This window comes from Paenibacillus sp. LX16 (genome assembly GCF_036252815.1).
GTDB classification, from domain to species: Bacteria; Bacillota; Bacilli; order Paenibacillales; family Paenibacillaceae; genus Paenibacillus; species Paenibacillus polymyxa_B.
On sequence record NZ_CP141152.1, the window covers coordinates 2,411,115 to 2,468,785 of the forward strand.

General features: G+C 46.2%; 50 protein-coding genes and 2 pseudogenes (2 of these 52 cut by a window edge). 39 read left to right on the top strand and 13 right to left on the bottom strand.

What is annotated here, in order from left to right:
* The 10 genes from T3H97_RS11115 to T3H97_RS11160 form a co-directional block, all read left to right on the top strand.
* A protein-coding gene (locus tag T3H97_RS11115; RefSeq protein ID WP_328802539.1) for a TRAFAC clade GTPase domain-containing protein crosses the window boundary here: on the top strand, positions 1-1,073 show its 3' portion. It extends 193 nt beyond the left edge of the window; only the last 1,073 of its 1,266 coding nucleotides appear in the window; the start codon falls outside the window, past its left edge; it ends in the stop codon at positions 1,071-1,073.
* On the top strand, positions 1,070-4,099 hold the full coding sequence (locus T3H97_RS11120; RefSeq protein ID WP_328802540.1) for a GAP1-N2 domain-containing protein: 3,030 nt from the start codon (positions 1,070-1,072) through the stop codon (positions 4,097-4,099). Before T3H97_RS11115 ends, T3H97_RS11120 begins: the two co-directional genes overlap by 4 nt.
* Positions 4,100-4,317: 218 nt before the next feature.
* On the top strand, positions 4,318-4,785 hold the full coding sequence (locus T3H97_RS11125; RefSeq protein ID WP_328802541.1) for a MarR family winged helix-turn-helix transcriptional regulator: 468 nt from the start codon (positions 4,318-4,320) through the stop codon (positions 4,783-4,785).
* A gap of 93 nt (positions 4,786-4,878) precedes the next feature.
* Complete coding sequence (locus T3H97_RS11130) at positions 4,879-6,261, top strand: MFS transporter (protein WP_220027757.1); 1,383 nt, start codon at positions 4,879-4,881, stop codon at positions 6,259-6,261.
* 80 nt (positions 6,262-6,341) lie between these two features.
* Positions 6,342-6,911, top strand: a complete 570-nt coding sequence (locus tag T3H97_RS11135; protein ID WP_250244909.1) for a hypothetical protein — start codon at positions 6,342-6,344, stop codon at positions 6,909-6,911.
* Between the two features lie 68 nt (positions 6,912-6,979).
* Positions 6,980-7,129, top strand: a complete 150-nt coding sequence (rpmG, locus tag T3H97_RS11140; RefSeq protein ID WP_013310116.1) for a 50S ribosomal protein L33 — start codon at positions 6,980-6,982, stop codon at positions 7,127-7,129.
* A gap of 276 nt (positions 7,130-7,405) precedes the next feature.
* The gene (locus T3H97_RS11145; protein WP_328802542.1) at positions 7,406-7,693 is read left to right on the top strand and encodes a hypothetical protein; all 288 of its coding nucleotides are present in this window, start codon (positions 7,406-7,408) and stop codon (positions 7,691-7,693) included.
* A 17-nt stretch (positions 7,694-7,710) separates the two neighbouring features.
* Positions 7,711-7,956, top strand: coding sequence for a type B 50S ribosomal protein L31 (locus tag T3H97_RS11150; RefSeq protein WP_013310118.1), 246 nt, complete (start codon positions 7,711-7,713; stop codon positions 7,954-7,956).
* A gap of 880 nt (positions 7,957-8,836) precedes the next feature.
* The gene (locus T3H97_RS11155; protein WP_328802544.1) at positions 8,837-11,719 is read left to right on the top strand and encodes an S-layer homology domain-containing protein; all 2,883 of its coding nucleotides are present in this window, start codon (positions 8,837-8,839) and stop codon (positions 11,717-11,719) included.
* Positions 11,720-11,745: 26 nt separating this feature from the next.
* Positions 11,746-16,308 carry an S-layer homology domain-containing protein gene (locus T3H97_RS11160; RefSeq protein WP_328802545.1) on the top strand — a complete coding sequence of 1,521 codons (4,563 nt, stop codon included), beginning with the start codon at positions 11,746-11,748 and terminating at the stop codon, positions 16,306-16,308.
* A 227-nt stretch (positions 16,309-16,535) separates the two neighbouring features.
* Here the strand turns inward: T3H97_RS11160 and T3H97_RS11165 are convergent, their stop codons facing one another.
* Genes T3H97_RS11165 through T3H97_RS11175 form a run of 3 tightly spaced genes read right to left on the bottom strand, consistent with a single transcriptional unit; the run spans position 16,536 to position 19,645 of the window.
* Positions 16,536-17,639 carry a CobW family GTP-binding protein gene (locus T3H97_RS11165; protein WP_328802546.1) on the bottom strand — a complete coding sequence of 368 codons (1,104 nt, stop codon included), beginning with the start codon at positions 17,637-17,639 and terminating at the stop codon, positions 16,536-16,538.
* Positions 17,640-17,657: 18 nt separating this feature from the next.
* Positions 17,658-18,635, bottom strand: coding sequence for a TIGR03943 family putative permease subunit (locus tag T3H97_RS11170; protein WP_328802547.1), 978 nt, complete (start codon positions 18,633-18,635; stop codon positions 17,658-17,660).
* Between the two features lie 8 nt (positions 18,636-18,643).
* A complete protein-coding gene (locus T3H97_RS11175; protein ID WP_328802548.1) occupies positions 18,644-19,645 on the bottom strand; it encodes a permease in 1,002 nt (333 codons plus the stop codon).
* Between the two features lie 234 nt (positions 19,646-19,879).
* Here T3H97_RS11175 and T3H97_RS11180 point away from each other — a divergent pair, with 234 nt between their 5' ends.
* The 14 genes from T3H97_RS11180 to T3H97_RS11245 all read left to right on the top strand — a co-directional run bounded on the left by T3H97_RS11180 (position 19,880) and on the right by T3H97_RS11245 (position 31,731).
* Complete coding sequence (locus T3H97_RS11180) at positions 19,880-20,959, top strand: CobW family GTP-binding protein (protein ID WP_328802549.1); 1,080 nt, start codon at positions 19,880-19,882, stop codon at positions 20,957-20,959.
* Entirely contained in the window at positions 20,956-22,083 is a 1,128-nt protein-coding gene (locus tag T3H97_RS11185) for a FecCD family ABC transporter permease (protein WP_328802550.1), read from the top strand. The genes T3H97_RS11180 and T3H97_RS11185 overlap by 4 nt, the downstream gene beginning before the upstream one ends.
* Positions 22,080-22,868 (top strand): ABC transporter ATP-binding protein, encoded by a 789-nt coding sequence (locus T3H97_RS11190; RefSeq protein WP_103047740.1) that lies wholly within the window; start codon positions 22,080-22,082, stop codon positions 22,866-22,868. The genes T3H97_RS11185 and T3H97_RS11190 overlap by 4 nt, the downstream gene beginning before the upstream one ends.
* 64 nt (positions 22,869-22,932) lie before the next feature.
* Positions 22,933-23,955, top strand: coding sequence for an ABC transporter substrate-binding protein (locus T3H97_RS11195; protein ID WP_328802551.1), 1,023 nt, complete (start codon positions 22,933-22,935; stop codon positions 23,953-23,955).
* A 217-nt stretch (positions 23,956-24,172) separates the two neighbouring features.
* Complete coding sequence (locus T3H97_RS11200; protein WP_013310125.1) at positions 24,173-24,880, top strand: metal ABC transporter ATP-binding protein; 708 nt, start codon at positions 24,173-24,175, stop codon at positions 24,878-24,880.
* Positions 24,826-25,674 carry a metal ABC transporter permease gene (locus tag T3H97_RS11205; protein WP_023988405.1) on the top strand — a complete coding sequence of 283 codons (849 nt, stop codon included), beginning with the start codon at positions 24,826-24,828 and terminating at the stop codon, positions 25,672-25,674. The genes T3H97_RS11200 and T3H97_RS11205 overlap by 55 nt, the downstream gene beginning before the upstream one ends.
* Positions 25,675-25,729: 55 nt before the next feature.
* Positions 25,730-26,728 (top strand): metal ABC transporter substrate-binding protein, encoded by a 999-nt coding sequence (locus tag T3H97_RS11210; RefSeq protein WP_134902511.1) that lies wholly within the window; start codon positions 25,730-25,732, stop codon positions 26,726-26,728.
* 334 nt (positions 26,729-27,062) lie between these two features.
* Positions 27,063-27,425 (top strand): response regulator, encoded by a 363-nt coding sequence (locus T3H97_RS11215; protein ID WP_023988407.1) that lies wholly within the window; start codon positions 27,063-27,065, stop codon positions 27,423-27,425.
* An 85-nt stretch (positions 27,426-27,510) separates the two neighbouring features.
* Entirely contained in the window at positions 27,511-27,999 is a 489-nt protein-coding gene (locus T3H97_RS11220; RefSeq protein WP_103047736.1) for a hypothetical protein, read from the top strand.
* 104 nt (positions 28,000-28,103) lie between these two features.
* Positions 28,104-28,298: a hypothetical protein gene (locus T3H97_RS11225; RefSeq protein ID WP_013310131.1), complete on the top strand. Its 195-nt coding sequence runs from the start codon at positions 28,104-28,106 to the stop codon at positions 28,296-28,298.
* A gap of 12 nt (positions 28,299-28,310) precedes the next feature.
* On the top strand, positions 28,311-28,646 hold the full coding sequence (locus T3H97_RS11230; RefSeq protein WP_013310132.1) for a YolD-like family protein: 336 nt from the start codon (positions 28,311-28,313) through the stop codon (positions 28,644-28,646).
* Between the two features lie 121 nt (positions 28,647-28,767).
* Complete coding sequence (locus tag T3H97_RS11235; RefSeq protein WP_028542344.1) at positions 28,768-29,112, top strand: cupin domain-containing protein; 345 nt, start codon at positions 28,768-28,770, stop codon at positions 29,110-29,112.
* A 66-nt stretch (positions 29,113-29,178) separates the two neighbouring features.
* Positions 29,179-29,760: a TetR/AcrR family transcriptional regulator gene (locus T3H97_RS11240; protein ID WP_223822057.1), complete on the top strand. Its 582-nt coding sequence runs from the start codon at positions 29,179-29,181 to the stop codon at positions 29,758-29,760.
* Positions 29,761-29,820: 60 nt separating this feature from the next.
* A complete protein-coding gene (locus T3H97_RS11245; protein WP_328802552.1) occupies positions 29,821-31,731 on the top strand; it encodes an alpha/beta fold hydrolase in 1,911 nt (636 codons plus the stop codon).
* 27 nt (positions 31,732-31,758) lie between these two features.
* On the opposite strand, the gene T3H97_RS11250 is transcribed toward T3H97_RS11245, so the two are convergent.
* Both T3H97_RS11250 and T3H97_RS11255 read right to left on the bottom strand, forming a co-directional pair.
* Positions 31,759-32,903, bottom strand: a protein-coding gene (locus tag T3H97_RS11250) for an IS3 family transposase (RefSeq protein ID WP_328802553.1) whose coding sequence is annotated in 2 segments (ribosomal slippage) — positions 31,759-32,630 and positions 32,630-32,903 — 1,146 coding nt in all. Because the reading frame shifts where the segments join, the coding sequence is not laid out codon by codon here.
* 127 nt (positions 32,904-33,030) lie between these two features.
* Entirely contained in the window at positions 33,031-33,900 is an 870-nt protein-coding gene (locus tag T3H97_RS11255; protein WP_328802554.1) for an aminoglycoside 6-adenylyltransferase, read from the bottom strand.
* A gap of 692 nt (positions 33,901-34,592) precedes the next feature.
* On the opposite strand from T3H97_RS11255, the gene T3H97_RS11260 reads away from it, so the two are divergent.
* From T3H97_RS11260 to T3H97_RS11285, 6 genes and pseudogenes are all read left to right on the top strand, one after another.
* Entirely contained in the window at positions 34,593-35,288 is a 696-nt protein-coding gene (locus T3H97_RS11260; protein WP_328802555.1) for a response regulator transcription factor, read from the top strand.
* 1 nt (position 35,289) lies between these two features.
* The gene (locus T3H97_RS11265; protein WP_328802556.1) at positions 35,290-36,345 is read left to right on the top strand and encodes a HAMP domain-containing sensor histidine kinase; all 1,056 of its coding nucleotides are present in this window, start codon (positions 35,290-35,292) and stop codon (positions 36,343-36,345) included.
* A 221-nt stretch (positions 36,346-36,566) separates the two neighbouring features.
* Positions 36,567-37,748 (top strand): alpha/beta hydrolase family protein, encoded by a 1,182-nt coding sequence (locus T3H97_RS11270; protein ID WP_328802557.1) that lies wholly within the window; start codon positions 36,567-36,569, stop codon positions 37,746-37,748.
* A gap of 90 nt (positions 37,749-37,838) precedes the next feature.
* Positions 37,839-38,789, top strand: coding sequence for an ABC transporter ATP-binding protein (locus T3H97_RS11275; protein ID WP_328802558.1), 951 nt, complete (start codon positions 37,839-37,841; stop codon positions 38,787-38,789).
* Positions 38,789-39,505 (top strand): ABC transporter permease, encoded by a 717-nt coding sequence (locus T3H97_RS11280; protein WP_328802559.1) that lies wholly within the window; start codon positions 38,789-38,791, stop codon positions 39,503-39,505. Before T3H97_RS11275 ends, T3H97_RS11280 begins: the two co-directional genes overlap by 1 nt.
* Positions 39,506-39,939: 434 nt before the next feature.
* Positions 39,940-40,186 (top strand): annotated as a pseudogene (locus tag T3H97_RS11285) (YdeI/OmpD-associated family protein); the annotation flags it as partial.
* 104 nt (positions 40,187-40,290) lie between these two features.
* Here the strand turns inward: T3H97_RS11285 and T3H97_RS26395 are convergent.
* Positions 40,291-40,584, bottom strand: coding sequence for a hypothetical protein (locus T3H97_RS26395; protein WP_442955640.1), 294 nt, complete (start codon positions 40,582-40,584; stop codon positions 40,291-40,293).
* Positions 40,585-40,610: 26 nt separating this feature from the next.
* Here T3H97_RS26395 and T3H97_RS26400 point away from each other — a divergent pair, with 26 nt between their 5' ends.
* Positions 40,611-40,850, top strand: coding sequence for a DUF3732 domain-containing protein (locus T3H97_RS26400; RefSeq protein ID WP_442955641.1), 240 nt, complete (start codon positions 40,611-40,613; stop codon positions 40,848-40,850).
* 150 nt (positions 40,851-41,000) lie between these two features.
* On the opposite strand, the pseudogene T3H97_RS11295 reads toward T3H97_RS26400, so the two are convergent.
* From T3H97_RS11295 to T3H97_RS11310, 4 genes and pseudogenes are all read right to left on the bottom strand, one after another.
* A pseudogene (locus tag T3H97_RS11295) lies at positions 41,001-42,024 on the bottom strand (transposase); the annotation flags it as partial.
* Between the two features lie 106 nt (positions 42,025-42,130).
* Positions 42,131-42,964, bottom strand: a complete 834-nt coding sequence (locus T3H97_RS11300; RefSeq protein WP_328802560.1) for a class I SAM-dependent methyltransferase — start codon at positions 42,962-42,964, stop codon at positions 42,131-42,133.
* A 155-nt stretch (positions 42,965-43,119) separates the two neighbouring features.
* Complete coding sequence (gene hslO, locus T3H97_RS11305; RefSeq protein ID WP_328802561.1) at positions 43,120-44,001, bottom strand: Hsp33 family molecular chaperone HslO; 882 nt, start codon at positions 43,999-44,001, stop codon at positions 43,120-43,122.
* A gap of 31 nt (positions 44,002-44,032) precedes the next feature.
* Positions 44,033-44,509, bottom strand: a complete 477-nt coding sequence (locus T3H97_RS11310) for an RrF2 family transcriptional regulator (protein ID WP_328802562.1) — start codon at positions 44,507-44,509, stop codon at positions 44,033-44,035.
* A 245-nt stretch (positions 44,510-44,754) separates the two neighbouring features.
* Between T3H97_RS11310 and T3H97_RS11315 the strand changes: the two genes are divergently transcribed.
* From T3H97_RS11315 to T3H97_RS11350, 8 genes are all read left to right on the top strand, one after another.
* Entirely contained in the window at positions 44,755-45,768 is a 1,014-nt protein-coding gene (locus tag T3H97_RS11315) for an LLM class flavin-dependent oxidoreductase (RefSeq protein WP_328802563.1), read from the top strand.
* Between the two features lie 264 nt (positions 45,769-46,032).
* Positions 46,033-48,102, top strand: coding sequence for a bifunctional aldolase/short-chain dehydrogenase (locus tag T3H97_RS11320; protein ID WP_328802564.1), 2,070 nt, complete (start codon positions 46,033-46,035; stop codon positions 48,100-48,102).
* 341 nt (positions 48,103-48,443) lie between these two features.
* The gene (rhaI, locus tag T3H97_RS11325) at positions 48,444-49,664 is read left to right on the top strand and encodes an L-rhamnose isomerase (protein WP_328802565.1); all 1,221 of its coding nucleotides are present in this window, start codon (positions 48,444-48,446) and stop codon (positions 49,662-49,664) included.
* Positions 49,661-51,136 carry a rhamnulokinase gene (gene rhaB, locus T3H97_RS11330; RefSeq protein ID WP_328802566.1) on the top strand — a complete coding sequence of 492 codons (1,476 nt, stop codon included), beginning with the start codon at positions 49,661-49,663 and terminating at the stop codon, positions 51,134-51,136. The genes rhaI and rhaB overlap by 4 nt, the downstream gene beginning before the upstream one ends.
* A 20-nt stretch (positions 51,137-51,156) precedes the next feature.
* Positions 51,157-51,915 carry a DeoR/GlpR family DNA-binding transcription regulator gene (locus T3H97_RS11335; protein WP_023988422.1) on the top strand — a complete coding sequence of 253 codons (759 nt, stop codon included), beginning with the start codon at positions 51,157-51,159 and terminating at the stop codon, positions 51,913-51,915.
* A gap of 270 nt (positions 51,916-52,185) precedes the next feature.
* Complete coding sequence (locus tag T3H97_RS11340) at positions 52,186-52,914, top strand: (Fe-S)-binding protein (RefSeq protein ID WP_328802567.1); 729 nt, start codon at positions 52,186-52,188, stop codon at positions 52,912-52,914.
* Complete coding sequence (locus tag T3H97_RS11345) at positions 52,911-54,431, top strand: LutB/LldF family L-lactate oxidation iron-sulfur protein (protein ID WP_328802569.1); 1,521 nt, start codon at positions 52,911-52,913, stop codon at positions 54,429-54,431. The genes T3H97_RS11340 and T3H97_RS11345 overlap by 4 nt, the downstream gene beginning before the upstream one ends.
* Positions 54,424-55,179, top strand: coding sequence for a LutC/YkgG family protein (locus tag T3H97_RS11350; RefSeq protein WP_328802570.1), 756 nt, complete (start codon positions 54,424-54,426; stop codon positions 55,177-55,179). The genes T3H97_RS11345 and T3H97_RS11350 overlap by 8 nt, the downstream gene beginning before the upstream one ends.
* A 12-nt stretch (positions 55,180-55,191) precedes the next feature.
* On the opposite strand, the gene T3H97_RS11355 is transcribed toward T3H97_RS11350, so the two are convergent.
* The 3 genes from T3H97_RS11355 to T3H97_RS11365 all read right to left on the bottom strand — a co-directional run.
* Positions 55,192-56,298, bottom strand: a complete 1,107-nt coding sequence (locus T3H97_RS11355) for a HAMP domain-containing sensor histidine kinase (protein ID WP_328802571.1) — start codon at positions 56,296-56,298, stop codon at positions 55,192-55,194.
* 15 nt (positions 56,299-56,313) lie between these two features.
* Positions 56,314-57,015, bottom strand: coding sequence for a response regulator transcription factor (locus tag T3H97_RS11360; protein WP_328802572.1), 702 nt, complete (start codon positions 57,013-57,015; stop codon positions 56,314-56,316).
* 110 nt (positions 57,016-57,125) lie between these two features.
* On the bottom strand, positions 57,126-57,671 hold the 3' portion of the coding sequence (locus T3H97_RS11365) for an acyltransferase (protein WP_328802573.1). 645 nt of this gene lie beyond the right edge of the window; the window shows 546 of its 1,191 coding nt (coding positions 646-1,191); its start codon lies off the right edge, out of view; it ends in the stop codon at positions 57,126-57,128.

The window sequence follows — 57,671 nt, forward strand, 5'->3', positions numbered from 1 at the left end:
GTTTTGGCTTGGACAGTGTGCATGATATGGAGGCGATTTTGCATCCCCATGATGTTCCTGAGGAACATCGATTGTATTCTGATCATGTACTGACAGGACTGAAAGACCGTTATGGGGAGCTGACGCGTCACCGACTGTGCCCGCACTGCCATAACGAGCTGCCCGTGACTGCGGGTAAGGTGCCTAGCAATATCATTTCGATTATTGGAGCTTCGCAGGCAGGGAAATCTGTTTATATGACCTCCCTGATTCACACGCTGCAACATGTTACGGCCGATCATTTTGACGCGGCTTGTATGCCGCTCAATGCAGAGATCAGCCGAAAGTTCCGCACCATGTATGAGGAACCCCTATTTGAACGAGGCGATCTGCTTACATCGACACAAAAAGAAAAGATGCAGGAGCCTTTTATCTTCCAGTTTGTATTTAAGGATGAGGAAAAACCGCCACTGACGCTGGTGTTTTTTGATGTCGCCGGTGAGGGAATGGTAGATCAGGACTATCTGGGGCTGCATGGACAGCATATTAAGAATTCTGCTGGTATTCTCTTTATGGTCGATCCACTGCAAATCCGCTCTATTCGGGAGCGCATTAAGATTACCCTTGGCGATAAGCCGGGTGAATGGGTCTCACAATATGATGAACCGCGTGATGTCGTACTTACGATGTTCGGTGATTTTATCGCTTATCAGGAAAAAGGGAAAACGGACATTCCGACCGCTGTCGTCCTGACCAAAAGTGATATGCTTACTGCGTTGGCAGATGAAGAAGGCACATACATCAAGACGAACAGCAATATTTTTAATCCGATGGAGCATCGCAAATATATGGATTTGGATGAGTTTGCTAACATTGATGGCGAAGTTCGACGCTTCATCGAAAAAGTGGATAAACCGTTCAAGGGCACGATGGATGTATATTTTACGGATACGGCCTATTTCGCGGTTTCCGCGCTGGGTAGTAATCCTGTGGAGCAAAAGCTGCAAGGGTTGGTTAGTCCGATCCGTGTGGATGAGCCATTCATTTGGCTGCTTTATAAGTTGAAGTACATTGAGGGGAGAGAATCACAGTGAGTTATTCTACCTCTCATTTGATACAACAGCAGATGTACACTCGGGAACGGCGTGGTATTTTCCGTTCTACGGAAGGCTTCGATACGGTGGCTAATTCCAAAGGATTGGATGCTTCTTTTATTAAAAAGACGCTGCATCCCTTATGTGTATATGATGCGCCTGCTGCTTTGACGGCGCGCGGCGAGAAGCAGGAAAGCGTCTATCCGGAAGCCATACATCTGGTACGGACGGAGTCCGGGGATGTAGTGCTTGGCCGCAGTATTTATAAGGCTGCGGATTTTACTGGGCTGCGGAGCGCCTTTTTCACGCACAACTATGTGATTCCAGCCGGACAAGGTGAATCTCCGTCTGACTATAAGCAGTGGCTGAACACATCATTTGTTGATACCTATGATATTGAGCAGGGAACGGATTTACCGGAATTGGAGCGTCTACCCGGTGGAAGTGTATTTCCAGCTGTTGACCCGTCTACAGTGCTGGCTCAATTGCAGCTGAGCGAAGAAGTGTTCAAACAGCTTTTATACGCAGTCATGATGTCCGCAGCGGGTCGCAAAAAGGTATACGTAGCGCTAAATGTTCCTGTAGAAGCGGTCGGATCTTCAGCCAAGCAACTGCTTGGTGTGTTATATGCAGCACTGCCTTATGCATTTCGCAACAGACTCGGATTTCTTACATATGCACAGGAACCAAACAGCAGAAAAGGCATTCACTTGATGTTTGTTGAGCCTTTTAGTTTGCGTCCCGGTGATCGGAATGTGGAAAAGGACTTTGTATTTGACCTGTCTAACCATAGTCGAATACTTAATGTGGATGCAGAGCAGGTGAGACAGCCGTATTTTGACTGGATTGTCCGCACATTGCTGAATGGTGAGACGCCGGATGATTTCTTCAAATTTGCCGAGCAAATGCTGACAGGCATGGAGGCAGGTCGTGATTTGACGCCATCCAGCTATCATGAGCTAATAACGTTGTACAGAATTGAGCAGGGAGAGCGGGCATTATACAACGAACAACGAATCGCTGTATTACGAAGCTTGACTGATTATTTATCGCCACCCGATGCGCTACCACGTAAAATGAGGCTGAATGATCTGTTTCTATCGTTTTTTGATCATGAATTTGATCGGGTGAAGGATGGATATATTCCAGATGTAGGTCTAGTCGATAGTTTCAAGGACTATTATAAAGTTCATGCACGCAGCAGCGAAAATCGGTTGGTGGAATATTTAATCCGTTCGCTAAACAATGCTTATACTGCCAGAAATACGGAAGCAGTCACATATATTTACCATACGATTGAGGAGAATCCGTCATTAGGCAAGGCATATTTTACGAAAGTGCTGGGTAATCCGGCGCTTACAAAAATGCTGTTCATTCCCTACATGGACAGTCAGATGAAAAGAACACCGGATGCCAAGGGGCTGCTGGCTGTTGTGCACGAATGGGGCAGTCGGTATATCGAAGTGTCGGCGAATGCCGATTTTCAGCTTTTGGCAGAATCTGCACTGATGGGCAGACTGCGTGCCGAAAGAAAACCGGTAGAGGCTGTGGCTGCCATTCACCAACGCTTGCGTCAATGGGACAACAGCTCTACCGTAGGCAAACTGTCCCCGCTGGAGCAATCTGGATTGACAGAGCGCTTGCAGGAAGCATCGGATCGGTATTTACTTACCGAAGTAGAGCTAAAAGAAATATCACCCGATCAGGTCGTACAGATTCCATTTTTTACACGGCCCGATTTGGTGCAGTGGGTTGGAAAGCTGCCTGCTCCTCTCAAGGGACAAGCAGTGCGATTGATTGCGGCTTACGATTGGTTTAATACGGAGGAACCGGAACCGTCGGTGCTGGATGGCCTGGAGCCCGGCGAAGTAGAAAAGGTACAGGATTGGGCTTATGGCTGGTTGCCCCAGCAGCTTGCGGAAGGCCATTTTGCCCGTCTGTTGCCTGCTTTCTATCGTTCTGACGGGCCGGGAGAAGGAATATTGGACTTCGCTCGCCTGGTCAGCTCGATCCGAAAATGGGCGAAGGATAACGACACGATGTACCGTTTTATCCGATGGTCGGAAGAACATCCCGAGTTTGCTACTCCACGTGGCGGTTTCGAACCGGCGTATCGACGTGCGCTACTTCTATTCTTCCAAAAGGAAGGACGAGAGGGACTGCATAAAAAAACGCTGTGGCGTCAATATTTTGAACCTGCGAAGCCTGCCTTTAAAAATTTCTATTTGGCAGCAAAGCGTGAGACGGACACGCCTTTGGTCAAAACACTTCGTCGTTTCCGTAAAGGTGGGGTGATTTCCGGGATCGTGCTGATTGTCCTTGCAGGTATGCTCGGCGGCCTGAAAGCAACCGGGGTGATCGGATCTGGTGACACACCTACGCCTGCTGCTGCTCCAAAGCCTGTACAACAGCCTGTAGAGCCTACAGTGCCCGTTAAAGAGGAGCCTACGGCGATAGTGACACATGTGCCTAATACCAAGTCCACTACGAAAATGGTCAAGCTGTTGTTTGCGTTTCAGACATCGACAGAGCAGGCAGAATTTAAGCCGAAGAAGCTCGTCATTGTCGGGGCGGATCAACAGGAGCACTTATACGAAAATTTTACGCTTGCTGAACAGAACGACAAGGAAGCAGCCAGTAAAGCGAACAATGATCCATCCGGTGACGTAAACACTGGGAGCGCCACTACACAAAGTACGACAGCAGATGGACAATCCACAGACAGTGGTTCCACAGCTCGTGGTAGTACATCCAGTGGAACAAGCGGCGATCAGTCTGGAGCAGTGACAGGCAACACGGACGGAGGCTCGACTTCGGAGATTTCTACTGAGGGTAGTGGTTTAGCAGCCGATAAAACCATAGGCAGCACGTCCGGTGATGGTACAGAGACAAAGGAGTACGATCTGAAGAAGTATCCTTATCGTACGTTGTTGACCATATGGCAACGGTTAGAGCTGAATGATGCTAGCACGGTTACCGTTGATGGAGAAGAATATCCGCTAGTTCAAGTGAAAGCCGCGGACTAAACAACTATAAAAGAGAGATGAAGTAAAAGACGGGTTTCCTTCAAGGACTCGTCTTTTATTATGCCTATATTTCCATAAAGGATGAATTCGTAATTTGAAATTCACCTTATCTAGTAAAACATCATTTTACGTAAGTATTGACACCAGATGGGCCACTGATTAAAATTAGTTGGAATTCAAACTATTAAAATTAGATAGATATGGAGGTTCGTAGTGAGATGGGAAGTGAGGTGTATCCCGTTTGTCTTCCTTGGGAGGAAGAGAGCACGATGTATTTAATTAAATGGATTTTCACTACCGTCCGGCGCGAAATTGAAACAGCACTGCGCCCTTTGGGACTCACCTCCCCACAATCGCAGACGCTTTATATACTGGCGATGTCGCCTGGAGTCACTAATACGGATTTGGAAAAGAGCTTACTTATTGATAAATCAAGCGTTACCAGCCTGGTTAACGGGATCGTTAAGAAAAACTGGGCAGTACGAAAAAGTCACCCAGAAGATGCGCGCATGAAGCAAATCTATTTAACGGAGGAAGGCTTGGAGATTCACAAGGTAGCTGAACGTACTGTTGAGGCAATTAAAAGCTCGGTAGGTGAAACGTTGTCTGTCGGAGAATCGGAGACACTGCGTGGCCTGCTAAAAAAAATTCTCCGCGACTACCACCCTGCGGACGCCCGTGCATGAGCGAATATATAGAGATTTTACCCGGATAGGGGTATTCAAAAGCTGTGAAATACCATCATAGATAAGAGGTTTACAGGAGAGGGAGACAACCAAATGATAAATGAACAAACTTATCCGAATGCGGATAAGCTTATGCGTGTGTTAGCTTTCACACTTGTTTTTTCAGTGATGAACGCTTTTATGTTTAATGTCGTTATGCCTGTGATTCGAAAGGAGTTTCATATTAGTGCTTCCGATGTAAGTTGGCTGTTGACCGGTTATATGATTGTGTATGCAGTTGGCTCGGTAACCTACGGCAAATTGGCAGATAAATATCGTCTTAAGGATTTGCTGACGTTTGGGATTATCTTTTTTGCACTGGGTTCGCTTATTGGACTGTTGGCCAATCAATTTTGGATGCTCATTGTAGCTCGTTTGCTTCAGGCTGCAGGGGCTGCTGTTATTCCGGCAACTGCTATGATCGTCCCAGTCCGTTATTTCTCGGCTGAAAAAAGAGGACGTGCTTTGGGTGTCACAGCAATCGGCTTGGCGTTAGGTACTGCACTGGCTCCGATTATTTCCGGTTTGATCACAGGTTTTGCAAGCTGGCGTTTTTTGTTCGTCATTTCCATGCTGCCATTGATCGCATTGCCGTTCTTCCGCAAATATTTGGACGATCAGCGTGGAGAGGATCAGAAGTTCGATTTTCTTGGTGGATTATTGCTAGGTGGAACAGTAGCCTTCTTATTGCTTTCCATTTCGCAAACCAATATGATGTTTTTTCTGGTCGGTATGGTGTTATTTGCACTGTTTATATGGCGTATTAACACTGCGCATGATCCATTCATCCAGCCGAAGCTGTTCCGTAACAAGCAATATTCATACGGGCTCCTTATCGCTTTTTTAGGGACGGGGATTAGCTTTGGATTGCCGTACTTGGCACCGCAGTTTCTGAACAGTCTCAATCAGCTTACGCCGGCAATAATTGGACTGGTTATGTTTCCGGCTGCTATTGCTTCGGCTCTATTGGGTAAAAGAGGAGGGCGTTTGGCGGATAGCAAAGGAAATTCGTTTCTCGTCTATACAGCTGTATCGCTTTTGTTTATCTGTTTTATCAGCTTGTCTACGTTTGTGGGTGCCTCTCCGTATCTGATTTTATTTTTGCTTATTTTCGGAAACGTAGGTCAGACCTTCATGCAAATTGCCATGTCCAACACGATTTCTCGTACCTTATCGAAAGACCAGATTGGTGTTGGAATGGGGCTGCTATCTCTGCTGAATTTCATTGCCGGGGCTATCACGACAAGTATTTTGGGCAAAACGCTGGATAGTTCGTCGTCCTTTCATTTGAATCCTGTTGTATCTAATGTGCAGGTGTTCAATTTTAGTAATATTTTCACGGTGCTTGCACTGATTGCGCTTGTGACGATGGGACTTTATGCGTTGCAATTCCGAAGGGGTTCACGCCGTAATACGCCTGCTGTTGAACAAGGATAAACATTTGATGCAAACTCATGCTAAAACAAGGGTATAATATAGAAGGAAAAGTTCATCTATGGAAGGACGGAGTGTCCGGCATGACAAGAAACCTTCAATATGTACCCTATGGTTATGAGCCTCCGATCGAGACGCATAAAGGGACCATGGTCTACTATGATACGTTCGAGCAGATTACAGCCAGAGAGCTGGAGCTTTTTGCCGAAACGGGGGCTGCATTATCTTTTACAAAGCTGGTACTGTATCCGCTGCATGAAGAAACGGTCAGAAGAATGTGGAAGCAGCCGGTACGTTCGTATTACAAGCGGGTGGACGAGCTGGGAGAGTGGCAGCGGGAGCAGGCTTTGAGTGCTGTTGTGATTGAGAGCTGGGAAGGTAAGCGTAAAAAATATACGCCGATTGAAGCAGCCATCCGTTTTTTGGCAGAAAAGTATACGACTCCAATTTTTTTGTATATGAGTCCTGAAATGGCAAATTTGTGCGCTTCCTATGCATCGTTCGGAGAATGGATTAGAAACGTCAGATTGGTGCTTTCGAGCGAACCCCAGGAACTTCATCCGAAGCTTGCACAGTACCGTAATCGCTGGAACACGGTAGAAGAAGCGACAAACCGTGACTCTAAGGTTGACAAAGCGGAGCATGAATTATAGAATAGAACTAATCGTAAAAATTACTATTGTAATTGTATACCATGTATTCCAATTAAGGAGGAAGAGAAATGCGCGTAATTGTTACCTTGGCATGCACCGAATCCGGTGACCGCAACTATACAACAACCAAGAACAAAAGAAATCATCCGGACCGTCTTGAAATGAAAAAATACTCTCCGCGTCTGAAAAAGTACACGATCCATCGTGAAACTAGATAATTTGAGGTCTGCTGTATAGCAACCTGAATTATCCTGCCTCCTGAACGGAACCTGTAATTCTAATGAATATAGGGCTTCTTGAAAGGAACAGCGGATGATCTCTCCAGTTAACGATGAAGATATCGTGTTAAGTTTGCAAAAGCCTGCGTTATGGAACCGGCGAAAACTTGAATTAGTCCAGTGGACAGAGCGTCTAAAGTTAAAGCTTGCATCTAAGAGAACGGCTTTTTTCACGGCTGTATGATAGATGCTGAGCTATATGGCACGCTTTGCCTTTTGAATCGAAAGCACGTGGCTACCGACTTCTCCTGTGCTGGTGTCAGCATTTGGGACGAGCCGGAGGACCATTCACTATATGCTTATATAACGATGAAGGCTGACGAAAGATCCGGAGCGTTCGTGCAATGGGCGATGCGATATATGCGGCATCGTTTGCTTGTCGTTTACGAGCTTGAGCGCAACCGTTATGATCTGTCGTCTTTTTTTCTGGGACATAACCGTTCCTTTTGCCAACTGATGGAGTATTGCGCCAGTACGTTTGAGTTTGAAATTAAAACTACATGAAAGATTAGGTGAAACTAATGAAAAAAGATATTCATCCAACATTGAACAAAGTTATCTTTTTGGACCCTAGCTGTGGATTTACTTTCCTGAGTGCTTCCACTAAATATTCGCAAGAAACGATGGAATGGGAAGATGGCAACACATACCCAGTTATCCGTGTAGATACTAGCTCCGCTTCCCACCCGTTCTTCACTGGTAAACAAAGAAACGTGGATATCGGTGGCCGTGTGGATCGCTTTAACAAAAAATATAACCTTAAATAAGACTCGTCGAGAGCTAGGTTTACGGATTATGCCAATAATTCGTAAATCTAGCCTTTTTTATTATTTACGGATAGTTACATCCGAAACCAACGCGAATAACAAATGTATTTTCAAGTCTCGAATTTAACACTCTTTTACTAGCTTAAAGGAAGCTTGATCAAGTAAATCTTTGCCTTGCAGCAAACTAAACGCCATTTGAAGAGGTATGCAGGGATGTAAAGAGTCGATTACAACACTGCTGTCATCGGGAGACAAATATATTTCCTGATTGTTTGATAACATGCTCTTTCTGGCAAGTGCTAAAGCGTAATAAGAACACGAAAGCAGCAGCTTCTCTGGAACGGTCCGTGAAGCTGCTGCTTTTTTATGCTAAATGAAGCTGAACAATAGTCGACGAGGGCTATGATGAAAATAAGATACGAATATAACGTTTTAAGATATTCAGCAGCGGCATTGCTAATCTAGGCAAACTAATCATTTTAAAAGTAATTCTATACTTCGCATAGGCTGTCTTAATTTAAAAATAATCGCAGGTATCTAGCCTGCGATTATTTTTTTAGCACAAGAGTCGCGATTAAGGGAGGGTTCCGATAAATCATTTGCGGAAATAAGTTATTTGAAGGATATAGTTGGAGCTTGATACAACTAGGCATCATTATATATAAGCTTTTGTTCAGAATTGGTTCAGTGGTTTCATGTATATTGATTGAAAACGACATAAATCACTTATTTTCGACAAATATATGAATAAAAGATTAATATAAACACATTTTTATCGGTAAATACAGTGAATAAACTTTATTATCTTTGAATTATGTAGAAACATTCCGAAGATCGAATAGGGTCGTTTTACTCAAAAGTAAATTAGGAGGTAGAACCATTGAAAGTTTATTCACTTAAGTGGGCAGCCGCTCTTGTTGCTCTTCAGGCGGCGTTTGGTACTTCTGCTTACGCTGCAACGCCTACCAATAATTTGTTTTCAGATACATCCTATGTGACGAGTGATAAAATGGCGGCCATCCAAGAAGCTGTACGCCAAGGGCTTTTATCGGGAGATCCTCATGGAACTTTTCGCCCTGCAGCAATATTAACTCGTCAAGAACTCGCAGTATTATTGGTCAGAGCTTTAAAATTGGACCCTATTTCGAGTTCTTCTACTTTTAAAGATGTGGAAAGTAAACAATTTGCTGCCCCATATATAGAAGCCGTACAAAAAGCCGGGTTTCTATCGGGGGATGGTTTAGGAAACTTTCGCCCGAACGATCCTGTTACACGTGAAGAGCTGGCAGCTGTGTTTGTTCGTGCAGTCGGAGGGCTTAATGCAGAGGGCGGATCAAGCATTTTGCCCAAAGATCAGTCCTTGGTAAGCCAATGGGCGGCTGGATCGGTAGATACAGCACTTCGTCTGGGTTTAATTGACATTCATGACAGCAAGCTCAATCCCACGGGTGAAGTAAAAAGGGAGGATATTGCTCCTTTCCTGCTGGATATTTTCAAAACTCAAGAGCAAACAGCTACGATCAATAGCATTGATGGGGACATTGTAACAATCGATAATGTTCCTTATTTAATAGAGGGAAATTTGAAAGAGTTAATCGGAAACTCCAATAAAGATGCGTTAAAAGGAGCTAAATTAAAGTTTAATTCGCGCAATCGTAATGTGGACGGGCTGCAACAATTGGAAATCGTGCAGAAAGATGTTGTGTTAAACACCAAGGGTCTACCGGAAAGCAGCCTGCTTCGAATTTTAGGTGATGGTGTTCAGATTAAAGGGGATATCAAAGGAGTAATCGAGCTTAATGACGGTGTTTTTAATATTCAGCTGAATGGGAACGTAAACCATCTTACTGTGAATTCCGGCAATGGTATTTCTATTAAAGGAACCGGAACAATTGGGGAGCTTCAAGTTGCCAACGCAAACGCTAAAGTGACATTGAACCCGAATTTTAAAGTTGAAATGATTCAGCTGCCTAAAGATGCATCCGTTTCACAAGTTATCCAAAATTACAACGAAGTACAAAAGCAGATTGGACAAATTCAGCCCGCTGACGGAACGGTTCAGGAAACGACTACAATTACGTCCAGTAGCGTGACATTTTCGTCTGGAGGAGGAAAAACTACTTCGACAAATCCAGTGACTAACCATGCGCCAGGTGTTACTTCCGGGATTACTGATATTACGTTAAATACAGCAGATGAGCCTAAAGAGATTAATTTGGCAAATAGTTTTGCTGATGCTGATGGAGACACACTGACCTACACAGCAAAATCTTCAGCAACGAACGTAGCTACAGTATCGGTGAATGGAAGTCAGCTGACTCTCACGCCGGTGAACACCGGAACAGCCACGATCATGGTTACGGCGAACGATGGCAAGAGCGGCACGGTGGATACGCAGTTTAACGTGACGATCACGCCGGTGGTTCCGGAAGCTGTGAACCATGCGCCGACGGTGGAAACGTCGATCAGCAATGTGACGACAGGAGCCGCGGACGGAGTTAAGACGGTGAGCTTTGCAGGTGTGTTTGCAGATGAAGACAGCGAGGCATTGACATACACCGCAACCTCGACAGATACGGGCGTGACAGCAGTAGCTGTAAACGGAAGCGACCTGAAAATTACACCAGTGAACGCGGGTACGGTCACGATTACGGTAACGGCAGATGACGGCAAGGGCGGCACGGTGGATACGCAGTTTAACGTGACGATCACGCCGGTGATCCCGGAAGCCGTGAACCATGCGCCGACGGTGGAAACGTCGATCAGCAATGTGACGACAGGAGCCGCGGACGGAGTTAAGACGGTGAGCCTTGCGAGTGTGTTTACAGATGAAGACAGCGACGCGCTGACATACACCGCAACCTCGACAGATACGGGGGTGGCGACAGTAGCCGTAAACGGAAGCGACCTGAAAATTACACCAGTGAACGCGGGTACGGTCACGATTACGGTAACGGCAGATGACGGCAAGGGCGGCACGGTGGATACGAATTTCACTCTAACGGTGACCCCTCCACCTGCTGTTAATCACGCTCCTGTTGTTCAAAGCACGATTAATGATGTTTCTACAGAAGCAGGTGCTGTGGACACAACTATTGGACTTGCTTCAACTTTTGCAGATGAAGATTTGGACTTGCTGACGTATTCCGCTGATTCATCGGACCCTAGCGTAACAACGGTTTCCGTTACAGGCGACCAACTGAGTATTACTCCGCTTGCAGTGGGAAGTGCTACAGTCACAGTTACCGCAGATGATGGGAAGGGGGGAACCGTTCAAACGATCTTCCAAGTCACTGCTGAAGAAAAGAAGGGACTTTTCTTCTCCGAGTTGGCATGGGGGGAGAGCGACTCTATGATGCAGATGATTGAGCTTTATAATGCGGGTTCTGAGGAATTGGATGCTTCAAAAATTAGAATTGAACGCAGTGATAGTGGAAATTCGATCGAAATAAGTCAAGACGCGGGTGCTTCTATTCCAAGTGGAGCTACTTTCGTGATAGGAGATACCATGTATTTTGGTGATGCGCATGTAGATTACTTCACGGACATGGGATTTTATAACGATGATTCAGCACCTGTCACTTTATCGCTCTATTACGATAATCAGTTGATTGATACGGCAGTGTTTCATCCTCATACCACTTTAGCTAGACAATCCGATGTTACCCATGGAAATGCAGGACACTACGATGCAAGTGAATGGTTTAATGAAGGAACCGATTATACGGATAATATCGGTGTCTTTAGCAGTGAGGCACCATAATGAGTAAAAAGAATAGAGGGAACATCATGAGTTCTAAACCCAATAAATGGCTGATTACATTAGCCTTGGCTGCACTTGTTGCTCCAACAGCTTTGCAGACGATGGCATCTGCTGCTAGCGGTGCATCAAACGGAGCAGCTCTGGCCAGCCAGCCTTTTAAAGACATCAATAATATTGCTTCAGAGCAAAAGACAAACATCCTGCGAGCCATTGAAGCCGGGCTTCTGCATGGCGACCCATCCGGATCCTATCGGCCAACGGATTTGTTGACCCGTCAAGAAATGGCGGTTCTACTAACTCAAGCTCTGCAACTCTCTATTTCTAAAGCAGCAAGCAGCAGTTTCTCGGATGTAGACCCGAAAAGTTGGTCGAGTCCCTATATTGAGGCTGTACATCGTGCAGGACTCATGAATGGAGACGACGGCTCCAAATTCAGGCCCAAAGCGGCAGTTACCAGAGAGGAGGCTGCGGTTCTGCTTATGCGGGCCGCCGGGCTTCCTATTACAGCTGACGCCACAGAGTCTGCTAAACTTACTGATTGGAATCGGGTCAGCCCGTGGGCACGGCCTTACGTTAATACGGCTTTACAGTCGGGCTCCATGAAGACGGATCAGTCCGGTTTCAAACCTAAATCGTCCGTTCAGCGTCAAGATATAGCCCAGTATATGATGTCTACCTTTTTCCCTAAGGACCATGTAGTCCAACTCCAAAAAGTAGAGAATGGAAAGGCCTGGATTAACGGGATTGAATATAAACTCTCGGATTCAGTTAAAGGAATCCTGCAAAGCTCTAACCAAGAGATTCTCAAAGGAGCAGATATTCAATTTGTAGCATCACAGCGGACCATTGAATCGATCACCAAACTGGTCATCCATGCGAGCGGGCAAGCCCCGATAGGGCAAGCTTCCGAATTCAGCGGAAATCTTGTATTAGATGGTCATAACTCCTCAATTGACGGAGATTTAACTATTGACGGCGACTACATTTCGGTTATGAACTTGAATGTCAAAAATAGTTTTACAGTTACGTCAAGCCTTGAACATGATTTCTATGCCTCTAAATTTACGGTACAAGGAAAAACATATATTCAGGGCGGTGACCAGAACACCGTATTGTTTAACACATCTGAGCTGCAGGATGTCGAGGTATCCAAACAGGATGTCCACGTAGTCATTCAAGGAAATTCGACGGTGGATCAAATGACGTTGATTTCCAATGCAACGATTGAAAATGATTCATCCTCAACGATACAGCAGTTGAATGTTCTTACCGGTGCCAAGCGAGTAGAGTTGCAGGGAACTATTAAGCAATTGTCGGTCAACAGTGATCAGCCCGTAGCTCTGACAGGCCAGGCCTCCATTAATACATTGGCTGTGAACAGTTCCTCTCCGGTCAGTGTGGAGGTAGCTGGAACTATTTCAAATTTACAAGTAAATAACTCTGAAGCAAATGTTAGTGTAAGCTCCTCCAGCCAAGTCACGAATACTTCATATGCAGTAGGTGTGTCCTCTTCGACAGTATCAGGAGTCACCACAACTTCTTCTGGTAGCTCGCGTTCTACGGTTGTGACCAATACAGCACCGAAGTTAGTGACCAAATATGACGATCAAACCGTAACGGTGGGCGATTCTGAACTTCAGATTGACTTGCTTGGTCATTTTACGGACGAGGAACAGTCCGAGCTCAAATATACGGCAGTGTCGTCTAGTACAAAAATCAGTACAGTCCGAGTAGAGGGAACAAACCTGTTTATCAAGGCTGTTGGCAAAGGGACTGCGACCATTACGATCGCCGCAGATGACCAGGCCGGAAAAAAAGCGGGAACGAATTTCAAGGTCCGTGTCAATGAATCTCCTGTTTCATTGGCTATCCCCGATCAAAACGAACAGTTGGGGAGCGGCGACGTAACCTTATCTTTAGGATCGTTTTTTACGGATTCTGAAAATGATCCCATGACTTATGAGGTTGCGATCGATGATCCTTCCATTGCTACCTTTACCCTGAAGGGTGATCAATTGGTATTAACTCCGGCAGCTGTAGGACATGCCCAAGTTACCGTCAAGGCATTCGATGGTCGGGGAGGCAGCGCAAGCCAGTCGTTTCAATTGGTTGTAACTGCAGTACCTAATCAAAATCCGGTTGTAAATCAGAAGCCGGGTAACCAAACGCTCACTGTGGGCGATGCGGACTACATCCTGGATTTATCTCCGGTGTTCCTTGATTCGGACAGCAATCCGCTAACCATCTCGGCAGAATCCTCGGATCTATCCATTGCGACGGTCTCCGTTAACGGAAACCAGGCCACAGTTCATGCGGTTTCCTCAGGAACAGCAAACATCCAGCTAAAAGCGGCAAATGGCCTTGGGGGCGAGGTTAAGACCAATTTTGATATTACCGTTAATGAACCTCCGGTATCCTTGCGAATTCCGGATCAGGCGAAACAAATCAATTCAGACGACATTCAATTATCTTTAAACGACTTCTTTACCGACCATGAGAAGGATACGTTGTCATACAGCATTGATATTTCCGATTCTTCGGTTGCGACTGCAGTGCTAAATGGGGACACGCTTACCATTACACCGTTAAAAATTGGCAGCACATCAGTATCTGTTAAGGCATCTGACGGCCATGGAGGTAGCACGAGCCAGTCGTTTCAAATGGAAGTAACTGCTGTATCTAACCAAAATCCAGTTATAGACCAGAAGCCGGGTAATCAGACACTGATTCTAGGCGATGCGGATTATATCCTGGATTTATCTTCGGTATTCCACGATCCCGATGGCGACCCTGTGGACGTTTTGGCAGAATCTTCGGATTCGTCAGTTGCTGTTGTATCCGTTAACGGATACATAGCCACGGTCCATGCAGTTTCCTCAGGAACGGCAACGATTCAGCTTAAAGCAAAAGATGGCCGCGGGGGCGAGGTCACTTCTGATTTTGATGTTACCGTCAATGAATCCCCGATTTCCACAGGGATTCCAGATCAGATGAAAGAAATAAATACAGGCGATATTCAATTGTCCTTAAATGATTTCTTTTCCAGTCCTGATAGCGATGTTTTAGCTTACGATGTTCATAGCGTTCCTGACCCGACTGTTGTGACAGCTGCCGTTTATGGGGATATGCTTACCCTTACACCATTAGCGATCGGTAGCACATTGGTGTCGATCAAAGCAACAGATAGCCGGGGAGGGGAAGTGATCGAAACTTTCAAAACCACCGTCACGGCTGGAACTCCACAGAATCAGTATCCAGTAGAAACTAAACCTGCCGACCAGTCGCTTACTGTAGGTGGTGTGGTCTACTCACTCGATTTAGGTTCCGTTTTTACTGATCCTGATGGGGATACGTTGACCTTTAAGGCAACCTCTTCTGATCCGTCCGTTGCTTCGGCGGAAATCACTGGAGCTCAATTGGAAATTCAGGCACTAAGTGCAGGAACGACAATCATAGAAATCAAGGCTATCGATGGCCGCGGAGGTGAAACTTCAAGCACCTTCCAAGTCAGTGTCCAATCATCCGGTTCGTCTAACCCATCTTCTAATCAGTCGCCTCAAGTAGATGCGACCATTTATGAACAAGTGTTGACTGCAGGAGTTACGAATGCAAGAAGCTACGACCTATCTCAATTGTTCAGTGATGCTGACGGGGATGCTCTGACGTTTACTTCTACTGTTGAATCAAGCGGTATGGTAAATGCAGAGGTTAACGGATCAACGCTGACTCTTACTCCGGGTAATCAGGCAGGAAGTACCAAGGTAACGATTACTGCGGATGACGGGCATGGCGGAACAACCACCTATAACTTTCAGGTAACGAATGCTCCTCTTGCGACGAATGGAATTGTTCAAATCCGAACCAAGCAAGGGGTCAAAGATCCGATTACTTATGACATGTCAACAGTGTTCCCGGGTGAAACTTCATTTAAAATCTATTCGGGTACGGCAGATTCTACCTTTACTGGGCCAATCCCTCTTAATGGGAAGGTTTGGACATGGAACGGGGATATTTTTCAATACTTCTGGGTAATCGGGGCGAACGGATCTGCAGCTGTATTCCAAGTGACCTCAAATCCTCAAGGACCGGAGGATCTATATTTTTCCCAGTATCTATCTGTGGATAAAACCCGTACTGCTATTGAGCTGTTTTACAATCCGGTAGGAGATACTTCTAAACCTATAGAAAATGAAGGATACTCACTTGAGATTCATCAATACAATTTAGCTACAAATACTCCCAAGGTGTGGAGCCAGCCTATTAATTCGTTTTGGAAAGGCATGCCGTATATATATATCGATTCCATCTTTTATGACTTTTTCGATATCGTTCCTGCGACATACTATAATGATGAATTGATGTTACTAGAAACGAATACAAATGTAACGACAGGCTATGTCCTGAAAAAGAACGGCGTAACGATCGACGTCTTAGGTGATCCTAACGGAAAAACGCAATTTATGCCGAATAATGGGACGATTATCCGAAAATCAGGGATTAAGTCCGGTTCCTCCTCTTATAATCTTCCAGGAGAGTGGAACTCTTATCCAACCGGAACGCTCCAATATTTTAGTCATCATACTCCATAACATTTTGTTGAATTAACGGGAAGCCCTCCAGCGCCGATAGTAATTGGGCCGCAGGGTCCTGGGAGAGTAGGACGCCGCCAAGTAATTAATGTATAACTCTGCATAGTCGTACTCAAGCTGTCGAGACATTCTCGACAGCTTTTTTTATTCCCAATCATTCAACATGGCATCCTATAAGATACATACTGCGTAAGGGAATTTTCTTCATATCGAGCCGAATATGTCGATTATAGCGACACGAAGCACTGTTCCCATTGGTCGGTAATGGAGGCTTTGTCAAGCTGTTCTCCAATGAGCGTGACATACCCTTGACTCACGGGAAGTGCAGTAGGCTGCCACTCCAAGTGATTTCCTGAAAATTGCAAAAGCATTGTACCTTCCTGAGGAAGCACGCAATAACCTTTCGCACGAAGCAACGAGGAACCTAACCCAGTCAAAAAGTTTTCCAATCGTTGTTTTTCGAGTGGCTGAGGAGAATATTGATGCAGCGTTAAGCTCTCCAGACGGGAGAACGAATGAGGCTGCTTAGGATCGTGGTTATGACTGTGTGCCGAAATAACTTTGAAAGCCGTACTTCCGGAGACACTACTGGGTCGTTCGATACTTTTGACGGGATTGGGGACAGACGGTGCACCTGCATCGGTGGACTGGACTTGTGCAGGTGCTGGTTGAAGTGTCTGTACAGGTTTCGTGGCATCGGATGCGGAGGCCAGAACAGGCTCTAGTAGTGGTTCAAGGTCAACCCTGCTATATTCAGTAGTTTGCAGCTTGGCCGTATCGTTGAGCTTGCGGATGCTCTTGACGACCTTCGTCACTTCACGGCTACTTGCTGCATCCGTCTTGTTCACCACAATAAAGTCTGCGGTGCGCAGTTGTCCGTGCAGGGTGCGAACCAGTTCTTTATCAGCCGTAAAGCGGCTATTGTATTCATGGAACAGCTCAGCATCCACAACACTGATGCTGTGAACCAGATAAAGCCGATCTGCCAGTAGAGGGGAGCGAAGCTCCTCCAGTACTTGTTCGGGGTTGGCTACCCCGGTGGTTTCCATGAAGATCAGGTCTGGCTTCTGGCTGAGCAGGGTATGCAGAGCCCCTGCCAGCTCATTTCTTTTGCTGCAACAAATGCAGCCTTCTAGCAATCCTTCTACTGTTACGTCAGGCATTTCCTCTGAAATTATAGCGCTGTCTACATCATATTCACCCATTTCGTTCATTAAAACAGCAGCACGAAGGGGAATTTGGCGAGTATGGGCTAACAGGCGTAAAAGCAGTGTTGTTTTGCCGCTTCCAAGAAAACCACTGATTAAAATAACAGGAACTTTGTTCATCATTTTCCCTCCTTGGTGGGTTTAGTGTACTGTGTTCAAGCGATCAAAGGTAGCTACTGAGTCTGCTTGGGTATAGACATAAGGGGATTCTGGCTGCTCGACAGCGGTTATTTTTTCGGATCGAATTTCAAGTATCGGAACGTTGCCCTTTTGTGTGGCATGCAGTGTTCCTTCAATGGTCACCCAGGTATCCTTGTCAAAGGACGGGGCCTTCTGGGATTGGACGATGATCCCGAAGGGCATGGCATCGGCAGTACAGCACATGACGAGGAATCTTCCTACTGCAAATAGGCCTTTACCCGGCAGGTTGTCGTCTTTATAGACAAAGCCAGTCACCTGTACTTTTTTTCCTTCAAAAGCTTGTTTATATAACTCAATGGCTCCAATAGTTTCGGAAAAAATCTCAGGCTTGATCTGTATGATAGGTTGCTGATACAGGCGTTTCGCCAGCTCGGCGAATTCTACATTGTACTTGTCAGGCGGAACGAACAGCTTATCCAGCGTTTCCTGACTCCATTTTCCCTCTGGAGGGGACGAAGTTGGGACGGAAGATGCAGTTGATAAAAGGGAGGCGGTGGATGCTTTCGTGGTCTGTGTATCTGTTTTTCGTCGGATATCCGGGTTGGGATACGTGAAGGACATGCCTTTTTTGGCGGCCATATCACTACCTAGTGCCTGATTGGGCAGTAGAGAACCGAACAGGAGCGGGATGAGCAGCATTCCATATACGAGAGTTTTTTTGAACCAGCTTTGCGGCAACGGATGCTCACAATCACATACATCCTCACCGTCCCGCTCCCCGATGATTCCGTGCCATGCCATCGCCAATGCGATGAACAAGAGTGGTACAGGACAGAGTAGGAGCAGCTTTTGCATATGGGGAGCCAAGTAGTAATGAAGTGCATTCGTACGGTTTAATGAGATAATGTACACAGCCAATCCGATCAGGAGCAAGGAGCGCATGCCGTATTGCCAGCGAATGCTAAAGGTTGAATTCACGTTTGTATTCACCTCCCCAATAACCATTCAGCAGCTATAGAACCCACGAGGACGAGTGAAACAATAAGCAAGCCCAGGATGGCGACAAATTTGGTGCGGAAGGTGCTTAGCAGCATGAGCGTGCCTTTGAAGTCTAGCATTGGCCCGAGTACAAGAAAGGCTGCCAGCGGACCCAGTGTAAAGGTGTGTGAAAAAGCAGTGGCTACAAAGGCATCGGAGGTGGAACATAGCGACAGTATGTAGGCAAAACCTATCATAAAGGCGTACGATCCGACCGTTCCGTTGCTTAACGAAAGCATCTCATCACGTGGGATGAAGGTTTGGATGCAGGCTGTTAATAATGCGCCGATAGTGAGATATTTACTCATGTCCAAAAACTCGTCACCAGCATGTACAAAAAAGCCCCGCCATGTGCGAGTATGCCGATGAGTCTGATTGTTCTGCTTTTGCTGGTTAAAAGAGAGCAACGACCGTTTGAGTGGATGCACTCGCACAAAGGCATACACGATCAGCCCGATGATCGCGGAGACGGCAAAAGCCAAACCCATTCGAACAGCAGTGATCTCGGGATGGGAAGGGAAAGCCATCATCGTCGCAGCCAGTACCACAGGATTGATAATGGGACCGCTTAAAATAAAAGTGATACCCATATAGGCAGGCATTCCCTTGAGCATTAATTGGCGAACGACAGGGATCATGCCGCATTCACAGATAGGAAACAGCATACCTAGTAAGGAGGCCAGCAGGACACCCGGTACAGGATGCGAAGGCGCTATTTTGCGAATCCATGTCTCCGGTACAAGCCACTGCAAAAGGGATGAGACGAGTACACCGATAAGGAGAAACGGAACAGCTTCCAGAAAAATACCCATAAATACCGTTTTTAACGGTTGCAGCTGGCTCATATCTAACAAACGAAGCCACTGGGGAGATAGCGTAACAAGTACAGGGATGAGAAAGGCAAACGGAATCATAAAAGGCAGCATCTTCAACAGCGTACTGTTTTTCATTCCACGTCTCCTTGGAAATAAGGGTTCTTATCTACATCCTATGTCTGTAGGGGGACAATCATGCCCGCTGGATTGTGCTTGTCTCACCTCCTATATTGACAATTCAAAGAGTGGTCATATATATTTATGTTTGTTATTAGTAATTATTACGATTAAAATCCGATAAATGATTGCAAGAAGGAAACTTTTACGGTACGATCCATATTAAATGTTGTAAAGACAAGGAGGGGTTATATGATACCGATAGTTGTTTTATCCGGTTTTTTGGGTAGCGGTAAAACCACTCTTCTTCAGCATGCGCTGGCTTACTACAAGGAGAAGGGCCTCAAGCCAGCCATTCTGATGAATGAGTTGGGTGATGTTAATCTGGACGGCAGTTTGGTGAATGGCCAAGCACCCATGAAGGAGATGCTCAGCGGTTGTATATGCTGTACCATTCGTGGGGATTTGGGCGTCGAGCTCATGAATCTTGCTGAGGAATATAAGCCGGACGTGATTATTGTAGAATGTACCGGAGTGGCTAATCCGATGGAGATCGTAGATGCAGTGACAGACGCCTCCATCTATTCCTCTATGATTTTACAATCCGTTATCACGGTCATAGACGCGCATCAATTTCTGGACTTTGCCTCGGGGAACGAGAGAAGTAAGTCGCTTCGTTTGATGCAGGATCAGCTTCGGTGCGCTTCCAAACTGATTATTAACAAGACCGATTTATTGGCTGCGGGCGAGTTGCAGAAAGTACAGGCCCTCGTAAAAGAGTTAAATCCATATGCTTTGACTGTGAGCACGCAGCGGAGTGACGTGGACGCGGGTATTTTTTTCTCCACTCAAGGAGAGGAGCGTATGGACGTTTCGCGGCATAAGGAATCCGCAGTTAATATTGAGAGTAAACATCCTCATTCGGAAAATCATCTGCACACGTATGATCATGATAACCATACAGACCATCAGTCTCATGATCACCATGATCACGCCCATGACCACGAACATGGGGAGCATTATCATTCCTACGACCATGTAGTGGTTCACACGCATTTCTTTGGACAACCTGTACCACGCTCCGAGTTTGAACAGTTGTTCCGCAGTTTGCCAGCTGAAATTTACCGAGCCAAAGGAATTGTGCGGTTTCTGGAATCAGAGGGTCAGATGATGTTTCAGTTTGCCTATCGGGAGCTGGAAATCATTCCGATCCGCCCGCAAAAGCCAGTGAACGATGTAGCGGTTATCATGGGTGAGAATTTCTCTGCTTCTGAGATCGAAGAACGATTGAAAAAGCTGGAAGCGGCCGAAAAGCCATTGAGAAGTCCATGACTTCGAGAACGAGCAGCGTTTATTCATCCAAACCTAATCCATCCAAACATAATTCTCGCGCTCACCTGACCGGGAAGCCTACTTGGGGATTTACAACAATTCTGCTGTTGCTGACTGCTGGGCTGTTGCTTTCGGTCACACTAGCGGTCATGCTGGGTCCTGTGGCCGTCGCACCGGAAACGGTATGGCGAATTGTACTGTCCCATCTTCCCTGGCTGGACCAGTGGATACCCGTGACATGGACCAAGCCTGAGCAATATATCGTTTGGGAAATCCGCTTTCCACGCGTGTTGTTAGGTGTTGTCGTAGGAGCAGGACTTGCTGTTACAGGGGCGACTATACAGGCATTAATTCGTAATTCGTTAGCGGATCCCTATATTTTAGGAGTCTCGTCTGGGGCTTCGGTAACAGCTACGTTGGTGATTGTGTTCGGAGCTTTCGGATTTTTAGGACGACTTGCGCTGCCTTTATCTGCTTTTATAGGATCGTTAACTGCAATGCTTATGGTGTTCGCGTTGGCTCGTGTGGCTGGGAGCATATCGACGACCCGCTTATTGCTGGCAGGGGTGGCGGTGTCTATGATGCTGTCGGCTGTGACTAGCTTTGTCGTTACGATGGCCCCAAATGAAAAAGGCATTCGTGACGCGATGTATTGGATGATGGGAAGTTTGGCAGGTGCTCAATGGGACACGCTTTTCATTCCAAGCCTCATTGTAGCCGTTGGAACGGTAGTCCTCCTGACCCGATACCGTTCGCTGAATGCTTTGCTAACGGGTGAAGAAACCGCAGTAACGCTAGGTGTGAACGTACAGACGTTCCGCGTATTACTGGTTGTTGTGGCGTCTCTTTTAACCGGGGCAGTCGTATCAGTTAGTGGCTCGATTGGCTTTGTCGGGCTTATGATTCCGCACATCGTTAGGCTGATAGTCGGATCAGATCATCGGCGTGTACTGCCCGTCAGTCTGTTGGCGGGAGCTATTTTTGTCGTGTGGGCTGATGTATGTGCCCGGCTCGTGCTGGCTCCACAGGAGCTGCCGATTGGTATTGTAACGGCTGTGTGCGGAGGACCCTTTTTTGTGTGGCTGCTGCGTCGTAGTTCCTACTCGTTTGGAGGCGAAAAATGAATATAGAAGTCGAATGCGTGACCTTCAGTATTCACGATAAACGGCTGATCGACGGCATCTGTCTCCAGGTAAAAGCAGGGGAGCTGGTCGGATTGATCGGTCCGAATGGCAGCGGGAAATCGACGTTGCTCAAAAATATGTATCGCGTGCTAAAGCCTGACAGTGGTTTGGTTACGTTGGATGGCCAAGATATGCTGCGGATGAAGTATAAAGAAACGGCCCGACAAATGGCAGTGGTGAGTCAGGATGCGCCGCAAACGTTTGATTTTTCAGTACGGGACATCGTCCTGATGGGTCGCCATCCGCATAAGAAGCTACTGGATGCAGATACTGTCGTCGATCATGAACTGGTCGAGCAGGCGCTGGAGCGGGTAGGCATGAATGCTCAGGCGGATCAGGGCTTTGTCAGCTTGTCCGGCGGCGAAAAGCAACGGGTATTGATCGCCAGAGCTTTGGCGGGACAGGCGAAATTTCTCATTTTGGATGAGCCGACGAATCATCTGGACATCCGGTATCAGCTGCAAATTTTGGATTTGGTCAAAACACTTCGGATAACTACGCTAGCTGCACTACATGATTTAAATTTGGCGGCATTTTATTGTGATCGAATGTATGTATTAAAAGAAGGAAAAGTGGTAGCCTCTGGCATAACGGAGGATGTGCTTCAGCCAGACCTGCTGTGGAGTGTATTCGGGGTGGAGACAGAAATCTGCATTCATCCAAAAACCGGGAAGCCGAATATTACCTTTTTACCGGATTCTCTCAGGAGAGGAGGCCATCCATGACGTTAACAGAAAAGGTGATACGATGAGGTAAGATAAACTACAAATAAAAGAGGAGACGTTACATATGAAAAAATATAGCAAGCCCGCGTTACCGCTGGTTATGCTCGCTTTGGCGATGATGCTGTTGTTATCAGCCTGCGCAGCAGGAAACACGGCTCAAACAAGCGATCCATCGGCAAACGGGCAGCAGCCTGCCGCATCGCAATCGGCAACCAAGGAGACGTCGGTAGAGCTTGAGAATATGGGTGTTAAAATGGCATTTCCCGAGGCGCCCAAACGCGCGGTTACACTGAACCAGCACGCGACTGAGGTTATGCTGGCTCTTGGACTGGAATCCTCTATGGTAGGAACTGCGTATTTGGATGATCAGATTTTGACGAAATATAAGGTTCAATATGACAAAATCCCGGTACTGGCCGAACAATATCCGTCCAAAGAGGTGTTTATGGCCGCTGCACCGGATTTTGCCTATGCCGGCTGGAAGAGTGCCTTTAATGATAAAAATCTGGGTTCCCGTGAGGAGCTAGCCAAACAAGGGGTGCTGACCTATGTACAGGAATCCTCAAATAAACCGGGTCCCACGTTAGAAGATGTGTATCAGGATATACTAAATATTGGGCGTATTTTCAGGGTTGAGGAGCGTGCGGAAAAGCTGGTAAATGACATTCGTGAACAAGTGCAGTCCATTCAGACTCAAATTGGTGCTGTTGAACAGCCACCCAAGGTGTTTGTCTTTGACAGCGGAGAAGACAAGCCCTTTACGGCTGCCAACAATTACCTAACGTCTTTGATTGAAAGTGTGAAGGCGAAAAATATTTTTGATGATATCGACAAAAGTTTTACCAAGGTAAGCTGGGAAGAGGTTGTGAACCGTAACCCTGATGTAATCGTCATCCTCGACTATGGTGATACTTCACTGGCGGATAAAGAGAAGCTGCTCCTGAGCAAGCCTGCGCTGGCTGATGTGGAAGCGATCAAAAACAAACGGTTTATAGTCCTGCCATTATCCGCAGCGGCTGAAGGCGTGCGTGCTCCGATCGCGTTGAAAACTTTGGCTGCAGGCTTGTACCCGGACAAAGTGAAGTAAACAAACAAAAGAGTTGCCAAAACATTGACGAACCTTGCCTAAACTGTTAAACTTGCTAATGCGTAAAGGTTACGTTTATCAAACGCTTATTTTTTTATTACCAAATCGTAATAATTACGGTAGATGGTTTAATGATCATAAACGACCTGGAGAATCTGCGCAAATGATGATCGCTCAGATGGCTCCAGGCTTTTTAAAGGAAAAGGAGATTTGCGTCATGTTATTGGCCTCATTGGAACAGGTCACATTTGGCTACGGAGATGTTCCTAACTTGGTGGATGCCAATGTTGAAATTTTTTCGGGAGAATTTGTGGCTATTACCGGACCGAATGGTGCTTCCAAATCAACCATGCTCAAACTGTTGCTCGGCTTGCTTCAGCCTTGGAAGGGCAAGGTGTTTATGTCTGACCGTACAGGTGAAGGCAAAAAGCTCGTTGTCGGATTTGTATCCCAACAAATTGCTGCTTTCAATGGCGGATTTCCAAGTACGATTTTGGAATTTGTCCGTTCAGGAAGATATACTCATGGCTCTTGGTTACGCCGTATGCGGTCTGAGGATCATGATCTGACTGAGCAGGCGCTGCGTCAGGTAGGCATGTGGGATTTGCGTCACCGTAAAATCGGCGAATTGTCCGGTGGACAGAAGCAACGTATTTGTGTGGCGAGAGCGCTCGCTCAGGAATCGGATTTGCTCATTTTGGATGAGCCCACGACCGGAATGGATCAAGAAAGCCGCCATCATTTCTACGATCTGATGAATCAGCAGGTTAAGGAATATGGAAGAACTGTGGTCATGGTGACCCATGGACTATCGGAAGTGCAACATTATCTGGATCGAATTATTGAGCTTGAGAGGAAGGAAGATGGCGGATGGAAATGCTGCACTACGACTTCATGCAGCGGGCATTTTGTGCCGGTGGGGTAATTGCACTGCTGGCCTCGGTGCTTGGAGTATACCTGATGCTACGGCGTCAGGCTCTCATGGCGGACATGCTATCGCATGTATCGCTGGCAGGGGTGGCAGCGGGTGCCTATTTAGGCATTAACCCGACGATAACCGGATTTATTGTTGCCGTAATCGGCGCGATTATCGTTGAATACGTCCGCAGGTCTTATAAAACATATAGTGAGATATCTGTGGCTATTATTATGGTAGGTGGCCTCTCGACGGCCGTTATTTTAATGAATCTGAATCAGAGCATCAACAAAGGGTTTTCCGCTTATTTGTTCGGCTCGGTCGTAGCGGTCAATCAGACAGAGCTGATGTTGATGATTGTAGTGGCTGTGATCGGAGGTATTTTCTTTTTTGTATTCCGGCGTCCTTTGTATCAGATTACCTTTGATGAAGAAACGGCGAAGACCAATGGTCTTCCTGTCAAGTCCATTTCATTTGCATTTAGTATTTTAACAGGGATGATTGTAGCCGCTGCAATGCCAATTGTCGGTGTGCTGCTCGTCTCCTCACTCATCGTGCTCCCTGCAGCGCTGGCGATTCGAATTGCACCGAGCTTCGCGGCAGCCATCTGGATATCTATGGTCACTGCATTAATCGGCGTATTTATGGGTTTAACGGCATCGTATGAACTCAGTACACCCCCAGGGGGGACGATTGCCATGGTGCTGTTATTATTCCTGATTGTAGGAGCTGGTATTCAAAAGCTGGTCCGTAAGCTGGGCAAGCAACAGGCTTCCCGACGGAAGAATGCGACAGGCCAGTGAGTGTAGTTACAGTGAGAATTAACTAAAAAATCTAACGCATAAAGGAGTAATGAATATGAATACATGGTTCAAAAAATCATTTGTATTGTCTGCGGGACTAGCACTTATTTTATCTGGTTGCGGAGCCAAATCCGATAATGCAGCTACAAATGCTTCCCAAACCGAGCCGAATGCGGCACAAACAGCAGACAGTGGTAAAAAGCTGAATGTAGTCACCACTTTTTATCCAATGTATGAATTTACCAAGCAAGTTGCTGGAGACCATGCTAACGTAACCGCGTTGATTCCTGCTGGTGCTGAGCCGCATGACTGGGAACCGAGCGCCAAAGATATGGCACAGGTTAAGGATGCTGACGTGTTTGTTTATAACGGTATCGTCGAAGGTTGGGCAGAACAGGCTTTGAGCAGCGCGTCCAATGATAAACGTGTTGTAGTTGAAGCAAGCAAAGGGTTGAACCTGATGGAAGGCACTGCTGAGGAGGAAGAAGGAGAAGAAGCACACGCAGAGGAAGGCCATGATCACGATCATGTGCTGGACCCTCATGTATGGCTTAATCCAGTCTTAGCTCAAAAAGAAGTAGAATCTATTGAAGCAGGACTTGTGGCAGCCGATCCGGCAAACAAAGCTGATTATGAGAAAAACGCTGATGCTTATATCACCAAGCTGAAAGAGCTGGATACCGAGTTCAAAACAGGTTTGAAAGATGTAAAACGCAAAGACTTTATTACGCAGCATGCTGCTTTTAGTTATTTGGCTAAGCAATATGGTCTGACCCAAGTGCCCATTGCCGGATTATCTCCAGAGCAAGAGCCTACACCGGACAAGCTGGCGGGTATTATCAAATTTGCTAAAGAAAATAATGTGAAGACGATTTTCTTTGAAACTTTGGTTGACCCGAAGGTCGCTGAGACTGTAGCTACTGAAATTGGTTCGAAAACGGATGTGCTGAATCCGCTTGAAGGACTGACGGACGAAGACAAACAGAAGAACCTAGATTACCTTGGTGTGATGAAAAATAATCTGGAGGCTTTGAAAAAAGCTCTGAATGAATAAGCAGACTTTAAACAAATAGTACAAAAAATGACGTTGGGGAACGATACCAGCGTCTTTTTTTATGTCTGTCTAAGAAGATTGTACTTTTTTGGCTAGTGCTCTAGATACAGTTGATACCTAGTACTTTGTAATCTTTACACTACATAAATTATTTACGTCATTGTGAAACGTTTTTTTGAAAACTAATGCTGTAGTAGCTAGTTTCAAATTTCTTTTATAATTCATTGGTAGCGTTTTTATTTTTACAGATTCTTTCTATTAATATTACCAGTTTATTCACCGATATTGAAGTTTGGGCGTGCATATCATTTGACAACGGATTGGAGAGGTTAATTTGGCAACAGTTATAGTAGTGGATGACTCTTTATTTATGCGTTCTGTGCTTAAGGATATTCTTTTGGATTTAGGTCACGCTGTTATCGCGGAAGCAGAAAATGGATATGATGCTGTTTTGAAATACGCACACTTTCGTCCCGATTTAATCACCATGGATATTAATATGCCTAAGATGGACGGACTTGAGGCTGTTAAAAAGATTGTAGAGCTTGATCCCCAAGCCAACATTTTGATGTGTTCTGCTTTGGGGCAGCAGGAAGCGATTATAAAAGCATTTCAGGCAGGTGCAAAAGACTTTATTGTTAAACCATTTGAGATGGAAAGGGTCGTGAATGCAGTCACAAAAATGCTGGGGAGTTAATGAATCAAGATTTTTAATACATAAATATTGAACATGTTAAAGCGAGAATTCCATGCTTATTTTTACGAATATGGAGATGAATAGGATGAGCAATCGAGTGTTGTCTCAAAAAGTATTTATAGACGAACTGATCGCTACGATCAAGAATGGAGGGCTTGTCCCTGTAAATTATGAACACCTCATCAGCGAACAAAGAGAAAGAATGGATGCTCTTAACAATGAACTTACCCTTCGTATTGAGGGACTAGAGACTGATTTGATCTCTGCTTCGACACATTCCATTCCTTTTGCAAATGGCGAAATTATGTTTCTTGCTCGCTATATTGTACTCATTGGAGATCATACCGAGGGATACTTTGTGTTCTATCGAGCAGAAGACTGTGAAAGTCCAGAGGAATATCAGTTTTTAACAAGCTCTTATCAACTTCCACATTTATTACTTGAATTATCTCTTTCTTTAAAAGAACATGGTACTAATGAGCCGCTTGATATTCTGACTTATTGGAATGGCCCTGTCTACCCGCTGAAAGATTTGAATAAAGAAGATATTAAGCTATCCACCTATGAATTTTAATTCCCTTGAGAGAGTCAAATCCCTCAGGGGATTTTTTTACATTGATAATCAAACGCACGTTCGCATATAATACAAACAAACGTTCTGATAAGGAGTGAAGGATCATGTTGGAAAAATACGTGGGGCAGATCGTGGAAATCGTGTATTTGGATCGGAAGGGCAAGCTGTCTCATCGGCGTATCGAGGTGCATCGTGTGCAGAATGGCTTGATACGAGCCACCTGTCTACAGACAGGCCAGCCACGTGTTTTTCGATTAGATCATGTATTGGCATGGCATCCGGTAACCAGAACAGCATAGGAGGGGCTTATGATGGGGAAAAAGCTTGAAGGAAATGGCATATGGGAAAGCTCGCGCATGATTTTGCCTGAGCATCGGGAGGCATATTTAAGACTGATGAAGGAGCAAGGAAGGCGCGGCAAGCCAGCACTGGACGATCAGGAAATGCAGCAGATTGAACAGGCCATCATCGTATCCTATAACGAACGGAAGCCTATTACGCTAAAAGTGTTCAACCCGTTTGATGATGAGGAGCTTCGTGGATTGGTCACGGTGATTAACACAAGTCGGCGAGAAGTGAAGCTGTCCCGTGGGGAAGAGGATTTTAGCTGGATAAAGTTGGAGGAAATTATCGAGGCGGATATATAAAAACAGTCTGACTAAGTCGGAGTGTTTTTTACATTTATCCCGCCGTTTTTTAAAATTAAGATTGTAGCTCTATGAATCCATATATAAAATAAACGGTAATTGCAAAAGGAGGAGTTCAATAATGAAAATTAGTAAAAATAATGCCGAACATTATATATGGGGAGATCAATGTGATGGTTGGCGCTTGGTGAAAAATAATGATTTGAGCATTATTCATGAGCGGATGCCCGGAAATACACATGAGGTCAGACATTATCATCATCATGCGCGCCAATTTTTCTTTATTTTATCAGGCACAGCGGTACTTGAAGTGGATGGTGAACGAATCCAATTAGGATCTCAGGAAGGATGTGAGGTTCCTCCTATGGTGCCTCATCAAATGTTTAATGAAACGAATCAGGATGTTGAATTTTTGGTTATTTCTCAGCCTGCGAGCAGAGGTGACCGGGTTCTGGCCGAAAAATAATGTTTTGGAGCAGACATGTTCCAGCGAAGGTTGACAAGTCTTTTTTAGTACCGTATAGTGCTAAATATGATGAAAAAAAATAAAATCACGAATCGGGATGTTGTTCTGCGTATTGCCACCTCATTGTTTCTTACCCAAGGATATCATGCAACAAGTATGGATGAAATTGTGGCTGTGAGCAATGTGTCCAAAACGAACATTTACTATTATTTTAAAAGTAAAGAAGAGCTACTTTCAGCCATTCTGGATCAACTGATTAAAACGTATAATGAGATGATTTATGAAGTTGTTTCGCGTAAGGATCAGTCTGTTCAGGAACGTTTTGAAATCCTTCTTCAATTGCTGACAGAGCAAGAGACAGATTGTTTGGGAGGCTGTCCCTTTATTACTCTTTATACGCAAATGCCTCAAGATAGCGCCTTGTTTCGGAATAAAATAAGCCAGTTCTTCCAAAGCCAAATCACTACCGTAGAAATATTGTTGAACGAGGGAAGGGAAAGATTAGAGATTCAGGCTGAACTTCCTGCGAGGTCGACGGCCCAATTCATCGTCTCGGCCATTGAAGGTGCGCTCTTTCTGCAGCATGCAAGCCAGGACCCGAGCATACTCGAAAATTTAAAATTTACTTTAGCACTTCTGCTAAAGTGATTTTTTTAATCTTTATTAGTACTATGAAGTACTAAAAATTAAAAAAGGCAGGTTTCGTATATGGCACATATCTTTATCACGGGCGGCACAGGATTTATCGGCATGCATACGTTACGGCAACTTTCCAAGGAGGAACACACTATTACCGTCCTGGTTCGTTCGCAGCAAAAGTGGGAACAAATATGCAGGCAAATGGATTTGGAGACAGCATGGCATATCGGGAAATTAACACCGGTTATTGGCGATTTGAGTATACCTGCTCTAGGATTAAATCCTGCTGACAGGCAACTCGTGGAGACAGCAGATGTGATAATTCATGCAGGAGGTCCGATGGATATTCTGCTGGGAGAGGAGGATGCGAGAGCAGCTTTTCTACAAGCGGCAGAAGAAATGATAACGTTGGCTACATATATTCATGCGAGCAAAGGGTTACGACATTTTATTCATTTGGTTGGGTACAAAAGCCCTTTTAATGATCATAACTGGCTTACTCCCGAGCCGGTCATCGCTCATTTAGAACAGGCACCTCCATATGAACGGATGAAATTTTTGGCTGATTTGCGTATCCGTCAAGGAGCACACAAGGAAGGATTTCCGCTTTCGGTTGTCCATTTGAGCGTTGTCATTGGTGACTCAGAGTCTGGGGATACGCCCCAAACTGGTGGGCTGGGCATTCTCGTAGGTTCTACAGCGCGCAAGCTTATGGGACTTGTCCCCGGCGGAAAATCTCATTGGCTCCCCTTGGTCCATGTAGATCATGCAGCCGAATTGATCAGTGCTCTTACTAAGGAATCACATCCTGCCAGCGAAACATACTACTTGATGGATGACAGGCAACAGAGTCCAACGATGATAGAGCTGGGAACGAATATGGCGAAGGAGCTTCGTGTACGTAAACCGCTCGGTTCGATTTCGCCAGCTTGGCTAACCAGTATACTGGGTACTCCTCTGGGCCAAAAGTTAGGTATTCCGAAGGAATCACTCGATTTTATCGTGGATGTGGACTACCCACTGGATGCAGCACGAGAGATTCAACGTAAATACGGGTTGTCACAGGCGATGAACAAAAGCGTGTTCCCATTTGTTATTACTGATCTTGATTTCAGGATTGCTCATTCCACCATAGATACAGATGGATATGTCCGCAACAGACGTGGGCCATTAGCTACACTGGAGCGAAGGGTGAAGAATGGAAATCCAACGATCGTATTAGTTCACGGTACTTTCAGCGGGGCAGATTGTTTGATACCGCTGGCAAATCAATTTCCGGAATCCTCTGTTTGCTTGGTGGATCTTCCCGGTTTTGGCCGTTCCCCATACCATCATAAGGAGGATGTACTAGAAGGCCACATTGAATCGTTAGTGCAGGCTATTCAGGCTTTGAAAACGCCAATCTGCCTTGTAGGTCATTCATTCGGCGGACTACTAGCTGCTAAGGCATGGGAACGCGTACCTGAGCGTATCAGTGGCTTACACCTATTGCAGCCTGTATTGCATACTGCTCCGCGCAGATATCGGAGCGCACGAATTACGGAGATTATGCTAGGCAGACTCAGCGAGTCGGTCTTACGCAAGCAATTGCTTGCGCAGACTTGTTTTGAAAGTATCGACGATATCCCGTCAGCATACGTCACGTATGTTCTTGAAGAAATGCGTTCCCCACGCGTAAGAAAGACGACTGCGCAAGCCCTAGCCATGCTAACCAAGTCCGATAGCTTCCAGTCGCTCCCTGAGATATCCGAAAGAATTTATAAAGAGGAGGTTTCGATTCTATGGGGTGTGAAGGATCAGATCTATAAGTTGCCCGAGCCATTTCGTGCCCTGCATTCGCTGAATATTCCGGCAGCTCATCATTTTCCGATCTCGCAACCGGAACGAACAGCGCAATATCTAAAGCAGCACATAGGACAGAATAACTTAGAGTATAAAAATAAAACCAGCCTAGCACATGGGACTGCCCCCTGTTTCTGAGACAGGGATCAAAACACCTTTCAAGTTCTAAGCAGCCAGTTGCCGGAAATGAACCGGCGACTGGTTATTTAGTTTTGTTTGAATGCGAATTGAGTTATAGTAAGTCATGTAGTCTCGAACGATCTGTACGACGATTGCCGTCGTTGTACAGGTTAAACATTCGAGATAGAACGTTTCAGACTTTAGCGTGGAATGAAACGATTCGATGGGGGCATTATCAGCGGGCGTACCCTTGCGGGACATGCTCATGGTAATGCCTTTTCCCTTTACAGCTTCTTGATACGCCTGAGAAGTATAGACGCTGCCCTGGTCGCTATGGAGCACTGTGCCTGGTAGATCGGGTAACTGGTTAAGTGTGTCCAGCACGAATGCAGTGTCTTGCTTGTCAGCTATACTGTAGGCCACAATCTCTCCGTTAAACAAGTCCAAAATACTCGACAGGTATAACGTTTTTCCGCCAAACGGCAAATACGTAATATCTGCTACGAGTTTTTGCATGGGGGTATCGGCTTCGAATTGGCGCTTTAACAAGTGTTCTGCGATATAGGCTGGTTGCCCCGTAGGTTTGCGTTTCTTCACTTTGACACGGCACTGCAGCCCCTCGTTCTGCATAATTCGCTGCACACGTTTGTGGTTAATTTTATGCTCTCTCCGAAGCAGCGCTGTGATCTTTCGGTATCCATAGCGAAATTTATGCTGCCTGCAGAGTTCTCGAATTTTCTCCACCATGTGATCTTTGTAGCGACTCCCATAGGCGGCTTTCCAACGATAGTAAGTGGCACGAGGAATCCCGATCCATGCACACGCTTGGCTCACACTAACGTCCCCTCGAATGGACTCCACCCACTCCACTATAATCTTTGGAGACACCTCCTTTCCATTTCCCTGTACTTTTTTAGCAGATCTAATTGTTGCTTCAAAAACCGATTCTCAGCCTTTACTTTCTCCAATTCTGAAGTATATTCAGGCCCTTTGCCGTAGCTGTATTGTTTACCCACAGGCTGCTCTAACCGATTCCATTCTCCCTTACGATAGCATCTCATCCAGGTGTCCACTTGTGTCTTATTTCGTATGTTCAGTTGCTCCATGACTTCTTTCACAGGAATGCCAGCCAATCTCATTTCGATGGTTTTCATCTTCACTTCTACCGGATAGCTAACTCTTGTTGCCAACGCAAAAACACCTCCAAGGTTGTCTCCATATCTTACGACATGGCTGCATTCTCTTGAAGGTGTTTTAAAATTTGTCTCACGCTATGGGGTCAGTCCCCATATAAATCAAGTGCCGACTGGTTTTTTATCAATAAATGTCCTTAGCATCTGCTGGGAGAGCTTTTACGTGATGGAGATAGTTCGTAACACGTTGATCGTCCAGAGTCGGATATTCGTAACCATAATAGTTCGCTACTTCCAAGGCAACTTCTCTAAATAAATTTCCCATGATCAAAAGAGACTGCCACATATGTTCATAATCTGCATCCGCAAACGTTTGGATATAGAGTGTCCAAAGTCCAGGTTCAAGGTAGTTCTCGAAATATTTTCCCTGTTTACCCGGATCTGCAGCGAAGTCTGTTCGTATACCAATATGCCATTCCAGCATCAAGTGAAGCGCATCTCTCACAGGCCGATCCAGCATAAATTTGGCATAGGGTAGCTCCTGTCGCCATAACCCTTTAGCCACATAAGTACTGACCCACCAAAACTCGTTGCAGGAATTCGCATAGACTTGGGCAGTTGGAGGTATCGTCTTATAATCTTGAAGACTTGGCGGTGGGAAAGGCTCCACAAGCCCGTCTTTATCCAGCAGCAGTACACTTAAGCTGTCTCGGGTCCAATTGGCGATGTTATTCGCAGGGTAGAGTGTAAGATCTATGCGATTGCCGTCCGTAAATAACATGAGAAAAGCAAAGCGATCGCGGGGCATCGGGGTAGGTTCCATATGCTCATCGGGCGTCTGCATAATGATCAATTCACCAAAATGGTTGATCCAGCGACGTTCCTGAATAAAGCTGTCCATGGAGGATACGAGAAAGATGATATCATAATCCTGAAAAATGTCTCGTGGAGCATGTGGATTGGCGCGTGAACCATTCAGAATCACGGCACGTACCCGCTCGTCCTCTTGAGCAAAATGGAGAATGGTATGCAGCATTTCATGTTCACTTCTCATAATGTTGTCTCCATAAGCGGAAGGATCATCAAGGAAAACAACCTCCTGTAAGTTCTTTTATCTGAGAAAAGCCTCCTATCCTTACAATAGCCTATACACAGAAGCCATTCAAACTGTGCTACCGAGGCCGTCTCCATTACCCAAAGTACACTTGACCGAATTGTATGTGTTATCCATAATGAAGCGAGGCATCAAGTACAGACCATCTTAGAGTCTAATCCTCTAATACGTTTAAAGGAGTGATGATGTTTGAATACGAACAAACAAATCAAAAATCTTATGAGAGGCAAATCGGACAGATGTGTGCTCATCACATGATTCAAGGAATGGAACTCGCAGAATCTTATTTTTATAAGGCATTCGGTCTTTTTAATACAATGAAGCATCACATATCGATTCAAGGTGTCATTAGCGGCACCATACCGGGTAGAATTTTTTATCTAATAATGGGGATAACGCTGTATTGAGCAACCCCCAAGGCATTTTTCTGGGAGGAAGTCCGGACAATAAAGCCTTTTTAAAAGAAATCAACATGTTGCTTCAAGAAATCCTATTACCTCAACTGGCATCCAAAGGAGAAATATCCGGAACTGGAGAGGCGCTTTGAGCGCGACTTTTTTTGTCAATTCGAGTCCATGCGGCTCTTGTGTTATATAAATGCAGTCCATTTAAAGAGGTTGGGAGGTATAAAGATGCCAAAAACGATATTAGTTGTAGACGACGATGAAGAAATCGTAAAACTCATCACAAAGAGTTTAAGGTACGAGCAATTTGTAATAATTTCGGCATGTTCCGGGAAAGAAGCCTTATCTGCATTGGAAGAAAATCACATTGATTTCATCGTTCTTGATATAGTAATGCCTGATATGGATGGACTTGATGTCTGCAGAAGTATCCGAAATTCTTATAATGTCCCAATTCTGTTTTTGAGTGCGCGTGATAAGGACATTGATAAAATCGTCGGGCTCGAAATAGGAGCAGACGATTACATGACCAAACCTTTCAGTATTCAGGAGCTTGTCTCCAGGATAAAGGCTCACTTCAGAAAAGTGGACAGGCTTTTTAAAGAGTGGGATGAACTTAGTCCCAGTAACGAAAAGGCGGATGCTCCGCTCATTTTGAACGATAAGACGTTTGAAGTATTTCTGAATAGCAGGAAGCTCGACTTATCAACGAAGGAATTTCAGATTCTGTCTATCCTCATGCGCCACCCCAATCATGTATTGACTCGTGAGCAGATATATGAAAACGTCTGGGGAGACGAATACGGAGAAATAAATACCGTAACGGTTCATATAAAAAATATCCGTAAGAAACTTGGTCCTGAATATGACTTTATTAAAACAATATGGGGCATAGGATATAAATACACGGAAAGAGAGCAATAGTATGAAACTGAAAATAAAGCTTCCTCTTTTGTTCCTGCTGATGTTTATAATATTCATGTTTTCGATTGGAATGTATCTGAAGCTTGTCTTTGCAGTATATTCCCCTATACGCAGTTCATTGCTGGACTCGCGATATATAGCACTGCTCCTGCCCATATTTGCAATTACCTGTTTCATATTTATTATTCTGATTATCTATATTCATTTTTGCATAGAGAAACCCATTCAGCTTCTGAATACCAGGCTTGAAGAAGTAAATATTGTACATCCACTGCCTCCGCTAGCTCTGAGAAGTAATGATGAGATCGGAGAACTTTATAAGCACTTCAATAAGATGGAGCATCGGCTTCAACTCGCGCACAAAGAGCAGATCGATATGATCGCGGCAATTGCCCACGACTTGAAAACACCCTTGACATCTATTAATGGTTTTACTGAACTGCTGGCTACACACAAGGATTTACCAGAAACTGAAAAGCAGGAATATTATGATTTGATTCAAAAGAAGTCAGGATATATGGTCGAACTCATCAATGATTTCTCCAGCTTCACCAAAGAAAAACTGGAGTTGGAATCTATGGTAGCTAAACCTGTAAAAGCATCAAAATTATTTGAAAACATTGCCCTTGAATATGAGTATGAGTTGGCGGGACTTGACAACGAGCTTACTTGCCGCCATTCATTCACGGAAAATATATTGCTGATGGTCAATGAACCGATGATACGTCGGGTTTTCGGCAACCTCTTTAGCAATGCTGTAAGATATGGAGGGAAAAATAAACTGAAAGTGTATATGACCGGATACCCGCTAGGACAGTATGCTTTTTTTCAAATCGAGGATAATGGAATTGGAGTGCCGGATAAGGATATATCTTCTCTGTTCCTCAAATTTTTCACTGTGGATAAATCGCGGCAAATCCAAAAGGGCGGGCTGGGTCTGGGTCTTGCAAGCTGTAAATCCATTATTGAACATCATAGGGGCGAAATTTGCGCCTACCCTTCCGAATATGGCGGTTTGGGGATAAGATTCAGCCTTCCCTTGGCCGCACAACACTGATTTTATTTTTGCACATTTTCTTTTACTACAGGAGTTAAAGGCTGCTGCCAGGTGTGAACACCCAGGCAGCAGCCTTTTTTGTTTTTTCAGCGGTTTATAGTTTTTTATATTCTCTTTATAAACATTTATTTTTCTTTTAAAGAAGCTTTATCTTTGTGTTGTAAAAATTACTTGTAGTAAAAAAACTACAATCACATGAACTGGAAAAGGAGAATGTTGCAATGTCAATTGAGTTCAGCCGTTGGCCCAATAACTACATGATGTCATACCAAGTCACCAAAGCTTTGGGTATGGCAAGCCTCGGTGCTACGGACGTCACCGAGATCTACGAGGCCTGCAAAAAAATCGACCCCGATGACAAGGACACGTGGCACAGGGAATGGCTCATAACGGCTCAGGCATTGGAAAGACACGGCAAGGAGGCCGAAACGGCTGGAAACTGGTATACAGCACGAAACTGCTACATTCGTGCCTGCAATTACTACAGAATTGCGGAATATACGGTGATGGATGATGACACCGAGAAAATCCGTGTATTTAAGAAAGTAAATGAACTCTTCGAAGCTGCCGGAAAGTACTTCGATGTCCAACCGGAGAAGATCCAAGTCGATTACGAAGATGTCAAGTTGGATGGTTACTTTTTCTCCCCTTCCTGGATAAAAGGTCCGAAGCCGACCCTTTTTGCTCTCAACGGTGGCGACGAGTGGTCAATTGAAAACTATTTCTGGCTAGGTCCCGCTTTTATTTCGTGTGGATATAACTTTCTGGTCTATGACCAGCCTGGCACCGGCCTCTCGCTGTACGAAAAGGGAAAAGGAAGACGAGCGGACAGTGAGGCTTTCCATTCCCGAGCAATCGACTTTCTTCTAACGCGGCCGGAAGTCGATCCCGATAAGATTATCGTGCACGGGGAGAGTTTTGCGGCTTACGACTCGCTGCGATTCGCTTCGTTCGATCACAGGATTGCTGCCGTCATCTCCGACGGCGGTACGCACGCCTTCGACTGGGATGCCATGCTTAAATGGATGCCGCCGAGTCTGGCCGCACACGGCATGAGAATTCTGGGGGCAAAAAGCTTGGAGGATTTTGCGGGGAATCCGCGTTTTGCCTATGATCTTGAGGGCGTGCTCCACCAGATAGAATGTCCGCTTCTTGTAATGCACGGAGCGGAAGAGATATTGGTTCAGCCAAATCCGCTGACACAAGCCTTGAAGAATTACGAGCAAGCGGGTTCGAAAAACAAGACGTTCTACCCGATAGAGGATAGACGACTTGGCGGATTAGAACACTGTCAGGTAGACAACATCAACGTGCTGCATGAGGTAGCGCTGAATTGGCTCTGCTCAATTGGGCTTGGGCCAGCCTCGCCTCGCTTAAGCGATTGCCAGGACATCATAAAGTAGATTTATTGAAAAATTTCTGATTGAGCTTGTTCAGGAGTGTCGTACTTAGAATCCTGAATAAGCTCTCTGTTTATGGAGGAGTTGAAGGCTATGAGTATTTTATCAAAGGGGAAAAATGGAATAACGCCCGCCATACAAATTGAGGGAGTGCACAAAAAATTTGGCGACTATATCGCATTGAACAATCTTTCGCTGGAGGTGAGCCGAGGAGAGATATTTGGATTTTTGGGACTGAATGGCGCTGGAAAGACAACGACCATAAAGATGCTCTTGGCGATGCTCAAGCCAACCTCCGGCAAGCTCTATATGTTAGGTGAAAAGGTCGATGCCGGAAACTATAAATTATGGGACAAGGTTGGATATTTGGAGGAGGCTACTTTTTATCCCGATTTAACTGTAGTTGAAAATCTTGACATAGCACGACGCATGCAAGGGGTGCCTGACAAAGATTCCGTAAATCGGGTTATCTATAAGTTGGGGCTTGAGCCGCACAAACAGAAAAAGGCAAAGAATCTTTCTTTAGGAAACAAACAGCGCCTGGGACTTGCGAAAGCAATGATTCACAATCCGGAAATTCTAATATTGGATGAGCCGATAAATGGCCTCGATCCCGCAGGCGTGGCGGAGATACGGAATATGTTATATAGCCTAGCGAAAAATTTCGGCGTAACTGTTTTTATATCCAGCCATCTGTTAGAGGAGCTCTCGAAAGTTTCCACACGCATTGGGATTATTCACAATGGCCATCTTGTTAAAGAAGTCGCAATGGATAAGCTGGAGCAATCGTTACAGAAAAACTTAGCGGTGAATGGCCGCGACAAACATGCCTTAAAGAAGGTGCTTGAAGAGCATGGATATGAATTTGAGGAGACAATAGGCGGCTATATTAAACTAACCGATGACCACGCAGCGGATAGTCCTGAACGACTGGCCGAACTGCTGGTTAAATCCAATCAACCGCCAACATTGCTTCGAGTGATTACGGAGGATTTGGAAGGATATTTTCTCCGCACAATTGGTATGACAAGGGGGAATATATAATGAATATTTTTTCTGTCTTACATTGTGAGATTCGCAAGATTATCCGCGCCAATGTGTTTTGGTTGGTATTTCTTATTTTTGCATTTGGGCCAATCATGATGGGAGTCGGAATTATTTTATCCAGTGACGCCGGCGGCATCAATTGGAAAATGTATTTAACCGAATTGCTTGATAGTCTTGCCCCGCTGGGACTTATCGGGTACACTTTTATCGCGGCATGGGTATTTGGACGAGAGTTTTCGGATAAAACAATTAAAGATTTACTTGCAAAGCCCGTTTCCAGATCGAAAATTGTACTGTCCAAATTTCTTGTAATTTTAGCATGGAGCCTATTACTTTCCATGTATATGTTTGCCATAGGTTTTGCCGTGGGGGGTGTTCTAGGAGTTGCGGGCGGGTTAGCTTCTTTTATTTGGAATATCTTCTTTAAATTCATTATAACATCACTATTGTTTATTATTGTTACCACACCAGGCACTCTTCTGGCCAATGTGAGCAAGGGATACTTGGCACCATTAGGACTCATCCTGATAATCGTCATTCTCTCAAATGTTTTGGCCTCTTTTGGATTCGCCCCCTATTTTCCGTGGACCATCCCGTCGGTATTTCAAAGCACCGGGTTTTTAAAGTTGAGTAGTATAATCATTCTTGCGTCTACGGGAATAGCCGGAATAGTCGGAACATTTGCCTGGTGGAGATTTGCCGAGCAGCAATAAACGCGCTACATGCACTGAGTTGTAGATATATCAATTATGAAAAGGAACAACAATCTCTCCGCTGCTCGCACGTTCATGCTTGACGATAAACTAAGCGCTGGATTGGAGAGTGCACCACCATATCTATCAAAGCGGCCGTAAACTTTATTTTTCCCACATTCGGTTGAGTGCACAGCGATCTTCGATTTAACAGATTCATCTTTTCAGTATATAAAACTGCCAGTGACAAAGGGCATAAATATAACGATCAGAGCAAGTTTTCGAGAATTATTGAATGCAACGGCTCGCATTATTTCATTACATTAAATTATCCCGGTATTGTCAAATTGAATATGGAAGATCACCGTATAGAAATTATAGACAAGCGAACCCGTTCAAAAGATGATCTTTGACCCTGAGCGCGGCTATTTGTCCAACAGTGTTTAGGAGGAGGCGCTGTTTGGATGGAGGAAGCCGGTCTTGCAGTGGAACTGAAAAACATGCCGAGTATACGGTTCCCGAAGAACTGCGGCTTAAATTCGAGGAGCGACCGGACCTAAAAACGGCGTTTGAAGCGTTGACGCTCGGAAGCCAGAGAGCGTATCTGCTGTATTTTTCAGAACCGAGCAGTTCAAAACGCGCGTTTCAAGGGTTGAAAAATACACACAGCCCATTCTGGAGGGCAAAGGGTTGAACGATTAGAACGGACAAATGGATCGGATAGTCTCAAGAAATACGAAAGGTGAGGAACATCTGCCGAAGAGTAGGTGTTTTTTTGCTTAGAATTACAGAGGGAGCGGCAACCCTTAAATTATGAGGGGGATATGATGTGTTCTTATGCTGAACCTGTTTCCGGTGTTCACCAGCATCTGGCTGATCATTCCGATAATGCCGAAATTCATTAATGAACTGGGGATTGCCGGAAGATGTGTAATACTCCCATTGAGCCAGTCGACTTCAACGGTAAGTTGATCGACCAGCTTTTCTAGGCGCTCCTGTTTGCTTGCGTATTCCTTTCTTATCTTGTCCGCTTCACTCGTCCCTTTCTCGAATACCATAGACGCCCGGCTCAGAAACTCGGCTTTCCACCAGCTAATCATCACGGACTCATTTCATATTTGGCCGCATGCTCCCATGTCTCAACCTATGGGAGCATTATAAAGAATGGAACCCTGTACCTCAATTTTTAATTTTTGATCAACCAAGTCAAGTTTATTTTCCTGATAAACTACAAAAAGTCTCGAATATTAATTACACACCGGAAGACATCATAAAAGTAGAAAAGATATTTGCAGCCTGTGTTCTTCATATAAATCTTCGTAAAGAAAATCCAACACAAATAATCCTAAATTTCGAAAGCCCATAAGATCAAAGAAGCCAGAGACTCACCGCTCAAAAAAGCTGTAAGAATCAGCGTGTATTAACAGGGGGAAATTCCAAAACGGCTTACTGCACACAGATTCCCCCTCCCCAGGAGACCGTGCATCTACATTTCCATGTGAAATTTTAGGAGCGCTCATTCCAATAGGGCAGTTCGATATTCCACCTGTTTCCAGGTGTGGTGATTGACGAATGCCTTCGCCAGTTTGAGTACGGTGGTTCGACTATGACTTCCTTGATGTAGTTTTCCATCAACACCGCTGGTTGTAAAAGCGCCACAAATCGATGAACTCCCACTCCAGGCTCGTGACGATCGCTTCATACTCCCAATCGGTATCCAGCAGGAGACAAGCTTGGTCGTTCTGAACGACTTTCGCCTTGCGGATGACGGCGACCCGCCGCGGTTTCTTCCAAGACGTGGCCTGGTACCCAAGGGCGATGCCTTCAATGATCCAGTCTTCGTCCACGTAACGTTTCCAATATCGACAAGCGGCCACTTCAGCCGCCAATCGCTTGGTCCATTTCGTTTTGCCCACATAGTCGATCTGCCGTCCTTCCCAGAGTGAATAGAAGTCTTCGCCGCCAAAGCCCTTGTCAAACCGGGCATATTGGACCCGGTGATGACCTAAGAGGCTAAAGGTTTCTTCCAGAAAAGGGGCAGCCTCGGTGGAAGAGTGAACATTTCCCGCGCGGAGCACGGCATTCAGACAAAGGCGGGACAGTCCTTCAAAAGTGAGCAAAAGATGGTAGCTTTTGCTCCCCGGCTTATAGGCATTCACGCCTTTCGCTGCTTAGTCCTGATTGCCGTAGACCGTCTCCACGGTCGAATCCAAATCGAGAATGAGCTTGGAGGACAGACAAGGCCGGATCACTTCGAGGTTCATTTGCCGGAGTTCCCTTCGTACATTAGGATTCGTTTTTCCCAGCCGATCCAGTTCCTTGTACAGAAGCGAGTGGTGTGGACAGCGCCCCCCAAGAAAACGTTGGAGTAGAGAGTCCTTTTGCCATCTGCGAAAATGAAACAGTCGCTCACAGCCCAGTATCCAGCCGACGATGAGGTATAGCAGAATGCGGTGCACTGGGAACAGTGCATTGTGAGCTTTGCCTCCGGATAAGGTTTGAAGCACAAGGCTCAGTTTAATTTTTTCGAGATAATCGATTAATCTTGGCTGTATCCATGCGATCCAAAACGACTTTTCTAAAAGAGGTATCCAGATACGTCTTCCCATAGGCTATATCTCTCCATAGTTGTAGAGGTGATGAGCTTCAAGACTTGGTACCTACCGCCAGCATATGCGGGCTCATACCGATCACAGACTCCTGCTCTTCAACCTGCCGTGATATATCTAGCAAACGGCTGCGATGGGAAGGAACCGCCCACTTCTCTTCAAATCCGGGTGCAATCCAGATGGGACCTTCTACGCCCAATACACGAGGCTCCGGCAATCCAGCAGCCTGCCAATCTGCACGCAAGGTATCCGATGTATGAAAGTAGGAGCGCACGATAAAAGAGGGGTAAGCAGCAGGGCGCACATGCTGACCATCTGTCAGCTCCTGTCTGACCATATCCATGAACGCATCTTCCTCCACAATGGTATTGCGCTCGCCGTATACCGATAGTCCCCACAGTAGCGAACCAAACCTGGAAATAGCTGAAGTAATCAGCGTTCCCCCTTTTTTTAAGACACGCGCCGCTTCTTGCAGTGCTTTTACTCGTTCTTTCTGTTCCGTTAAATGATATAAAGGCCCCATTAATAGCACGATGTCCGCGCTTTCATCTTTACGATCAAGATTCCTGGCATCTGCGGTTTCCAGCTTGCTGATGATGGGGTTGTTCAGTTGCTGCTGACGAGCGAATTCAATGGCTTGGGGAGACAGATCAAACAGATGTACTTCATGCCCCAGCTCCGCCAGCCAGAAGGAGTAGACCCCTACACCGCCGCCAATATCATAAATGACTTGAGACGAACGGCTGACATAACGCGAAATGATTTCCTTCGATCGCTCTAGCTCTATTTTTCCGATTCCCCGCTCTAGTCTGCCTATTTCTGCACCGCCATCATAATAAGTCAAAATTTCATGCTCATCTTTTTCAAACATAGTACACCTCGCTCAGACGAATGGAATAATATAACAATAGCACTAACATCATGGGCAAGTCCACCGTGTTTAGGATTAAGAAACCATCGAAAGCATTGGGAAAGAAAAAAGCTGTTCCCCAGTAGCTAAACCTACTTTTTGGGAACAGCCCATATTTAAATGATGTTTGTTTCCAGCATGCCTTCGAGATCTTCTTTGGTAAGATGGTAGTGTGCGTTACAAAAGTGGCAATGAGCTTCAGCCTGTCCATCGGTATGGATCATATCTTCTATTTCCTTATTCCCTAAGCTGATAATGGCATTGGTAACGCGCTCTTCTGAGCAGGGACAATGAAATTGTACAGGCATGGTTTCCAGTATGTTCAGGTTGCTTTCTCCCAAAATCTGACCCAGAATCTGCTCTGGCGTAAGACCTTCCATGACCATTGCGGAGATGCTTGGAATGCTCTCAATGCGTCTCTCGATAAAACTGATAACCTCTTCTGGTGTATCTGGCATCAGCTGAATAATAAAACCTCCAGCCGCCTGAATAGAGTTATCCGGGTTAACAATAACTCCCGCTCCCACAGAAGAAGGAATTTGTTCGGATTGGACGAGATAAGATGTGAAGTCCTCGCCCAGTTCACCCGATATGAGAGGGACCTGTCCAACAAACGGGTGTTTTAAGCCGATATCTTTGGATACAATTAGCGCTCCATCTGTTCCTACAGCTCTGGCTACATCTAATTTCCCTATCTGATTAAGCTCAAAATGGGTTTGTGGATTTTTTACATAACCTCTAACTTCACCTTTGGAGTTGGTATCGACAAGAATAGTGCCGATAGGTCCGCCGCCATTAATCCTGATCGTCAGTTTATCCTCATCTTTAAGCATGGCTCCCAGCATGACGCCGACCGTCATAGAACGTCCCAATGCAGCCGATGCTGTGGGCCAGGTATAATGACGCCGTTGGGCTTCACTTACCGTTTCCGTTGTTCTCACGGTATAAGCCCGTACCTGGTTATTGTAGGCAAGAGCTTTTACTAAATAATCGTTCATGTTCATATTCCTTTCTGTTAATTAGAGTTCTTTACAAGACCATTTTTTCCTGAATCCAGTTTTCCAAAGAAGTAATTTTGTCATCATATCCTTCTTTAAAAAAGTCAGCGGATAGTGACGCGATGGTTTCTCTTTTCAGAACGGCCTTCCAGGAGGCTTCGGCTTCTTCCATTAAATTTGCCAGTAAACAACACTGATCGTCTTTCTTTAATTCAAACATTTCGTTGTATATACCACTGGAAGAATAAAGGGTTTGTTGTCCCTCAATCGCTAGATAAATATCAAATACCCGTATATCCTCAGGTTTTTTCTTTAATTTAAACCCGCCCTTGACACCAGGTACAGAAGTAATCAAATCGGAGCTAACCAATTTTCGTAACAGTTTATGAAAATAAGTAGGTGAAGCACCTAACTGCTGGCTAATGGCCTCCCCAGGTAAAACGGCTTTGTCCGGCAGCATCGTGAGTAGAAGAAGAGCGTAGACAGATTGTTCGACACCTGTTTTCATATGCACTAGCAATCACCTCAATATTAATAACCAGGCTAATGTGGATAAACATTATCCACATATATTGCATAATAGATGAGCTTTTCATAAAAGTAAACTGTTTTTGGACAAAAACTAAAAATTTAAATCATTTGCAATTCATAACGGGACATATTATCATAATTGACGTATCAATTGATAGGTCAAATAATTAAGGCATTGAGGAAAATTCGTAAAATAATATTTTGACAGGGGGTTTATATATAATGACTACGCGTAACGTTGCACTATCTATATTAGATCTTGCACCTGTCATTGAAGGCGGCACTCCTGCCGATTCCTTCCGCGACACGGTGGATCTTGCCCAGCATGCTGAACAATGGGGGTACCATCGGTACTGGCTAACGGAGCATCATAACATGCAGGCGGTCGCCAGTGCGGCTACGTCCGTGATCATTGGGCATGTAGCTGCACATACAAACAAGATTCGGGTCGGTTCAGGCGGTATTATGCTGGCTAACCATGCTCCGCTCATGATTGCAGAGCAGTTTGGAACGTTAGAGTCACTCTATCCGGGACGAATTGATCTGGGACTTGGCCGGGCTCCAGGCACGGACCAACCCGCGATGAGGGCACTGCGGCGAGGGCTTCACAGTACTGGGGAAGATTTCCCCGAGCAATTGAATGAGCTACGTTCTTACCTAAATCCAGCGCTAAACGGAGCCGTTCCGGGAGTAAGAGCAATTCCTGGAGAAGGGCTGGACATTCCCATCTGGCTACTGGGATCAAGTGGATTCAGCGCACAGCTGGCAGGTCAGCTTGGGCTGTCGTTCGCGTTCGCTAGCCACTTTGCCCCGGCTCATTTGCTACAGGCTCTGGAGTTGTATCATCGCAATTTTCGGCCATCCAAAGCACTGGATAAGCCATATGTGATGGTCGGTGTTAATGTGCTTGTTGCAGATTCTGATGAGGAAGCAAAATGGCTCTTTACCTCACAAGAACAACAGTTTCTAAATGTGCTGCGCGGGCACAGCGGTGGACTGAAGCCACCAGTGGATGACATGGAAAAGCTTTGGAGTGAGCACGAGAAGGAGATGGTTCGTGGTAATATGCTGGGGTATTCAGCCATCGGCAGTCCTGACACCGTCAAGCAAAAGATGGATTTGATAATCGACCAGACGAGAGCCAATGAGCTGATTACAACCTCTCAGGTATATGACCACCAGGCGCGCCTGCGCTCGTACGAGCTGCTAGCCAAGGTGATGCGTATAGTTGGGTAATTAGATGAGTTAAACGAATGAGGCCGTGCCAGAAAGGTTCTTATAACCGATTCTGACACGGCCTTTATTTTGTGCGTGGCAATGATCGTTTTACAAATGAATATATCCGTTTTTTAGATGGATAAAAATTAAAATTTATTTTTGATTATTTTTGTATTACTTATTTTCAAATCAAAACAAAAGTGTTATAGTCTCCATAAACAAATAATAACCACTGTAATAAAGCTTTTCAAAACTAAAACTGAACTTGGAGGTCTTTTTCCTATGGTACAAAGTCTGTGGATTTCTTCACAAGCATCTGAGCAGAAAAGCACGTTGGAACAGCTCGTATACCGTTCTAACCTGATTGGCACAGATAGGAGTGTGTGCAACTGGGGAGGCGGCAACACTTCGGCCAAAACGATGATACAAGATTTTCGTGGACGTGAAGTAGAAGTGATGTACGTTAAGGGCAGCGGTTCCGATCTCGCCACAATGAAAGCGCATAACTTCACAGGGCTTCGTATGGAGGATATTCGCCCTTTATTTGAAAGGGAAGATATGTCTGACGAGGATATGGTCGCATATTTGGCGAACTGTATGATAGATGCCAAGCATCCACGGGCTTCAATTGAGACGCTATTGCATGCTTTTCTGCCTTTTACACATGTCGATCATACACACCCGGACGCGATTATTAGCTTGTGCTGTGCGCACAACGGTAAGGAAATGGCTAAGGAAATTTTCGGTGACCGTTTTGTATGGGTGCCTTATATCCGTCCTGGCTTTAAGCTGTCGAAAATGATTGCCCAGGGTGTAATCGATCATCCACAAGCTGAATTGGTATTGATGGAAAAGCATGGTCTGGTTACGTGGGGAGACACATCCGAGGCGGCTTATGCCAAAACGATCGAAATCATCCAAGAAGCAGAAAGCTATATTAAAGCTCGTCAAGAGGAAAAGCAGGGGTTTGGAGGCGCAAAATATAAAGCGCTTACTTATGAAGAGCGCCGAAGCATTGCGTCCCAAGTTATGCCATCCGTCCGTGGTGCAGTCAGTGATGAGAAAAAGATGATCCTCACCTTTGATGACGCGGAGGATGTGTTGGAGTTTGTGAACGGCCCGGATTCTGCTGCTTTATCCCAGGTCGGGGCTGCGTGCCCGGATCATCTGGTCCATACCAAGATGAAGCCACTCTATGTAGATTGGACACCGGATGTGGAGGATGTAGTGGGCTTGAAAGTTAAGCTTGCCGAGGGTATAGCAGCCTATAAGGAGCAGTATCAAGCTTATTTCGAGCGCAATCGGCTTGAAGGAGATGTTATGTTTGAGGCTGCGCCACGTGTAATTTTGATTCCGGGTGTCGGTATGATCAACACAGGTAAAAGCTGGAACAATGCGCAGGTGAGCGGTGCTCTGTACCATCGGGCTATCGCTGTTATGCGAGGGGCAACGACGTTAGGAGAGTTTGTTTCGCTCAGTGAGAACGAGTCATATAACGTGGAATATTGGCCGCTGGAGCTTTATAAGCTGTCACTCGCGCCAGCAGAAGCTGAATTTTCCCGTAAAATTGCGTTCATTACAGGCGGTGCAGGCGGAATTGGCAGTGCAACCGCACGTCGTTTGGTGGATGAAGGCGCACATGTCGTACTGGCAGATCTGAATCTGGAAGGCGCGCAAAAGGTAGCCGCAGAGATAAATAGCAGCTACGGAGAAAACCGTGCCATCGCCGTAAAAATGGATGTGACGCAGGAGGAGCAAATTCAGGCTGCCTATGCAGAAACGGCATTGACCTATGGCGGTGTAGATATCATCGTCAACAATGCAGGGCTTGCTACATCCAGTCCGTTCGATGAAACATCGTTAAAGGAATGGAATTTAAATGTGAATGTGCTGGGAACGGGTTATTTTCTGGTTGCACGAGAAGCGTTCAAGCTCATGAAGGAGCAGACACTTGGCGGCAGCATGGTGTTCGTCGGCTCCAAAAACTCGGTCTACGCAGGAAAAAATGTAACAGCCTACAGCTCGGTCAAGGCGCTGGAAGCGCATTTAGCCCGTTGTATTGCCGCAGAAGGCGGTGAATATGGTATCCGTGTGAACACCATTTTGCCGGATGCCATTCTGCAAGGCTCGGCAATCTGGAACTCCAATTGGCGCAACGAGCGCGCTGCCGCCTACGGCATTGAGCCCGACCAACTGGAGGAGCATTACCGCAAACGGACGACGCTGCTGGTCAACATTTATCCACAGGATATCGCCGAGGGCATTGCCTTTTTCGCCTCATCCAAAGCGGAGAAAACGACAGGCTGTATGCTGACCATCGACGGTGGCGTCCCCGCAGCTTTTACACGGTAGTCAAATTAAAATGAACCTATGTAAGCGATATGACGATAGTTTCGAAGGGTTGTAAAACACCTTGGCAAACACGTAAATAAGTAATAATGCTTATTTACGTGTTTGCATCCTTTTATATACACACTAACACTTTAAAATAGAAGTGACTTTATGGATGGTCAGCAGCGGAGCGGGCGGAATTGTACTGAAGAAGCGATAGCGTTCGCCTTTATCCCCGGATTTTCACCTTTAATATGTTTTAGAAAATAAAAAAATCTAGGGATAACAGCGATTGGAAGAACAATCCGCACGCGAAGCGGCCTCCCCCCATAACTCACTTCATTTTCCAAGGAGGAACCACGATGAGTGACAAAGCGTACGCTTTATTCGAGGAGCAACAGCAGCAACGAGGCATTGACCTGGAGCAAGTAAAGTCAAAGTTGAAAGCGCTTAGTATAGAAACACCATCCTGGGGATATGGCGACTCAGGTACACGGTTTAAAGTCTTTCAGAAAACAGGCGTCCCGCGTGATCCGTTTGAAAAGTTGGAGGATGCCGCGCAGGTTCATGCTGTGACAGGCTTATGTCCATCCGTTGCGATCCACATTCCGTGGGATACAGTAGACAATTACGGCAAGCTTCGCAGTCATGCCGAAAGCCTCGGTTTGCGGATTGGGGCCGTGAATCCCAATCTGTTTCAAGACGAGGACTACATGCTCGGCAGTGTCACCAATGTAGACCCGGCCATCCGCCGCAAGGCCATCAACCATTTGCTGGAATGCGTGGATATTGCGAAGGAAACGGGCTCTAACGATTTTAGCTTATGGTTCGCAGACGGAACGAATTATCCCGGTCAGGGGGATATTCGCAAACGGAAAAATTGGATGCTGGAAGCGCTCAGTGAAATGTATAAGGCGCTCACACCTGACATGCGCATGCTGATTGAATACAAAGTGTTCGAGCCGGCCTTTTATCATACGGATATTGCCGATTGGGGCATGGCGTATAATTACGCGACTAAGCTGGGACTGCAGGCACAGGTACTGGTGGATACAGGGCATCATTTGCCGGGAGCCAACGTGGAGCATATTGTTGCGTTTTTAATTGATGAGAAGCGATTAGGTGGTTTTCATTTTAATAGCTACAAATATGCGGATGATGACCTGATTGTAGGTTCCGCCAATCCGTATGAGTTATTTTTGATCTTTTATCAGATTTTAAATGCGGCTCAGGATGTAGAAGCTGATATCCGCCAAACCGTGGACAAAATCGCATACTTAATTGATCAGTCACACAATATTGAACAAAAAATTCCGGCCATGATTCGCTCGGTGCTAAATGTGCAGACTCAATATGCGAAGGCGCTCCTGATCAATCATGCAGAAGTGGAGGAAGCGGCGAGCCGCCAGGATGTGCTGGGCGCAGAGAATGCTGTACGCCAGGCGTTTGAGTTTGATGTGGCACCATTGCTCAGAGCGATCCGTGAAGAGCAAGGATTACCTGCAGACCCGATGAAGGCCTACTTAGCGTCTGAGTATGGCACGCAGATTTTGCAAAGAGGTAAGGGTGGTGCAAGCTGGTGAGCATCCTCGCTTATGATTTGGGGGCAAGCAGCGGCAGAGTTGTGCTCGGAGAATTGACAGATTCACGTATAGTGGTGGAGGAAATCCATCGCTTTTCGAATGATCCGGTCAAGGTTGGGGAACGTCTGCACTGGGATCTGTTGCGTCTGTATCACGAGGTTCAGCAAGGATTGCTCAAAGCCAAGCATATGGGAGTGAATCCGTCCAGTCTTGCGATTGACTCTTGGGCGGTCGATTTTGGATTGATTGGGGAAACCGGGGAACTGCTGGGCAACCCTTATCATTACCGGGATTGGCACACCCATGGGGTGATGGAAGAAATACAGGGACGGCTGGGGAAAGAGTCCATTTTTCAGCGTACAGGCATTCAGTTTTTGACGTTTAACACGATTTATCAGCTGGCTGCTATGCGAAATGCGAGTTCACCGTTGCTGGAGCAGGCAAAGCATTTCTTAATGATTCCAGATCTGCTTCGGTATTTCCTGACAGGTGAAATGTACAATGAGTTTTCGAATGCGACCAGCACGCAATTATATAATCCGTTGCAGCAAAAATGGGATGATGAGCTTTTGTCTGGAATCAACATTCCCCGTTCCTGGTTTGGAGAGGTCCTAGAGCCAGGAAATGTTGCAGGAACGATCCGTTCCTCGGTCATGACCGATCTGGGCATCGGAGCGATTCCTGTGATTGCAGTAGCAGAGCACGATACAGGATCTGCTGTGGCTGCCGTACCTGCGCTGGAGCGCTCGTTTGCGTACTTGAGCTGCGGAACATGGTCCCTGATGGGAACGGAAACGGCACAGCCTGTAATCAATGACGATACGCTTCGTTTTAATTTTACGAACGAAGGTGGGGTCGGTCGAACTTACAGGCTACTTAAAAACATTATGGGCTTGTGGATTTTACAGGAGGCGCGCAGAGAGTGGGAGCGGCAGGGATCCTCCTATTCCTTCCCCGAACTGGTTCATATGGCAGAACAGGCTCCAGCATTCACTTCTTTGATTGACCCGGACGATGAACTGTTTCTGCACGCCGGGGATATGAAAACACGTATTCGCCAATATTGCCGCAACACTGGGCAGCCATTGCCCGAGACTCCGGGAGAAATCACGCGCTGTATTTTGGAAAGTCTGGCGTTAAAGTACCGTTACATCTTGGAGCTTACGGAGCGGGTGTCAGGACAACGGTTTAATGGTTTGCATATGGTCGGAGGAGGGATTCAAAATCGCTTGTTGTGTCAATGGGCGGCCAATTCGATTCAAAAACCAGTGTGGGCAGGACCTGCAGAAGCGAGCGCAATCGGCAATCTTGCGGTACAATGGATGACACAGGGAAAGTTCGCCGATATATGGGAAGCACGCCGGGTCATCGCAGATTCTATTTCCGTGAAGGAATATGAACCTGCCGAGTCAGAAGCGTGGGAGGATGCCTACGGGCAATTCCGGCGGGTGGCGGGACTTTTTGTACATTAAAGATGTGGAGTGAGATTGTCATGCTGGTCGCAGAAAGATATGAGATGATTGTGCAGCTCGTTAATGAAAAAGGAAGCATACGGGTGTCCGAATTGAGTGAGTTGTGCAAAGTAACGGAGGAAACGATCCGCCGTGATCTGGACCGCCTGGAGCAGGCGGGACGACTGCGCCGTTCGCATGGGGGAGCGGTCAGTGTCAAAAACGAGCAACCTGAAACGCCCTATGCGGTACGGGAAATTATGAACGCAGAGGAAAAGCGTAGGATTGCCGAAGAAGCGGTCAAGCAGATTCAGCCGAATGATCGTATTTTGCTGGATGCTAGCACAACCGCCTGGTATATGGCGTCAAGCTTACCGGATATTCCTTTGACAATATTAACAAATTCGATTCGGGTAGCTACAGAGCTCGCGGGTAAGGAAAAAATCGAGGTCATTTCGACGGGGGGGCAGTTGCTTCAACGCTCGTTGTCATTTGTAGGCCCGCTCGCAGAGCGTTCACTAGAAACCTATTATGTGGATAAATTGTTTTTCTCCAGCCAAGGGGTTCATCTGGATCGCGGTATTAGCGAATCGAATGAACTGCAAGCTCGTTTGAAGCAGAAAATGGTCAGCATTGCAGACCGTGTGATTTTACTGGCGGATGCGAGCAAATTTGGACAGCAGGCGTTTACGCATGTCGTGAACCTGTCGCAAGTGTCCGAGATCATTACAGATTCACGGTTGTCGGACCCGATTCGCAGTCAACTTGCGGAGCTGGCTATTCCAGTTACGGTTGTGTGAATATAAAAATGCCTAGGTGGAGGGTGTCGCTCCGCGTTTCATTTGCTCTTACGATCGCTGGTGCAGTGGGATTCTTTGATGATATAAAAAAGTTATAAGTGAGAATCCCAATGCAAGCTTCTAAATTATCACTTCCCCGGATTTTTAGCATTGAGTAAAAAATCTGGGGGCAACAGCGATGGGAAGCACCATCCGACTGCGCATTGGCACCAAAGGTAACTTTTCAGTTATAAAGTAATAGCAATTCCATGGACGGAAGGGGTGTTCCGTATGAAGGTATCTTTATTTATTACCTGCCTGAGTGATGCGATTTATCCCAAGGTGGGGGAAGCGATGGCACGCTTGCTTGCCAGATATGGTGTTCAGCTGGATTTTCCGAAGGTGCAGACATGCTGCGGACAGCCGTCCTATAACAGCGGCTATTGGGATGAAACGAGGGTTGCGGCCAAAACGATTTTGAAAGCGTTTAACGACAGCGATTTTGTCGTATCTCCTTCCGGCTCCTGCACATATATGATTCATCATTACCCGGAGTTGTTTAAGGATGAGCCCGAGTGGCTCGATTCGGCACGGAGGCTGGAGCAAAAGACGTACGAGTTTACGCAATTTATGGTGCAGGTGCTTGGCGTGACCGATGTGGGCGCGTCTTTTCCGCATACGGTAACCTACCATCCGTCTTGCCATGGCACACGTTTGCTCGGTGTGAAGGAGGAACCGATGAAGCTGCTTGGCAGTGTAAAGGGGCTGCAATTAGTACCACTTCCCTTTGCTGAGGACTGCTGTGGCTTTGGCGGGACTTTCGCGGTGAAAATGCCGAATATTTCGGGAGCGATGGTGACTGAAAAAGTGAACCACATCAGGGAGACCGAAGCCGAGGTACTGGTCGGACTAGATATGGCCTGCTTGATGAACATTGCAGGAAATCTCCGGTATCGGGAGGAACCAGTTCGGGTCATGCATCTGGCTGAGCTGCTGTACGAAGGGGTGAAACGCGCATGACCGTCGTACACTCACATTCCATGAACCAAAAGGTCAAAAAACGCGCAGAGCTGGCCCTCAATGATGATTTTCTGCGGAATGCAGTTCGTTTCACTACAGAGCGGCTGCGCAACGGTAAGCGGGTGGCCTCAGAACAGCACGGAAATTGGGAGGAATGGCGTGAGCGCGGGCGCCAAATTCGTCTTCATACCATTGCCCATCTGGACTATTACTTAAATCTATTTGTAGAAAATGCCCGCGCCAACGGGGTGCATATCCATTTTGCCGACACAGCAGCCGATGTCGTACGTATTACACTGGATATTGCTGCGCATAGCCAAGCACGTTCCGTCGTCAAATCCAAGTCGATGGTGTCGGAGGAGTTACATTTGAATCAGGCGCTGGAGGGTGCGGATATCGAGACGATTGAAAGTGACCTCGGTGAATATATTATTCAACTGGCAGGAGAGCCCCCGTCTCATATCGTCATTCCGGCGATTCACAAAAACCGTTATCAGATTGCCGAACTGTTATCCAAAGAAGCAGGGGAGAAACTGTCCGCGGATACGACGATTTTGGCAGGCTTTGTACGCAAAAAGCTACGCGAAAAGTTTCTAGAAGCGGATATTGGAATGACTGGGTGTAATTTTGCCATCGCCGAGACAGGCTCCATGGTCCTGTTTGAAAATGAAGGCAACGCACGAATGGTATCCACTTTGCCCAAAACGCAAATTACGCTGATGGGCATGGAACGGATTATTCCATCCTGGACGGATTTGGAGGTCATGGCTACATTACTGCCACGATCCGCTACCGGACAGAAGCTGACCATGTACATGTCCGGTATTTCAGGCCCTCGGCGCAGCCAGGATGCCGATGGGCCTGACGAAATGCACATCATCATCGTAGATAACGGACGTTCACTACAGCTAGGCAATCCCGAGTTTCAAGAGTTGCTGAATTGCATTCGCTGTGGGGCTTGCCTGAATGCCTGTCCGGTGTACCGACACATTGGCGGGCACGCGTATGGTGGGACATATAGTGGCCCTATCGGTGCAGTGCTTACGCCTGCCCTTCATGGCAACATTGAAGAGTGGAACGATATTGCGAGTGCGTCCAGTCTGTGTGGTGCGTGTTATGAAGCCTGTCCGGTCAAAATACCGCTGCATGATATGCTGGTATATTTGCGTAGACGCAAGGTGGAGGCGGGACAAGGAGATAAGCTGGAAACGGCAGGAATGAAAGGTTTTGCGCTAGTGGTTTCAAGCTCGAAGCGATTCGCAGCGGCGATTCGGCTAGGGCAGATTGCACAGAAAGCGGTCGTCCGTAAGGGCGAAGTTACCCTTAAGCTGGGCCCCCTAAAGGGATGGAATACGTACCGTGTAGCTCCCTCTCTGGCGAAAAAATCCTTTCGTCAGCAATGGAACACGCTGGAGCATAAGCTGGAGCAGGAACGCAACGTGATGCAGCTGGATGTTCTCAGCCGAATGGAGAAGATTTTGGCAGATAGAAGTAAAGGAGGGACGCAGTATGAGTGAACAGAGTAATCCTTCTGCGCAAGCAAAAGCAGTCCATGAAGCGTGGCTTCATCAAATGGAAGTTGAATCCCGTGCCAAGCAAGTACGCTTTATGGACGGCATCGCGACGCGGCTCAAGCGTCCACGACAGACGGAGCCGCCAGTTCAGCCGTTTCGTGGGGCACCTGCATTTTGGCACGAATTCGAATGGAGCGCGGAGCGGCGCATCGAGGAGTTCACCGCCAACTTTACAAGTGTTGGCGGGCATGTCGTGCGTCTGCCGGATTTGGAGCAGACCGCAGGCTGGATCGCGCTTAAAGCGCGAGAGCTGGGAGCGGCCTATATCGTCCGGCAGAATGAGCCGGACCTGGATGCGCTCCAGCTGGAATCGGCGCTGCCGGAAGTCCGTTTATCGGTGTGGAACACCGATCCAGTCGAGGACTGGAAGGCCCGTGCCGCCGAGGCGGATATCGGCATCGTCATCGCCGACGAAGCGGCTGCTTACACCGGTTCGGTAGCGGTGCTATCCTCGCCGGAGAAAGGCCGCGCGGTTAGCCTTTTGCCGACCGTACTGATCATTCTTCTGCCAGTAGAGCGCTTGCGAACACGACTGGGCGAGATTCTAAGCCGCTTTGACGAAGTCGGGCGTGAGCAGCTGCCCGCAGGCATTCATTTCATTACTGGACCGAGCCGCTCGTCAGATATTGAAAATGATTTGACAATTGGCGTGCATGGACCCGGCATCGTCTATACGTTGTTAGTGGGCTAGCGTGTAGACCGCCTAACGAGCATGATAGAGGGGAAAACGGGTTTCAAAATCTGTTTGTCTGCGATTACTCCTAACCGAAATGTGGCCATCGTGCAACTCGGTAATACTTTTTGTAATCGCAAGGCCCAGTCCGGTGCCTCCGGTTTCCTTGGAACGTGATTTATCCACCCGGTAAAACCGTTCAAACAAGTGCGGGACATCTTCCGCAGGAATTGGGGGGCCATAGTTGGTGCAGATTACCACCGCCTCGTCGTCTTCGCGTCCTATGGTGATATCGAGGCGTTTGCCGTCTTTTCCGTATCGAATAGCGTTGGAAAACAAATTTTCATACAGGCGTACCAGCTCGTCGGTATCGGCTAGAATCCGAACAGGCTCGACGATTCGGACACGGTAGGACATGTCCGCCTGTTCCAGCGAGGGTACAAATTCCTCAGCAAGCTGAGTGAGCAATTTGCCGAGATCTACAGGCTCCAGTTCCAGTGGCAGGCTGCCACCGCTCACACGCGTGTATTCAAACAGCTCGTCGATCAGCTTCTTAAGCGTCAATGACTTTTCATAAGCAATGTTCACATAATAGCGCAGCTCAATTTCATCCCGATAGCGGTCGGTTTCAATATATTCCAAAAAGCCGATCACGGATGTTAGCGGGGTACGAAGATCATGAGATACGCCGGTGATTAGGTCGTTTTTGGCTTTGGCGGAAGCCCGTTCTTCTTCCAGTGAGAGACGGAGCTTGTCCGCCATGGTGTTCATATTTTTCGCCAAGGTACCCAGCTCGTCCGCTGAAGAAACAGGAATCGTATAGGACAGATCTCCATCAGCAAACTCCTGCATCCCCGTCGTAATTTCGCGAAGGTAACCAATCGTATTTTTGGTAAAAAGGAAAAAGAAATAAATATATGTAGGTAGCCCGCCTACCAGCACGATTAGTGGGGACCCAATGTGATTTACGGTCCAGCGAACCAGACGGGTGCCAAAAAATGAACGCGAAGGATTCAGCCATAGTAGCAAAGATGCTCCATAATAAAACACCATCAAAATCAGTCCGGTTAGAGCGAAAGCAGCAAGGCTAAGGGCTGCCAGTTTCCATCCTAACGTATCATATCGTTTTGCCTTCAAGACGTGAATCCTCCATTAATCGAATTTTTCCATTTTGTAGCCGATGCCCCACACCGTTTTTAGATATTTGGGTTTTCTCGGATCAGCCTCAATTTTCTCGCGAATTTTACGCACATGAACCATCAGCGTGTTGTTGGACTCCAGAAATTGCTCTTTCCACACTTTTTCATAGATCTGCTCCATGCTCAGCACTTGACCACGATTACGGGCCAACAGCTCGACAATGGCAAATTCTCGTGGGGTCAGCTTAATGGATTCTCCGGCGAGAGTGACCTCATGCGTAGCAGAATTAATGGAGAGTTCATCCAGTATCATTTCATGCTCCAATACAGGGGAGGAATGGGTATATTTCCGTACTCTACGCAGCTGGGATTTAATGCGTGCCACCAGTTCCAACGGGCTGAACGGCTTAGTGACGTAATCATCGGCCCCAACGCTGAGTCCTGTGATTTTGTCCATATCTTGTCCCTTCGCAGACAACATAATAATCGGAAAATGCTCGGTTTCCCTGATCTTCATGCAAGCTTCAACCCCGTCCATATTGGGCATCATCACATCAAGTACCATCACATCTATCGATTCCCGACTGATTTGCTCCAGAGCTTCCAGTCCGTCTCGTGCCATAAGCAGTCGATATCCTTCATTTTCCAAATAAATTTGCATCAGCTTAATAATTTCAGGCTCATCGTCTACTAATAAAATGGTTCCGTTATGCATGGCTCGTGCATCCTTTCTGTTCTTTATAGCAGTATACAATATGGCGTATTATATACATTTTTAAAGATGGAGGCTATGGACACTCTTCTCAGTTCGCTTGCTTGGGGACGTCAGCCTTTGGATAGTGCTGTTTCAGTTGAAGAAATACGGTTTTCTTGCTTGAATTGTCTTTTTTCTATTCCCGGTAGTTGACCGAACAGGATCCAAGCAAATGGCAGGAAACGGGAGATGGTCGACACGACGAGCCAAGAGCAAAGAAGTGCAAAGAAAAAACCTCCAGCGTACCACACATGAATAAGCTGCGGAGAACCGATATGTGGTGAAAACTGCCGATACAGAAGCAGGAAAAACGGATGAATCAGATACACACCAAAGGATAGTGTGCCCAGACGTTCCAGCTTGCGAGTGACAAAGGAATGTTGTCGTCTATACATTAAAAAGGAAATCTGTAGTATTACCAGCGTGCTAGACAGGCTGTACATACTATACATAAGTTCAAAAACTAGCGAATTGTACGAGATTCCGTACATTCTATTTTTGTACCACATATAGACATGTATGGTGGCTGAAATCAGCCATAAAGCCCAAATTGCGATCCATGTCAGTACTCGGGCAACGCTTCCTTCTCCCTTACGCATCAGAAACCACGTTCTCAG

Excerpts from the sequence above, each read along its gene's own strand:
- T3H97_RS11235 (WP_028542344.1), top strand. The coding sequence starts at position 28,768 with ATGAAAATTAGTAAAAATAATGCCGAACATTATATATGGGGAGATCAA.
- T3H97_RS11175 (WP_328802548.1), bottom strand. The coding sequence starts at position 19,645 with ATGAAAAACAGTACGCTGTTGAAGATGCTGCCTTTTATGATTCCGTTT.
- T3H97_RS11230 (WP_013310132.1), top strand. The coding sequence starts at position 28,311 with ATGGGGAAAAAGCTTGAAGGAAATGGCATATGGGAAAGCTCGCGCATG.
- T3H97_RS11200 (WP_013310125.1), top strand. The coding sequence starts at position 24,173 with ATGTTATTGGCCTCATTGGAACAGGTCACATTTGGCTACGGAGATGTT.
- T3H97_RS11185 (WP_328802550.1), top strand. The coding sequence starts at position 20,956 with ATGACTTCGAGAACGAGCAGCGTTTATTCATCCAAACCTAATCCATCC.
- T3H97_RS11160 (WP_328802545.1), top strand. The coding sequence starts at position 11,746 with ATGAGTTCTAAACCCAATAAATGGCTGATTACATTAGCCTTGGCTGCA.
- T3H97_RS11265 (WP_328802556.1), top strand. The coding sequence starts at position 35,290 with ATGAAACTGAAAATAAAGCTTCCTCTTTTGTTCCTGCTGATGTTTATA.
- T3H97_RS26395 (WP_442955640.1), bottom strand. The coding sequence starts at position 40,584 with ATGATTAGCTGGTGGAAAGCCGAGTTTCTGAGCCGGGCGTCTATGGTA.
- T3H97_RS11245 (WP_328802552.1), top strand. The coding sequence starts at position 29,821 with ATGGCACATATCTTTATCACGGGCGGCACAGGATTTATCGGCATGCAT.
- hslO (WP_328802561.1), bottom strand. The coding sequence starts at position 44,001 with ATGAACGATTATTTAGTAAAAGCTCTTGCCTACAATAACCAGGTACGG.
- T3H97_RS11180 (WP_328802549.1), top strand. The coding sequence starts at position 19,880 with ATGATACCGATAGTTGTTTTATCCGGTTTTTTGGGTAGCGGTAAAACC.
- T3H97_RS11310 (WP_328802562.1), bottom strand. The coding sequence starts at position 44,509 with ATGAAAACAGGTGTCGAACAATCTGTCTACGCTCTTCTTCTACTCACG.
- T3H97_RS11300 (WP_328802560.1), bottom strand. The coding sequence starts at position 42,964 with ATGTTTGAAAAAGATGAGCATGAAATTTTGACTTATTATGATGGCGGT.
- T3H97_RS26400 (WP_442955641.1), top strand. The coding sequence starts at position 40,611 with ATGCTCCCATGTCTCAACCTATGGGAGCATTATAAAGAATGGAACCCT.
- T3H97_RS11195 (WP_328802551.1), top strand. The coding sequence starts at position 22,933 with ATGAAAAAATATAGCAAGCCCGCGTTACCGCTGGTTATGCTCGCTTTG.
- rhaI (WP_328802565.1), top strand. The coding sequence starts at position 48,444 with ATGAGTGACAAAGCGTACGCTTTATTCGAGGAGCAACAGCAGCAACGA.
- T3H97_RS11165 (WP_328802546.1), bottom strand. The coding sequence starts at position 17,639 with ATGATGAACAAAGTTCCTGTTATTTTAATCAGTGGTTTTCTTGGAAGC.
- T3H97_RS11260 (WP_328802555.1), top strand. The coding sequence starts at position 34,593 with ATGCCAAAAACGATATTAGTTGTAGACGACGATGAAGAAATCGTAAAA.
- T3H97_RS11335 (WP_023988422.1), top strand. The coding sequence starts at position 51,157 with ATGCTGGTCGCAGAAAGATATGAGATGATTGTGCAGCTCGTTAATGAA.
- T3H97_RS11125 (WP_328802541.1), top strand. The coding sequence starts at position 4,318 with ATGGGAAGTGAGGTGTATCCCGTTTGTCTTCCTTGGGAGGAAGAGAGC.
- T3H97_RS11220 (WP_103047736.1), top strand. The coding sequence starts at position 27,511 with ATGAGCAATCGAGTGTTGTCTCAAAAAGTATTTATAGACGAACTGATC.
- T3H97_RS11255 (WP_328802554.1), bottom strand. The coding sequence starts at position 33,900 with ATGAGAAGTGAACATGAAATGCTGCATACCATTCTCCATTTTGCTCAA.
- T3H97_RS11210 (WP_134902511.1), top strand. The coding sequence starts at position 25,730 with ATGAATACATGGTTCAAAAAATCATTTGTATTGTCTGCGGGACTAGCA.
- T3H97_RS11130 (WP_220027757.1), top strand. The coding sequence starts at position 4,879 with ATGATAAATGAACAAACTTATCCGAATGCGGATAAGCTTATGCGTGTG.
- T3H97_RS11315 (WP_328802563.1), top strand. The coding sequence starts at position 44,755 with ATGACTACGCGTAACGTTGCACTATCTATATTAGATCTTGCACCTGTC.
- T3H97_RS11360 (WP_328802572.1), bottom strand. The coding sequence starts at position 57,015 with ATGCATAACGGAACCATTTTATTAGTAGACGATGAGCCTGAAATTATT.
- T3H97_RS11225 (WP_013310131.1), top strand. The coding sequence starts at position 28,104 with ATGTTGGAAAAATACGTGGGGCAGATCGTGGAAATCGTGTATTTGGAT.
- T3H97_RS11340 (WP_328802567.1), top strand. The coding sequence starts at position 52,186 with ATGAAGGTATCTTTATTTATTACCTGCCTGAGTGATGCGATTTATCCC.
- T3H97_RS11320 (WP_328802564.1), top strand. The coding sequence starts at position 46,033 with ATGGTACAAAGTCTGTGGATTTCTTCACAAGCATCTGAGCAGAAAAGC.
- T3H97_RS11150 (WP_013310118.1), top strand. The coding sequence starts at position 7,711 with ATGAAAAAAGATATTCATCCAACATTGAACAAAGTTATCTTTTTGGAC.
- T3H97_RS11345 (WP_328802569.1), top strand. The coding sequence starts at position 52,911 with ATGACCGTCGTACACTCACATTCCATGAACCAAAAGGTCAAAAAACGC.
- T3H97_RS11240 (WP_223822057.1), top strand. The coding sequence starts at position 29,179 with ATGATGAAAAAAAATAAAATCACGAATCGGGATGTTGTTCTGCGTATT.
- rpmG (WP_013310116.1), top strand. The coding sequence starts at position 6,980 with ATGCGCGTAATTGTTACCTTGGCATGCACCGAATCCGGTGACCGCAAC.
- T3H97_RS11205 (WP_023988405.1), top strand. The coding sequence starts at position 24,826 with ATGGAAATGCTGCACTACGACTTCATGCAGCGGGCATTTTGTGCCGGT.
- T3H97_RS11275 (WP_328802558.1), top strand. The coding sequence starts at position 37,839 with ATGAGTATTTTATCAAAGGGGAAAAATGGAATAACGCCCGCCATACAA.
- T3H97_RS11270 (WP_328802557.1), top strand. The coding sequence starts at position 36,567 with ATGTCAATTGAGTTCAGCCGTTGGCCCAATAACTACATGATGTCATAC.
- T3H97_RS11135 (WP_250244909.1), top strand. The coding sequence starts at position 6,342 with ATGACAAGAAACCTTCAATATGTACCCTATGGTTATGAGCCTCCGATC.
- T3H97_RS11190 (WP_103047740.1), top strand. The coding sequence starts at position 22,080 with ATGAATATAGAAGTCGAATGCGTGACCTTCAGTATTCACGATAAACGG.
- T3H97_RS11280 (WP_328802559.1), top strand. The coding sequence starts at position 38,789 with ATGAATATTTTTTCTGTCTTACATTGTGAGATTCGCAAGATTATCCGC.
- T3H97_RS11350 (WP_328802570.1), top strand. The coding sequence starts at position 54,424 with ATGAGTGAACAGAGTAATCCTTCTGCGCAAGCAAAAGCAGTCCATGAA.